The organism is Acidobacteriota bacterium (assembly GCA_021161905.1).
Classification (GTDB): Bacteria; Acidobacteriota; B3-B38; order Guanabaribacteriales; family JAGGZT01; genus JAGGZT01.
The window spans coordinates 113,939-162,648 of sequence record JAGGZT010000004.1 but is presented as its reverse complement, the minus strand read 5'-3'; the positions used below and the strand labels follow the sequence as shown (position 1 = coordinate 162,648).

At 47.5% G+C, this 48,710-nt stretch carries 50 protein-coding genes, 2 tRNA genes, 1 pseudogene and 1 CRISPR repeat array (1 of these 54 cut by a window edge); of the genes and pseudogenes, 25 read left to right on the top strand and 28 right to left on the bottom strand.

From position 1 onward, the window contains the following. Position 1 precedes the first annotated feature (1 nt). Positions 2 to 547: a CRISPR direct-repeat array (repeat unit 34 nt; unit sequence GAGGAAGCCGATCCATTAAAACAAGGATTGAAAC). The 4 genes and pseudogenes from J7L64_01130 to J7L64_01115 all read right to left on the bottom strand — a co-directional run bounded on the left by J7L64_01130 (position 548) and on the right by J7L64_01115 (position 2,763). Continuing rightward, a pseudogene (locus J7L64_01130) lies at positions 548 to 998 on the bottom strand (arsenical-resistance protein). A 102-nt stretch (positions 999 to 1,100) separates the two neighbouring features. Then, a complete protein-coding gene (locus tag J7L64_01125) occupies positions 1,101 to 1,424 on the bottom strand; it encodes a ferredoxin family protein (protein ID MCD6450955.1) in 324 nt (107 codons plus the stop codon). A gap of 177 nt (positions 1,425 to 1,601) precedes the next feature. Next, positions 1,602 to 1,799, bottom strand: a complete 198-nt coding sequence (locus tag J7L64_01120) for a winged helix-turn-helix transcriptional regulator (GenBank protein MCD6450954.1) — start codon at positions 1,797 to 1,799, stop codon at positions 1,602 to 1,604. 544 nt (positions 1,800 to 2,343) lie between these two features. Beyond that, positions 2,344 to 2,763: a nuclear transport factor 2 family protein gene (locus J7L64_01115; protein ID MCD6450953.1), complete on the bottom strand. Its 420-nt coding sequence runs from the start codon at positions 2,761 to 2,763 to the stop codon at positions 2,344 to 2,346. Between the two features lie 212 nt (positions 2,764 to 2,975). On the opposite strand from J7L64_01115, the gene J7L64_01110 reads away from it, so the two are divergent. The 3 genes from J7L64_01110 to J7L64_01100 are packed head-to-tail and all read left to right on the top strand — an operon-like array spanning position 2,976 to position 6,033. Continuing rightward, complete coding sequence (locus tag J7L64_01110; GenBank protein ID MCD6450952.1) at positions 2,976 to 4,127, top strand: site-2 protease family protein; 1,152 nt, start codon at positions 2,976 to 2,978, stop codon at positions 4,125 to 4,127. Beyond that, the gene (locus J7L64_01105; protein ID MCD6450951.1) at positions 4,121 to 4,567 is read left to right on the top strand and encodes an archease; all 447 of its coding nucleotides are present in this window, start codon (positions 4,121 to 4,123) and stop codon (positions 4,565 to 4,567) included. Before J7L64_01110 ends, J7L64_01105 begins: the two co-directional genes overlap by 7 nt. A gap of 20 nt (positions 4,568 to 4,587) precedes the next feature. Further along, on the top strand, positions 4,588 to 6,033 hold the full coding sequence (locus J7L64_01100) for an RtcB family protein (protein ID MCD6450950.1): 1,446 nt from the start codon (positions 4,588 to 4,590) through the stop codon (positions 6,031 to 6,033). A 3-nt stretch (positions 6,034 to 6,036) separates the two neighbouring features. On the opposite strand, the gene J7L64_01095 is transcribed toward J7L64_01100, so the two are convergent. The 3 genes from J7L64_01095 to J7L64_01085 form a co-directional block, all read right to left on the bottom strand. Beyond that, the gene (locus tag J7L64_01095) at positions 6,037 to 7,650 is read right to left on the bottom strand and encodes a S8 family serine peptidase (GenBank protein ID MCD6450949.1); all 1,614 of its coding nucleotides are present in this window, start codon (positions 7,648 to 7,650) and stop codon (positions 6,037 to 6,039) included. Positions 7,651 to 7,672: 22 nt separating this feature from the next. Further along, the gene (locus J7L64_01090; protein MCD6450948.1) at positions 7,673 to 8,296 is read right to left on the bottom strand and encodes an outer membrane beta-barrel protein; all 624 of its coding nucleotides are present in this window, start codon (positions 8,294 to 8,296) and stop codon (positions 7,673 to 7,675) included. Between the two features lie 101 nt (positions 8,297 to 8,397). Continuing rightward, positions 8,398 to 10,011, bottom strand: coding sequence for a S8 family serine peptidase (locus tag J7L64_01085; protein ID MCD6450947.1), 1,614 nt, complete (start codon positions 10,009 to 10,011; stop codon positions 8,398 to 8,400). A gap of 122 nt (positions 10,012 to 10,133) precedes the next feature. Between J7L64_01085 and cobO the strand changes: the two genes are divergently transcribed. Together cobO and J7L64_01075 are read left to right on the top strand one after the other, a co-directional pair. Further along, entirely contained in the window at positions 10,134 to 10,667 is a 534-nt protein-coding gene (gene cobO / locus J7L64_01080; GenBank protein ID MCD6450946.1) for a cob(I)yrinic acid a,c-diamide adenosyltransferase, read from the top strand. A 53-nt stretch (positions 10,668 to 10,720) separates the two neighbouring features. Beyond that, positions 10,721 to 10,795 (top strand) — tRNA-Val (locus J7L64_01075). Positions 10,796 to 10,890: 95 nt separating this feature from the next. On the opposite strand, the gene J7L64_01070 is transcribed toward J7L64_01075, so the two are convergent. The 5 genes from J7L64_01070 to J7L64_01050 all read right to left on the bottom strand — a co-directional run bounded on the left by J7L64_01070 (position 10,891) and on the right by J7L64_01050 (position 13,861). Beyond that, a tRNA-Ala gene (locus tag J7L64_01070) sits at positions 10,891 to 10,966 on the bottom strand. 48 nt (positions 10,967 to 11,014) lie between these two features. Continuing rightward, on the bottom strand, positions 11,015 to 12,028 hold the full coding sequence (gene amrS, locus J7L64_01065; protein ID MCD6450945.1) for an AmmeMemoRadiSam system radical SAM enzyme: 1,014 nt from the start codon (positions 12,026 to 12,028) through the stop codon (positions 11,015 to 11,017). A 139-nt stretch (positions 12,029 to 12,167) separates the two neighbouring features. Next, complete coding sequence (locus J7L64_01060; protein MCD6450944.1) at positions 12,168 to 12,629, bottom strand: GNAT family N-acetyltransferase; 462 nt, start codon at positions 12,627 to 12,629, stop codon at positions 12,168 to 12,170. Between the two features lie 25 nt (positions 12,630 to 12,654). Then, positions 12,655 to 13,035 carry a gamma-glutamylcyclotransferase gene (locus tag J7L64_01055; GenBank protein MCD6450943.1) on the bottom strand — a complete coding sequence of 127 codons (381 nt, stop codon included), beginning with the start codon at positions 13,033 to 13,035 and terminating at the stop codon, positions 12,655 to 12,657. A gap of 205 nt (positions 13,036 to 13,240) precedes the next feature. Further along, entirely contained in the window at positions 13,241 to 13,861 is a 621-nt protein-coding gene (locus J7L64_01050) for an FAD-dependent thymidylate synthase (GenBank protein ID MCD6450942.1), read from the bottom strand. 117 nt (positions 13,862 to 13,978) lie between these two features. Between J7L64_01050 and J7L64_01045 the strand changes: the two genes are divergently transcribed. Next, positions 13,979 to 15,130 (top strand): FAD-binding oxidoreductase, encoded by a 1,152-nt coding sequence (locus J7L64_01045; GenBank protein MCD6450941.1) that lies wholly within the window; start codon positions 13,979 to 13,981, stop codon positions 15,128 to 15,130. A gap of 2 nt (positions 15,131 to 15,132) precedes the next feature. On the opposite strand, the gene J7L64_01040 is transcribed toward J7L64_01045, so the two are convergent. The 8 genes from J7L64_01040 to J7L64_01005 all read right to left on the bottom strand — a co-directional run bounded on the left by J7L64_01040 (position 15,133) and on the right by J7L64_01005 (position 22,365). Then, positions 15,133 to 15,822, bottom strand: coding sequence for a rhomboid family intramembrane serine protease (locus tag J7L64_01040; GenBank protein ID MCD6450940.1), 690 nt, complete (start codon positions 15,820 to 15,822; stop codon positions 15,133 to 15,135). Next, positions 15,819 to 16,394, bottom strand: a complete 576-nt coding sequence (locus J7L64_01035) for an epoxyqueuosine reductase QueH (GenBank protein ID MCD6450939.1) — start codon at positions 16,392 to 16,394, stop codon at positions 15,819 to 15,821. The genes J7L64_01040 and J7L64_01035 overlap by 4 nt, the downstream gene beginning before the upstream one ends. Continuing rightward, positions 16,384 to 16,908 carry a DUF2062 domain-containing protein gene (locus J7L64_01030; protein ID MCD6450938.1) on the bottom strand — a complete coding sequence of 175 codons (525 nt, stop codon included), beginning with the start codon at positions 16,906 to 16,908 and terminating at the stop codon, positions 16,384 to 16,386. Before J7L64_01030 ends, J7L64_01035 begins: the two co-directional genes overlap by 11 nt. Continuing rightward, complete coding sequence (gene thiL / locus J7L64_01025) at positions 16,856 to 17,911, bottom strand: thiamine-phosphate kinase (protein MCD6450937.1); 1,056 nt, start codon at positions 17,909 to 17,911, stop codon at positions 16,856 to 16,858. Before thiL ends, J7L64_01030 begins: the two co-directional genes overlap by 53 nt. A gap of 11 nt (positions 17,912 to 17,922) precedes the next feature. After that, positions 17,923 to 20,301, bottom strand: coding sequence for an endopeptidase La (lon, locus tag J7L64_01020; protein ID MCD6450936.1), 2,379 nt, complete (start codon positions 20,299 to 20,301; stop codon positions 17,923 to 17,925). A gap of 2 nt (positions 20,302 to 20,303) precedes the next feature. Continuing rightward, positions 20,304 to 20,762, bottom strand: coding sequence for an Hsp20/alpha crystallin family protein (locus J7L64_01015; GenBank protein ID MCD6450935.1), 459 nt, complete (start codon positions 20,760 to 20,762; stop codon positions 20,304 to 20,306). 70 nt (positions 20,763 to 20,832) lie between these two features. Continuing rightward, positions 20,833 to 21,309 carry a transcriptional repressor NrdR gene (gene nrdR, locus J7L64_01010; protein ID MCD6450934.1) on the bottom strand — a complete coding sequence of 159 codons (477 nt, stop codon included), beginning with the start codon at positions 21,307 to 21,309 and terminating at the stop codon, positions 20,833 to 20,835. 12 nt (positions 21,310 to 21,321) lie between these two features. Then, positions 21,322 to 22,365 carry a flippase-like domain-containing protein gene (locus J7L64_01005; GenBank protein MCD6450933.1) on the bottom strand — a complete coding sequence of 348 codons (1,044 nt, stop codon included), beginning with the start codon at positions 22,363 to 22,365 and terminating at the stop codon, positions 21,322 to 21,324. A gap of 127 nt (positions 22,366 to 22,492) precedes the next feature. On the opposite strand from J7L64_01005, the gene J7L64_01000 reads away from it, so the two are divergent. From J7L64_01000 to J7L64_00965, 8 genes are all read left to right on the top strand, one after another. Beyond that, positions 22,493 to 23,068 (top strand): RNA polymerase sigma factor, encoded by a 576-nt coding sequence (locus tag J7L64_01000; protein MCD6450932.1) that lies wholly within the window; start codon positions 22,493 to 22,495, stop codon positions 23,066 to 23,068. Positions 23,069 to 23,093: 25 nt separating this feature from the next. Then, positions 23,094 to 23,666 (top strand): hypothetical protein, encoded by a 573-nt coding sequence (locus J7L64_00995; GenBank protein MCD6450931.1) that lies wholly within the window; start codon positions 23,094 to 23,096, stop codon positions 23,664 to 23,666. 10 nt (positions 23,667 to 23,676) lie between these two features. Then, complete coding sequence (locus J7L64_00990; protein MCD6450930.1) at positions 23,677 to 23,856, top strand: hypothetical protein; 180 nt, start codon at positions 23,677 to 23,679, stop codon at positions 23,854 to 23,856. Between the two features lie 35 nt (positions 23,857 to 23,891). Further along, positions 23,892 to 24,731, top strand: coding sequence for a DUF4097 family beta strand repeat protein (locus tag J7L64_00985; protein MCD6450929.1), 840 nt, complete (start codon positions 23,892 to 23,894; stop codon positions 24,729 to 24,731). Between the two features lie 5 nt (positions 24,732 to 24,736). Then, a complete protein-coding gene (locus J7L64_00980; protein ID MCD6450928.1) occupies positions 24,737 to 25,585 on the top strand; it encodes a hypothetical protein in 849 nt (282 codons plus the stop codon). A gap of 108 nt (positions 25,586 to 25,693) precedes the next feature. Further along, positions 25,694 to 26,227: an RNA polymerase sigma factor gene (locus J7L64_00975; protein ID MCD6450927.1), complete on the top strand. Its 534-nt coding sequence runs from the start codon at positions 25,694 to 25,696 to the stop codon at positions 26,225 to 26,227. 3 nt (positions 26,228 to 26,230) lie between these two features. Beyond that, complete coding sequence (locus tag J7L64_00970; protein MCD6450926.1) at positions 26,231 to 26,854, top strand: zf-HC2 domain-containing protein; 624 nt, start codon at positions 26,231 to 26,233, stop codon at positions 26,852 to 26,854. Positions 26,855 to 26,885: 31 nt separating this feature from the next. Continuing rightward, a complete protein-coding gene (locus tag J7L64_00965; protein MCD6450925.1) occupies positions 26,886 to 27,929 on the top strand; it encodes a DUF4097 family beta strand repeat protein in 1,044 nt (347 codons plus the stop codon). Here the strand turns inward: J7L64_00965 and J7L64_00960 are convergent, their stop codons facing one another. Further along, the gene (locus J7L64_00960) at positions 27,930 to 29,423 is read right to left on the bottom strand and encodes an HD-GYP domain-containing protein (protein ID MCD6450924.1); all 1,494 of its coding nucleotides are present in this window, start codon (positions 29,421 to 29,423) and stop codon (positions 27,930 to 27,932) included. Positions 29,424 to 29,425: 2 nt separating this feature from the next. Then, positions 29,426 to 31,150 carry a HEAT repeat domain-containing protein gene (locus J7L64_00955; GenBank protein MCD6450923.1) on the bottom strand — a complete coding sequence of 575 codons (1,725 nt, stop codon included), beginning with the start codon at positions 31,148 to 31,150 and terminating at the stop codon, positions 29,426 to 29,428. A gap of 128 nt (positions 31,151 to 31,278) precedes the next feature. On the opposite strand from J7L64_00955, the gene J7L64_00950 reads away from it, so the two are divergent. From J7L64_00950 to J7L64_00940, 3 genes are all read left to right on the top strand, one after another. After that, a complete protein-coding gene (locus J7L64_00950; protein MCD6450922.1) occupies positions 31,279 to 32,412 on the top strand; it encodes a hypothetical protein in 1,134 nt (377 codons plus the stop codon). Positions 32,413 to 32,538: 126 nt separating this feature from the next. Next, on the top strand, positions 32,539 to 33,849 hold the full coding sequence (locus J7L64_00945; protein MCD6450921.1) for a nucleotide sugar dehydrogenase: 1,311 nt from the start codon (positions 32,539 to 32,541) through the stop codon (positions 33,847 to 33,849). Positions 33,850 to 34,027: 178 nt separating this feature from the next. Beyond that, positions 34,028 to 36,202 carry a carbohydrate binding family 9 domain-containing protein gene (locus J7L64_00940; GenBank protein MCD6450920.1) on the top strand — a complete coding sequence of 725 codons (2,175 nt, stop codon included), beginning with the start codon at positions 34,028 to 34,030 and terminating at the stop codon, positions 36,200 to 36,202. Between the two features lie 25 nt (positions 36,203 to 36,227). On the opposite strand, the gene J7L64_00935 is transcribed toward J7L64_00940, so the two are convergent. Continuing rightward, a complete protein-coding gene (locus J7L64_00935) occupies positions 36,228 to 36,911 on the bottom strand; it encodes a CDP-alcohol phosphatidyltransferase family protein (GenBank protein ID MCD6450919.1) in 684 nt (227 codons plus the stop codon). A gap of 198 nt (positions 36,912 to 37,109) precedes the next feature. Here J7L64_00935 and J7L64_00930 point away from each other — a divergent pair, with 198 nt between their 5' ends. Genes J7L64_00930 through tadA form a run of 3 tightly spaced genes read left to right on the top strand, consistent with a single transcriptional unit; the run spans position 37,110 to position 40,100 of the window. Then, on the top strand, positions 37,110 to 37,721 hold the full coding sequence (locus J7L64_00930) for a B-box zinc finger protein (protein ID MCD6450918.1): 612 nt from the start codon (positions 37,110 to 37,112) through the stop codon (positions 37,719 to 37,721). A 19-nt stretch (positions 37,722 to 37,740) separates the two neighbouring features. Beyond that, entirely contained in the window at positions 37,741 to 38,175 is a 435-nt protein-coding gene (locus tag J7L64_00925; protein ID MCD6450917.1) for a type II secretion system protein GspG, read from the top strand. Positions 38,176 to 38,180: 5 nt separating this feature from the next. Continuing rightward, on the top strand, positions 38,181 to 40,100 hold the full coding sequence (gene tadA / locus J7L64_00920) for a Flp pilus assembly complex ATPase component TadA (protein MCD6450916.1): 1,920 nt from the start codon (positions 38,181 to 38,183) through the stop codon (positions 40,098 to 40,100). On the opposite strand, the gene J7L64_00915 is transcribed toward tadA, so the two are convergent. From J7L64_00915 to J7L64_00895, 5 genes are all read right to left on the bottom strand, one after another. Beyond that, a complete protein-coding gene (locus J7L64_00915) occupies positions 40,093 to 42,807 on the bottom strand; it encodes an SUMF1/EgtB/PvdO family nonheme iron enzyme (GenBank protein MCD6450915.1) in 2,715 nt (904 codons plus the stop codon). The two genes, tadA and J7L64_00915, sit on opposite strands and share 8 nt — an antisense overlap. Before the next feature lie 124 nt (positions 42,808 to 42,931). Next, entirely contained in the window at positions 42,932 to 43,123 is a 192-nt protein-coding gene (locus J7L64_00910; protein MCD6450914.1) for a hypothetical protein, read from the bottom strand. A gap of 22 nt (positions 43,124 to 43,145) precedes the next feature. Beyond that, entirely contained in the window at positions 43,146 to 43,289 is a 144-nt protein-coding gene (locus J7L64_00905) for a hypothetical protein (GenBank protein MCD6450913.1), read from the bottom strand. Then, positions 43,286 to 43,771, bottom strand: coding sequence for a thermonuclease family protein (locus J7L64_00900; GenBank protein MCD6450912.1), 486 nt, complete (start codon positions 43,769 to 43,771; stop codon positions 43,286 to 43,288). The genes J7L64_00905 and J7L64_00900 overlap by 4 nt, the downstream gene beginning before the upstream one ends. Further along, positions 43,758 to 44,279 (bottom strand): hypothetical protein, encoded by a 522-nt coding sequence (locus tag J7L64_00895; protein MCD6450911.1) that lies wholly within the window; start codon positions 44,277 to 44,279, stop codon positions 43,758 to 43,760. The genes J7L64_00900 and J7L64_00895 overlap by 14 nt, the downstream gene beginning before the upstream one ends. 142 nt (positions 44,280 to 44,421) lie before the next feature. Here J7L64_00895 and J7L64_00890 point away from each other — a divergent pair, with 142 nt between their 5' ends. The 5 genes in view from J7L64_00890 to J7L64_00870 are tightly spaced (at most 7 nt apart) and all read left to right on the top strand, a layout consistent with a single transcriptional unit that may run on beyond the window. Further along, on the top strand, positions 44,422 to 45,852 hold the full coding sequence (locus tag J7L64_00890) for a B12-binding domain-containing radical SAM protein (protein MCD6450910.1): 1,431 nt from the start codon (positions 44,422 to 44,424) through the stop codon (positions 45,850 to 45,852). Further along, positions 45,830 to 46,744 carry a DUF72 domain-containing protein gene (locus tag J7L64_00885; protein MCD6450909.1) on the top strand — a complete coding sequence of 305 codons (915 nt, stop codon included), beginning with the start codon at positions 45,830 to 45,832 and terminating at the stop codon, positions 46,742 to 46,744. The genes J7L64_00890 and J7L64_00885 overlap by 23 nt, the downstream gene beginning before the upstream one ends. A gap of 7 nt (positions 46,745 to 46,751) precedes the next feature. After that, on the top strand, positions 46,752 to 47,387 hold the full coding sequence (locus J7L64_00880) for a radical SAM protein (protein MCD6450908.1): 636 nt from the start codon (positions 46,752 to 46,754) through the stop codon (positions 47,385 to 47,387). A 3-nt stretch (positions 47,388 to 47,390) separates the two neighbouring features. Then, on the top strand, positions 47,391 to 48,080 hold the full coding sequence (gene queC, locus J7L64_00875; protein MCD6450907.1) for a 7-cyano-7-deazaguanine synthase QueC: 690 nt from the start codon (positions 47,391 to 47,393) through the stop codon (positions 48,078 to 48,080). A 1-nt stretch (position 48,081) separates the two neighbouring features. After that, positions 48,082 to 48,710, top strand: partial view of a hypothetical protein gene (locus J7L64_00870; protein MCD6450906.1) — the 5' portion only. It continues 109 nt past the right edge of the window; the window shows 629 of its 738 coding nt (coding positions 1-629); its start codon is at positions 48,082 to 48,084; the stop codon falls past the right edge of the window.

Here is a 48,710-nt window from a genome sequence, read left to right as displayed (position 1 = left end):
TGAGGAAGCCGATCCATTAAAACAAGGATTGAAACAAAAAAGAGGTAGGGGAAGTCCCCTACCTCAAGAAGTTGAGGAAGCCGATCCATTAAAACAAGGATTGAAACCCTTCTACCTTTCCCTCTACTTCTACAACGACTTCCCGTTGAGGAAGCCGATCCATTAAAACAAGGATTGAAACCCAATACCAAACCATTCCAACAGGTGGAGAACAGCTTGTTGAGGAAGCCGATCCATTAAAACAAGGATTGAAACCTTGAACGACTAATAGAAAAGCGGGGAAAACAAGTTGTTGAGGAAGCCGATCCATTAAAACAAGGATTGAAACAACCCCGCTCTTTCAGGAGTAGAATTCCGGGAGAGGTTGAGGAAGCCGATCCATTAAAACAAGGATTGAAACTCCCTTCTTTTATATCTTCAAAAAACCTTCGATAGGGTTGAGGAAGCCGATCCATTAAAACAAGGATTGAAACTCCTCTTCTTCCCTCATTTCATTTTCCTGTGCCAACCGTTGAGGAAGCCGATCCATTAAAAAAGGTGCGAGTCAATGCAAAAAATTAGTATTAAAAACCATTCTAATCCCCTGGATTTAATAATCCACTTTCGTGAAAAGCATCCTGCAATCAATGACAAAACCACAAAAATCATTACTGAAAACAATATTGTTTTCCAAGGGATTGGTATTGAATTTACACTAAGTAAAAATCCCTCAGAGGTGCATAGAGTACAAACATTGTCAGAGAATTGACAACCATAACCAAGATAAGGCTATCATTACTTTTTGGCAAGTAACTCCACATCAACACCATAGCTGTGCAAGGGGTAATTCCCCGCAGAGTAACGCCTGAGATGTAACTTCTCCATAACTTAACTTCTTGTCCCGTTCTAATAACTTCGGTCCCAAGTAGGAAGCCCTTGAACAAGTATCCCAAAAATGTGGCAATCAGATATATGGTAAACGGTTTGATTGCTTAATTGGTGAAAAATGTTAAAACCACAGGACTTAGGACCTTTCCCTAAAAAAATGCCCTCAGCGAGGGCGAGGCAAGACACGGGGTATCAGCTATTTCTCAAAAATTGATAATTTTTTTGTTCACTTATTATTCTTCACCCGTAGATGAATCTTGAATTTTTCCTTCTTCAATCAATTGCTTTTTTACTTTTGCCCAAATTCCATGTTTTTTATAAATTTCTCTGACTTCCTGTATATCGGGAAAAGTTATAGCGTTTCCAAGACAGAGATTGCCACAAGTGCTGCATCCTACAACACACTGAAAAGGACGTACAACCCTAGGACCGTCTTTGGTCCATTCGTAAACATTTTTTCCGCAATTCATACACATCCCACACTTTACGCATTTACTTAGATCTATAGTAGGATACCATTTAACCTTTTCTCTTGGATATCCTGTTATCCACGCCATTTTTTTAACCTCCTTATCTTTATGCTTTTCGTTTTTCACGCATTTATATTTTGAACCTAATTTCATTACCCTCTTTAGTTTTTCTTTATCCCTTTGAACAATTTCTTCTTCAGGCAATGATTTTATTAGTTCATAATGATATTCGTTAATCTTTCTCTCGTTTATCAAAAAATATATCTATACCCCTCCGCGTCTACCGGTTACAATTCCTGCATTTCTGAGAATGCCTAAATTTCTAGATGCCCTTGTTTGTGAAATATCTAGTGCCTGCATAATTTCACAAACACAAAGTTCATCCCCTTCCTGAAGAATTTTCAGAATGCAAAGTCTCACTTTATCAGATAATGTCCTTCGCACCTTAATTAATTCTCGCATGCCTTCTCCTTATATTCAAATATTTGCATATTTATATATAATCAACAAATATCTACTCTGTCAAGCCTTTTTCTTGGTGGCCTATCTAATTTGATTTGTCAGCCGTGCTGAACTTTAATTTCCCTCTTCGAAAGGCAAAAACTATTTTTATTGTAGGAAAAGATAACTTCTTTATCTTTCCAGAATTCATAGAAAAAGAGGGTTTTATTTTCCCTGCCTTCTCCTTTGTGCGGTCAAGTCGGAAGGACACTTTAGTTGAGGAAGCCGATTCATTAAAACAAGGATTGAAACCCCCTTCGGCAGAAAGTTCATCAATAGTATTGGGACAGGAAATAAGGATACGACTTTCAAAGAAAGTAGGAGCAATAGGCTCATTAAAATTTAGGATTGAGACTGCTTTCGGCAGAGAGCTCATTAGTAGCAGTTAGAAGGAGATAGAAGAGTAGCTCTATTTCTCAGGAGAGCGGGAAGGTCCCTCATATGGGAGAAAAAAATGAATGCATAAGCTTGTTTAAATGCTTTATCTACATCTCTGCCTCTCCCCTTATTTGTGGATCGGTGTTATCTGGTCGTAGACTACCTTCCAGCCGTTAGCTTCTTTATGAAAGATCAGGGTGAAGTAAGCCTCCTCTTCGTGCCAGACCCCCTTTTTATCCTTTTCCCGGTAGCGATACCAAGTTCGAAAGTATCCATATTCTGCACTTTGGCACCACTCCTCAAGTTTAAACTCGATCGTCCAATCTGGATATGAGAACCAGCGAATATGAAATCTGCTATATCCCTCCGGACTGGAGATTACCCTACCTGAAGAAGGGAGGAAGGTGAAATCTTTGCCTTCGGTGACGGTGGACATAAGCGGTTTTAGATCGCGTTTTTGAACCGCTTCGATATACCGATCGTAAGTCTCCTTGAGAGTGAGTTGTTTTTTAGGCAGGGAGAATATCATTCCCGGGATGAAAAACAAGGTATCATTGTTTCTCCTCCGTCTTTTGGTTTTGCTTTGATTAATATAAGATCAGCTTTGGACTCAATTTTCCTGTTTTTATTCTGCTAAGTCATTTTTATCTTGGATGTTGAGATGGTGAGTCGGAGGGACACTTGTTTTAAATAGATATTGTAGTTGATTAATCACCGGATTTAGACTATATTTAAGTGTCACTTAATGAGGAGGAAAAAGTGCCCATTAAAGAACGAGTGATAGCAAAAGGTGGGATAAAGCTATTTAAGATTTTTGGGATTCAAATTTCCTTGAACTACTCGTGGTTCATAATATTCGCCCTGATTGCTTGGACCTTAGCTACCGGTTATTTCCCTCAGGCTCGCCCTTATCTCGCTACTTCGACCTACTGGGTGGCAGGGTTGATAAGCACCCTTCTCCTTTTTGTTTCCGTTCTCCTTCATGAGCTGAGTCATTCCTTGGTTGCTTTAGCCCATGGCCTTAAAATAAGGGGGATTACCCTTTTCATCTTCGGCGGTGTTGCCCAGATCGCAAAGGAGCCTGAGGATGCAAAGACTGAACTGAGAATGGCGATAGCAGGGCCGCTGAGCAGTTTAGTTTTAGCTGTTTTGTTCTGGGGACTTTCTCAATTTGTAAAGGCAGTCTCGCCCAGTTCCATCGCCGTTACTATTTTCTTTTACCTATTTCTTATAAACTTTATCTTGGCTCTGTTTAATCTTATCCCTGGTTTTCCTCTCGATGGAGGAAGGATCCTCCGCGCTCACCTTTGGAAGAAGAGCGGGGATCAGGAGAAAGCGACCAAGACCGCGAGCAATGTGGGGCGGTGGTTCGGGAACATACTTCTCTTCCTCGGCTTTATCAATCTGTTCTGGGGTAGATTTCTCAACGGTGCTTGGTTGATCCTGATCGGGATTTTCCTCCAGCAGGCGGCAACCGAGGCGTATGAGCTTGCTAATCTTCTTGGAAGCATAGCCGGGATCAAGGTAAAAGAGGCGATGAACGAAGATGTAGTTTCTGTCTCCTCTCAGCTTGCCCTCGATTATGTAGTAAAGGAGTTTTTCCTCCGTTATCGCTATAATTGCTTCCCGGTTGTAGATGGTGAGAAGCTTTTGGGAACCATTACCGTTGATGATGTGAAGGAGGTTCCCCGGGAGCTCTGGAGCGAAACCGAGGTTTATCAGGCGATGAAGACCCTTCCTAAAGAGCTAATCATTTCTCCCGAAGACGATGTTGCCTCCTCCTTTAAGAAGATGCTTTATTCGGGAGAGAAATCTCTACCTGTGGTTGAAGATGGGAGGCTGGTCGGCATCATCACCCGGGGGGATGTCCTTAAACTCTTTCACCTGAAGAGGAAGTTTGGAGGATGGTGAGTAAACCCTCTTTCCCCCTTATCTGTGGTAGATATCGTCTAATCGATCATACTGCGGATGTCGGCATCGAGGTTTTTGGGAAGAGTTTGCCGGAGCTCTTTGAAAACGCTGCCTTTGCTATGTTTCATCTTATGGCTTCGCTTGATTCCGTATCTCAGAAGAAGGCGTTTAGTTTCTCTTTTGAGGAGGAGAGCCTAGAGGATCTTCTCCATTCCTGGCTTGGGGAGCTTCTATATCGGTTTTCGCTCGATCATCTTATCTTTTCCCACTTTCAAGTAGAGGAGCTTGGGGATAACATCCTCCGGGCTAAAGCCTTTGGCGAAAGGTATGATCCAACAAGACATCAATTATTACTTGAGATAAAAGCGGTTACTTACCATCAGCTTGAAGTTAAAAAGATTAACGCTCTTTGGGGAGCAAGGGTGATATTTGATACTTAGCTCACCCGAAGGAGGGAGTTATGGGAAAATATGAACTCAGAAAGATAGAACCATACCTCTGGGAGATACCGAAGACCGGTGGTATGCGAGTACCGGGCAGGATATATGCCAGTGAGAAGTTAATGGAGATCTTAAAAGATGACGAAAGTCCTACCCAGGTGGCAAATGTAGCTCATCTTCCCGGTATCGTCGGTTATTCTTTGGCAATGCCTGATATCCACTGGGGATATGGTTTCCCTATCGGGGGGGTTGCTGCCTTTGATTACGATGAAGGGGTGATCTCTCCCGGTGGCGTGGGCTACGACATAAATTGTGGCTGTCGTCTCGCGGTTACCAATCTTCGCTACGAGGAGGTAAAGGATAAGATCCGTGACCTCGTTCGTTCTCTCTTCGCCACCGTTCCCTGTGGTGTGGGCTCTTCTGGAGCTATCAAAAAGCTCTCCATTTCCGATGAGAAGAAGATACTTGCTATTGGTGCCCGTTGGGCGGTGGAAAACGGTTTTGGCGATCCCGAGGATGTCTCCCATACTGAAAACGAGGGATGCTTACCCCAAGCCGATCCGTCTTTAGTGAGCCACCGTGCTTTAGAGCGGGGTCGGGATCAGGTGGGGACTTTGGGCTCGGGCAACCATTTCCTCGAAATCGATCTGGTGGATAAGATATACGATCAAAAAGTAGCAGAAAGATTAGGCTTATTCGAAGGGCAGATAGCGGTACTCATTCATTCCGGCTCCCGGGGGCTCGGGTACCAGATATGCGACGATTTCTTAAAGGTGATGCAGAAAGCGGCAGGTAAATATAGGATAAGCCTTCCCGACAGGCAGCTCGCCTGTGCTCCTATAACCTCAAAGGAAGGAGAGGACTACTTCGCTGCTATGTGTTGCGGTGCCAACTATGCCTGGACTAATCGACAGGTGCTCCTCCATCTAACGCGGGAGGCTTTCTACAAGGCTCTCTCCATCAGTCCTAAATCGCTTGGGATGAAGTTGGTTTATGATGTCTGTCACAATATCGCCAAGATCGAGGAACATACCTTCAACGGAAGGAAGATAAAGGTATGCGTCCATCGCAAAGGGGCGACCCGCGCCTTCCCTCCACATCATCCTGAGGTCCCTGCGGTGTACCGGGATGTTGGTCAGCCGGTCCTTATCCCTGGTGATATGGGAAGTTATTCCTTCGTCCTCGTCGGCACCAAGCGGGCGATGGAGAAGACCTTTGGCTCCACCTGTCATGGTGCCGGCAGGGTGCTCAGTCGTTCTCAGGCGATAAAGAGGGGGAAGGGGAGGGCGATCGACCGGGAACTTGCTCAAAAAGGGATAGTCGTAATGGCAAAAGGGAGAGGGACATTAGCTGAGGAGATGCCCGAAGCCTACAAGAATGTTGAGGATGTGGTTGAGGTAATGCATAAAGCTGGCATCAGTTTGATGGTCGCTCGCCTCCGCCCCTTAGGAGTAGTTAAAGGTTGATCTCTATTTCTTCTTCAGGTTCAATCTGCCGTAGCCGTACTTGTTGTCCTTCCCACTGGGACCGTAATCTATCGCCCTTGTTGTTAATAAGGTGTATATATCACTGAGGCTAAAAAGCCCGATCTTCGACTTGATAAGGGCGAACGCTCCCGCCACATGAGGGGTAGCTGCTGAGGTGCCGTAGAACGATCCTCCATAAGCAACCGAGGTTACACCATCAGGAGCGGCGAGGTCTGGTTTCACCCTGCCATCCGAAGTTGGTCCCCAGGAGCTAAAGCTCTCGAGGGAATCATCTCCCCAGTAGGTTGCTCCCACTGCCACCGCATTAGGAGAATCGGCGGGGATGACTAAACTGCCATCCCTAACGATGTATTGGATACTGCTTGCTCCGAGGATGAAGAGCTCCAGCTTTACATTCTTCGTTGCGTTGTATTTCCTTATCTTAATGTGATACCAGCCGGAACTCGAAGGGATATAGTAGATGGCTTCTATGGGCCACTGGGTTCCCGTCTGCCAGTTCCCGGAGTAGGCTACGACGAAGCCGTCATTATCGGTTAGATAGAGGTCGTAGTCCTGATTCGATTGATACCAGTCGTTCCAGTTAAGGTAGACACGGATGGGGTATCCTGCAGTTCCATAGATGGAGAGGGTTTCATCGGCTGAGGTGAAGTTATTCCAACCATCGCTGTCAGGGTCGGAGAAGGTCCCCTCCCAGTGGTGTTCCGCATCGTTTCCCGCTGCCGATACCCAGATGATCCCATTCTGGTGAGCTTGGTCGACATCCTCGCAGATCGGTCCTGTACCGTCACCAGCTCCTATATTGAACCAGCCGATGGAGTAAGATACGATGTTTATTCCCTGTTGGACGAAGTAGTCCACGGCTTGATGGTGCTCTACATCGGTGTTAAAGTTCACTAAATAGAACTCGGCGTTTGGTGCTATATCGTAGACTATTTCGGCGCAGGCGGTTCCATGGACCTCCCCTGCCTCGATATCGGAATCGGCGCGGAACGATTTAACCGTCACCGAGCTGGGCAGTTCGGTCCCTAAGAGGTTCTGGTAGTCCTTGAACCCGAGGTCGAAGATGGCGACTTTTACCGGTTGAGCAGGGGGATGGAAGCTGGCATTTGCCCAATCCGGCGCTCCGATCACATTTACCCCCTCTCCCACCGTATCCATAAGCACAGGTCGATAGGGCTCACGGACGAGCTTTACCTCGGGAAGTGCCGCTATCCGCAACAGCTCGGAGATGGGGACCCTTGCCTGGACAAGATTTCTCCACCTTACCTCTACCTTTCCTCCAAAATCCTCTACCTTCCCTTTGATGGTAGTAGAGACGAGCTCACTCTTTCCTTCGATGACTACCTGCACCAGATCGTAGCTGGTGGACAACCCCTTTTTCTCAGCCAAAGCGAGGGCAGGGGCGATCCCCTCCCTCTGATAGGTCTTGATGAGGGAGTCTACGGTGGAGGTAAGCTTGGGATGCGGCTTTTCCAACGCAATAGGTATGAGCGCCCTTTCTCCTTTAGAAGAGGCTATCCCTTTTACAGGGTGGGAAGCCCCGACGATTAAAAGGAGAGAGGCGAAAACAATGAAAGAAAGAAGGAATTTTCTCATTGTTTCTTAACCTCCTTTGTGATCAAAAGAGGATGGTAATACCGCCGCCTAAGACAAAGCCGTTTACCTTCAAGGTTGTGCTATCGGAGGCGGTGATCCCACTGAAGGTATCCCTGATGGTAGCGGTCGCATTGGCGTTTATCATCCGATACTTGACATCGATATTCAGACCTATTTTTGGTGACAACGAGATATCCACTCCCCCTCCAGCGAAGTAGCCGAAGGAGTTCTCAACCTCTTCTGACGCTTCGAAGCCGAGATTGGAAAGGGCTTCCTGGGCGTTCATCTGGTAGTTGAAGATGATGTAACTCGCCCCACCTCCGAAATAGGGCGAGACCTTACCATTAGGGTTGGGAACCACATGGAAGAGGATATCTATCGGCATTTGATAGAAGTTGCCCGGGCTTAACCAGTTGCCGTTGGATTTGGTCAGGTAGTATCCCACTCCCACCCCGATCTCGAATTTTGCTGCGGGACGAAAAACAATCTCAAACTCGCCACATCCGCTATTGGTATATTGAGTTTCTTGGTACTTGGCATAGGCGAAGCGTCCTCTTATTGCTCCTTTCTTTGCTTCGGGATCGGCGATTACGATGGTAGAAATAGCCATCAATACCAATAAATAGAACCCAATCCTTTTCAGCATTTTAAACTCCTTTTCCTAAATTAAAACTCCCCCTCTTTGTTACTAAATTTTACAATAAATTTAGATAAAAATCAATCCATTCCTTCCTAAAAAGATTTTATTTATTCTGTAGGAGGGCCTATATTTATTCTTCCATAGCCGTATTTGTTGTCCTTGCCTGGGTCCCCGTAATCTATAGCTCGAGCGATTAAGAATTTATAGATATCGTCGAAGCTGAATAAGCCTATCCTCGATTTGATCAAAGCGATTGCCCCTGCCACATGAGGAGTGGCTGCTGAAGTTCCGTAAAAACCTTGATAGCCATAAGAGGCGGTAGTCACTCCGGTTGGCGCACAAAAATCTGGCTTGATCCTCCCATCCGAGGTAGGTCCCCAGGAGCTGTAGTACTCTAAAGAATCATCAATCCAGTGGGTGGCACCGACCGCAATCGCATTAGGCGAATCTGCTGGAATGGTTAGACTGCCAGAAGCAACTGTATATTCCATCCAGGCATTCCACACGAATATCTCCAGTTTTACATTTCTGGTAGCTTTATATTTTTTTATCCCGATGTGATAATAACCAGTTTTTGGTGGAACATAATGGATCTCTTCCGTAGGCCAACCGTTCCCATCTTGAGGATTTTCTGAGGAGGCAACGATGTTCATATTCTCATCCATAAGGTAGAGGTCGTAGTCTTGGTTTGAGTTATACCAATCATCCCAGTTGAGGAATATATACACCTCTGTTCCTGCTCCAGCATAGATAGTGAGGGTTTCATCACCTGGGACAAACGAAGTCCAACCATCGTTATCGGGGTCAGTAAATGTACCTTCCCAGTGCTCCTCCGCTTCATTCCCTGCTGCACAGACCCAGACTACTCCATGCTCATGGGCGTAATCTACATCCTCACAGATGGGACCAGTTCCATCGCCGGCACCTGCATTGAACCAGCCGATTGAATAAGAGATTATATCCACCCCTTGCGATACCAGGTATTGCGCCGCCTGGTGGTTTTCCACATCGGTGCTGAAATTGACCAGGTAAAAGGTACACTCCGGGGCAAGATCGTAGACTATCTCGGCACAAGCAGCTCCGTGCTCCTCCTCCGCCTCTATATCGTAGTCGGAGCGAAAGGACTTGAGGATCGGCGATTCCGGAAGTTCACTTCCAAGAAGTTGTTTATAACCCTTGAATCCGAGATCGAGAATAGCCACCTTGACCGGTGACTGTGGAGGACGAAAACGGACATTGTTCCAGTAGGATGCTCCGATTATGCCATACCCTTCGCTCACCTTTTGGGGGAAAGGTCTTAGGGGTTTTCTGATAAGTTTCACTTCGGCAGAATCTGCGAGACGAGAGAGTTCCGAAATAGGAATACGAGCCTGAATGAGGTTTTTATAGGTGGTTTCTATTCTTCCTCCGAGCTCCTCTATCTTTGACGAGATGGAGGAGATGTTTCTTTTACTCTCCCCTTCAACGACAACCTGAACCGTATTATAGCTCGTTTTTATCCCTTCAGCCTCTGCAGTGCGAAGGGCAGGTAGAAGCCCTCTTTCTCGATAGGTACGATAGAGATGGGAAATGGCACTGGTAAGCTTGGGAAGCGGTTTTGGGGGTAAGGTGATTTTACCGCTGAGATTGGTTTTCTCGATTATTCCTTCTTCACCTATGGCGAGATTGAGAAGCAAGCCGATCGCTAAGAACGAAGCGAGGATTAATATCACTTTTCTCATGGTCATACTCCTGAGTTAATGAATAAACACATCTTCAGTTTAGAAAATTATAAGAATAGAATAGCTCTCCTTTCAAGTTTATTCTTTTCTATTTTTATTTTTTTATTTAGAATCGAGAAGATATGAAAGCAAAGGGTTTAGTTATCGCCTTTACCGGTGAAGGAAAGGGAAAGACAAGCGCTGCCCTGGGGGTGGGACTCCGTGCAGTAGGCCAAGGGATGAAGGTGGTTATGATCCAGTTCATAAAGGGTGAGTTTCCCTACGGAGAGGCGAATTCGATAACCCGGCTCTCTCCAGATTTCGAGTTGATAAGGACAGGGAGGGGATATTATCAGATCCGTGGAGATACCCTCCCTCCTTCGGAGCATAAGGAGGCGGCGGAGAAAGGGCTCAGGATAGCGAGGGAGAAGATGCTCTCCCAGAGGTATCAACTCGTTATTCTCGATGAGATAAACCTGGCGCTGAGCCTGGGGTTGTTGTCTGCGGACGATGTGTTGGGGTTAATTAAGGAGAAACCAGAGGATGTCCATCTCATCCTGACCGGAAGAGGGTTTCCTGAGGAGTTGGCTGAATATGCCGATCTCATCACCGAGATGAAGGAGGTGAAACACCCTTATAGTAAAGGAATCCCCGCCATCCGGGGGATAGACTTCTGATAGATTTGGGTTGACAAACCGAGTTTAACGGGGTAAAGAATAAAATGTAAGGTGGGCGATTAGCTCAGTGGTAGAGCGCTTCTTTCACACGGAAGAGGTCGCTGGTTCGAGTCCAGCATCGCCCACCATTATTTTTTGTCTTCTTTTGGGAGAGGAATCTGGCTGTTTAGATGATGCGTAAGGACCTCTTCAGTTTTCTACTTTAAGAGGGTAAAAATAAAAATGGTGGACGGTACCGGATTCGAACCGGTGACCTCTGCCGTGCGAAAGCAGCGCTCTCCCTCCTGAGCTAACCGCCCACTCGATTCTAATTAATAACAGACATTCCCCACATTTTCAAGGGGATTTTAGTGCCAGACCCCGTCGATCTCAGCGCCACACTCAGGGCATCTCCCCTCTTTTAGTCTATTCTCGATGATTTGAAAGCCAAAACGCCTGATGAGGACGGCACCACATTGATAGCAATAGGTGTTCTCCCCCTTATCGCCCGGTATGTTTCCCGAATAGACATAGCGAAGTCCTGCTTCTTTCCCGATTTCCCTCGCTCGATCTATGGTTGCCCGGGGGGTAGGCGGAAGATTGGTCAGTTTATAATCGGGGTGGAATCGGCTTATGTGCCAGGGGATACCGGTTCCCACTTCAGCGATGAAGTTTGCGATATCCCTTAGTTCCCCATCGCTGTCGTTAATCGTTGGTATCACTAAGGTAGTCACCTCAACCCAGATGCCAAGTTCCTTCATAAGCTTGATGTTGTCAAGGACAGGGCTCAATCTTCCTCCATAGATTTTCTTATAGGTTTCCTCTCGAAACCCCTTAAGATCGACATTTGCTCCGGCAAGATAGGGAGCGATATAGCGGAGCGCTTCTTCCCCGATGTAGCCATTGGTGACGAAGATACTCCTTATCCCTTTTTCCTTCCCCAATTTTGCCACATCGTAAGCGTATTCGAAGAAGATAGTCGGTTCGGTATAGGTATGGGCTATAGTGGCGCAGTTGTACTCCATTGCCATCGAGACCACCTTTTCTGGAGGGACCTCCCTTTCTGTTCCCACCTCGCCGGTCTCACGGGGGAGTTGGGAGATGGTGTAGTTCTGACAGTGAAGACAGCGGAAGTTACAGCCGGCAGTGGCGATGGAAAAGGAGAAACTTCCGGGAAGAAGATGGAAGAGCGGTTTCTTTTCTATGGGATCCGGATTCGCCGAGAGGATCTTTCCATAAACAAGGGAGTAGAGAACGCCGCCCTTGTTTTCTCGCACCCCGCAGACACCCCTTTTCCCCTCTTCGATGAGGCAGTTATGACGACAGAGAAAGCAGCGAACCTTTTTTCCTTTAAGCTTTTCATAGAAAAGAGCTTCTTTCAAATTTTCCCTCCTAAAAAGGTAAAAATTTCTGAACTTTTTCCTACTTTAAAGCGTTTAACTTATGGAGAGTGTGAATTATATATCCCTCCTCACCCAAACCCGCTCACACCTCCAATTGAGGGGGAGTTCCTACCCCCTCTTATTTTTTTAAGGACTTCTCCATAAGATAAGCGTCATAGCGGCTTAGATAATATCTATTTAACCGCTTGACCACCTTGTATCCCGCCTTTCTGTAAAGGCTTATCGCCGGCATATTCCTTACATCTACCTCAAGTACTACCTTCTTAGCTCCCAGGGAATTTAATCGTTCCTCCGCCTTGGTTAAAAGTGTCTTTCCTATCCCCCGACGGCGGAAGTTAGGATGGATATCCAAAGTTATTATATGACCACATCCCCTTGGCTTTAAACCGGCGAGTACAAAGCCAGCAATTTTACCCTCCTCTTCGGCTACCATTCCGAAGTTTGCCGGATCGAAAAGGAAAGAGAACATCGCTTCCATATCATAGGAGATACCCGGCGGATAACATATCTGATCTATGAAGTAGAGGTGAAGGAGATCCTTTTCCTCGAAATCCCTTATTGTTATCTCCATCGCGGGCACTTTGGGTCTCCCCTCGGATGGTGAGTTAACATCCTTTCTTCATAAACTGGGTGAAGGAGGGTATCTCCTGTTCATCACCGGTCAAAGGTCCATTCCATATCCAAGCCCAGGCGTTCTCCTCTTTCCCCTTGTGAATGATAGAGATTTTTCTCCTTTGATAATAGAACCCCTCATACTGATCGAGAAGGATGAAAGCCTTCTTCGGTATCTCCCAGAGTTCACCTGGTATCCTTTTGTTGCCGGGGATGATTGCCGGTACCGCTCCAATGATGATGAGCTTCCAGTGGGGTGATGTCTCTGCTTTTCCCTTGGGCTTTCCCCCCAGCTCGGCGAGCCAGCCTGAGCCCGCCTCTTGCATCAAGGTGCCGTATACGAATAGGAGTTCCCTTTCATCGTTATGTTCCATTTATCCACCCTTATTTATCAGGCGAAGAATAAGACAGAGGAGAATGAGGAGACCGAATACGGCAAGCACTATCAAACATCCACCCCTCATCTCCTTTTTTTGATAATCTTCGTTTTTGTACCGAGGTTCATCCTCGTCTTCTCCGTAGTGGTCGGGCTGAGAGAATGGAGGAGGCTGAAGAGGTCCTCTCTTCCCAAACAGGAATTTAAGGTAGGGATTTTTCATTTTTTGTCGATTGTGGGTTTATGTCCCCAAAGACAGCCGGGGCTTTTTCTTTAAGGATTTCCAATATCTTCTCCATTAATGTTCGTATCTCCCATTGGGCGCGCTTCTCGAGCCTTAGGGAAAGGATATGAAGCCATTCCCGGAAATTGGCGGTCATAACGAGATGGGTGGTGCAGGCGTTCGGCAGGATGAACCGAGCATCCTCCTTGGGGATACCGAGCGAGACCAATCGGTTGTATCCCTCGCGCAATCGTTCCATCTCCTGAGTGAACAGCTTTTTTGCTTCCGGTCTCCCCTCGATTGAAGGGGGGATCACATAATCAAAACCCTCCTCGCTGACATACCGCTGGGAGCGCTGGGAGTAGGAGGCGAGTCGATGGCGCACCAGTTGATGGGAGCAAGCACGGGAGATCCCCGATATGTCGAAGGTGGCGGAGGCATGTTCGAAGACCGAGAGATGTCCCATTTCTTTTAGTCGTTTAAGAAAGATGGCGCGATTGGAGGAGTAGATCCTATCCCGAGAGCTGTAGCAGGTACGAGCAGCGAGCTCGATCACCTCCTCTGCGTTTTCAGTTATGGAAATTAATTTGACTTCTATCATTTTTTCAGTTATAACAAGCTCCTCTTTTTGTTATGATAAACCTGATCCTCGCCCTATGTCAATTGGTGTTGGATGTATGGCGGGGGTAATTTTAATAGTTAGGAGGGAGGATAAGGTATGGTAGAAAGGGCTAACATTGTAATTGTCGGTGCTGGGATAAACGGATGCTGTACCGCTTACAATCTGGCAAAGCTTGGAGCTAATGATGTGGTGGTGGTGGAGAAGGAAAAGTTCATCGCCGCTGGTTCTACCGGCCTTAGTGCCAGCGGTATCAGACAGCAGTTTGGAACGGAGATAAATATCAAGATATCGATGGAATCGGTTCGCATCCTCGAGCGTTTTGAAGAGGAGATGGGACACCCTTCGGGTTTCATCCAGGCTGGCTACCTCTTCCTCATAACCTCTCCGGAGCAGAAGAAGGTTTTCGATCAAACGGTTGCCCTTCAGAAGAGCCTCGGCGTCGATGTCGATTTCATAACCAAGGAGGAAATAGCGAGGAAGTATCCTTTCTTGAAGATGGACGATGTCCTCTGTGGTACCTTCTGCCCCACGGATGGATATGCTGATCCCCACTCTATCACCCAGGGGTACTACAAGAAGGCGAAGGAGCTTGGGGTGAAGTTTCTATTTGAGACTGAGGTAACGAAAATACTGACCAAGGATAATAAGATAGAAGGGGTGGTTACCGACAAGGGGGAGATAAAGACCGAGATGGTGGTAAACGCTGCTGGTCCTTATGCCCAAGAGGTAGGGAGGATGGTAGGGGTGGAGATCCCCGCTCTTCCCATTAGGAGGCAGATCTATGTGAGCAACGATTTTGAGGAGATCCCTGAGGGGATACCGATGATCATCGATTCCGGATGTGGCTTATACTTCCGGAAAGAGGGGAAGGGCGTTTTATTCGGTTTGGCGAAGAAGGATGAACCGCCGGGATTTAATCTCACTGTGGATCAAGAGTGGTTCGAGTATGTGGCGGAGAGGATGATGGAACGGGTTCCCTCCTTTGAAAAGGCTTCTATTCTCAAATCCTGGGCTGGTCTTTACTCCGTTACCCCGGATCATCACGCAATAATAGGAGAGATACCTCCTATCTCTGGTTTCTATATGATCGGAGGTTTCTCAGGACATGGGGTGATGCACTCGATGGCTTCGGGCAAGTTATTGGCGGAGAAGATTATGGGTAAGGAGAGTGAGATCGATATATCTCCTTTGAGCATAAAAAGGTTCGAGGGAGGCGGGAAGGGAATCGAGGAGCCCCAGGTCCTTTGATATCAGTGGAAGGGGGGGCGGTCGGTCAGATCGAACTCCCGCCTCAGCCTTCGGAAGTAAAAGTAATTTCTTATCCTTCGGGATATACCACTGATAAAGAAGCGGTTTAGATAGAGATAACCAAATAACATCCCTCCTAAGTGGGCGAAATGGGCGATTCCATCAGCAGCATAGCCCCAGGTAGCGAGAAGTTCAAGACCAGCGAAGAGAAGGACGAAGTGTTTTGCTTTGATGGGAAAGATGAAATAGAGGTAGATATACCGGTTGGGAAAAAGGAGACCATAGGCGAGGAGGATACCGTATATCGCCCCTGAAGCTCCAATAGTAGGAATAACTGAATGAGGGGTGGCTATGGCAACGGTTAGTCCTGCCCCAACGCCGGTGATGAGGTAGTAGCGGAGGAAGCGGTTGGAGCCAAAATAGCGTTCTATCTCACTTCCGAACATCCAGAGGGCGAACATATTAAAGAAGAGGTGGAAAAGGCCTCCGTGGAGGAAGAGGTAGGTGCCGAGCTGCCAGAGGGCAAGTTTGCTCCACACCAGAGCGGGCACCAACCCGAATATATGATAGATATCCATACGGCAGATGAGCTGGAAGAGGAAGGAAACAGAATTGGCGATTATCAGGGAGCGGACCATAGGGGTCATCCTCCCCCCAAGACCAATCCGTTGCTCGTAATAGTAATATCTCATCTTTTTTTCTTCTCCTTTCTCCTTTTTTCCCTCTCAAATAGGCTTGGCAGACAACCACAATAATCCTGCCGATAGAGATTATACCTCTTTGACAGTTCTATACTCCTCTTAAATCCATCTTTTTTCTTGAAGTCGGCGGCAAAAAATGAAATGTCATATCTTCCTCCTATCTCTTCACCTATAGGATTTATGATCTCTGCCTTCTTATGGGGACTGATGGTGAGAGTGGTAGCGAAGAAGGGTATTCCCTCTCTTGTTGCTCGTCGAGCGGTCTCCTCAAGCCTCAGCCGGTAACAGAGGGGACATCTCTTCCCTCCTTCTGGCTCTTTCTCCAAGCCGGAGATCTCCTTCCACCATCTACCCTCCTCATATTCCCCTTCGATTAAGGTGAGCTCCGCCAACTGAGAAAAACGCCTTACCTCGGATGCTCGACGATAATATTCCCCCGCGGGGTGGATATTTGGATTGTAGAAGAATCCGATGACTTGATATTCTTCCCTTAACACTTCAACCACATAGGTGGCGCAGGGAGCACAGCAGATATGAAGAAGAAGTTTCGGTTTATCCTTCATCAGGGGTTTCCTCCTTTCTTCTCCGCCGAGCTAAGATAGCTCTCAGGGCGAGAAAGGAACATCCGAAGGCGATACCTCCCAAAAGGAAATATCCTGTAAGAAGAGCGGTAAGGTAAGGGGTGATATGATGGTAGAACTCCGCCAAGGAGAGAAGGTTTATGGATTTGGGCAGGGAGAAGGAGGCTTCGGTTAGGGGATGTATCCTGCTCCCCACCCATAGCTCACCCCCATAGATTAGAAACATTGTAAAGGGGTTATTGATAAAGCTCCCCGCGAGCATCGCGGTTAGGTTTCCTCGAAAGAGGAAACTGAGGGCAATGCAGAGGAGCGTATGTAACCCGAGGAAAGGCGAAAAGGCGATAAAGACGCCGATGGCGAAGGATAAGGAGATGTGCTCTGGTGTATCGTCAAGGGTCATAAGGGCACGCCAATAATCGAGCCACCTCCTCCAGGATGCCCTTTCAACGCTTTTCGAAATGGTCGTATCCACCGCGGATGTCTCTTTCTTTACCATCTTTTCCCATCAAGATTATACCCGCAGTTCCCTCCATTATCTCCCCTATTTCGGTGATCCTCACCCCCAAATGAGCGGAGAGCTCGTCTATCTCCTTCCGCTTGGAAGGATGGGCGGTGAAGAGGAGGCGATAATCTTCTCCTCCATTGAGGGCGTAATCCAAAGGTTTTTGGTAGAATTTTTTTGCGAAGTGGATGAGAGGGGAAGAAAGGGGTATTTTATCCTCATATATCCTGGCACCTATTTTACTTGCTCTTACAAGGTTCCTTAGGTCCTTTGCCAGTCCATCGGAGATATCGAGCATCGCCTTTGGGATCCCTTGCTCGGCGAGTATTCGCCCCAAGGGGAATTCCGGCTTCGGAGCAAGATGGGCTGATAGGAGGGTAGAGGCGGCTCGTTTATCTTCGTCGCTTAGATCACCTAAGGAGGAGACTCTCCTCTCTTTATCCATCCGGAAGCCAGCTTTGAGGAGGGTAAAACCCATTCCGGAATCGCCTAAGCTTCCGGTTACGAAGATTAGGTCTCCAGGCTCTGCCCCAGCTCTTTTTACGATCCTTTCCTCCTCCGTTTCTCCGATTATGAGGATATCTATCGTTATTTTTTCCCCTGCTGAGGTGTCGCCGCCTAAAAGCGAGATGTTATGTTCCTTAGCTTCAGCGGAGAGACCGGCGGAGAACTCGGTGAGGAAGGAAAAGGGGAGGTCCTGCGGAGCGGCGAGGCTTAGAAGAAGATAGCGGGGGACACCGCCCATCGCTGCGATGTCGCTCACATTTACCGCTACCGCTTTCCTCCCGAGAAGGAAAGGAGGGGTATACTCCGTCTTAAAGTGGATGTCTTCTATCAGGAGATCGCTTGAGAAAAGAAGGACCTTTCCCTCTACTCTGACCGCTGCCGCATCATCGCCGATACCAAGGAGCACCTCTGATGGATGATGGGGAAAATCCCCCTTTATCCTCTCGATTATACCCCATTCTCCGATATCGCTGAGTTCTTTTTCTTCCATAAGTAGAGCTTCTATTCCTCTTTGACCGCTACCGGTTCCCGAGCGAGGGCTTCGGTAAACACCTTTCCCACCTCGGTGACGAAGATGAAATTGAGCCTTCTTTTTAATTTAGCCGGGATCTCGACAAGATCTTTTTCGTTTGGCTTTGGTAGAATTACATTCCTTATCCCCGCTCTTGCCGCTGCCAAGACCTTTTCCTTCACCCCACCAATGGGAAGGACATTTCCCGTAAGGGTGATCTCGCCGGTCATCGCCACATCGCGACGCACCGGCTTTTTGGTGAAGGCGCTGACCAATGCGGTTGCTATCGCTACTCCGGCAGAGGGACCGTCCTTGGGGGTTGCCCCTTCGGGGATGTGGAGGTGATAGTCGTGGGTTTCGAAGAAGTTATCTTCTATCCCCAATTCAGAGGCGTGAGAGCGGATGTAGCTCAGGGCTGCCTGAGCGGATTCCTTCATTATCTCCCCCAGGTGTCCGGTGAGGATAAGCCGTCCTTTCCCCTTCATCACTGTGGCTTCGATGAAGAGTATCTCGCCACCGTGGGCGGTCCAGGCAAGCCCCGTAGCTACTCCCACTCGATCGGAGGAGAGCTCCAGTTCGGGGAAGATCTTGGGGGGACCAAGATAGGAGGCGAGATTTGCCTTGGTTATCGGGAAGGGAGGTTTCTCCCCCTCGGCTATCCTCCGGGCTACCTTACGACAGATGGAAGCGATCTCCCGCTCCAAGTTGCGAAGACCTGCCTCTCTGGTGTAGCAACGGATTATTGTCTTGATAGCGCTCTCACTAAGCTTGATATCGCTTTCCTTTAGGCCATTTTCCTTGATCTGCCTTGGGATGAGGTATTTCCTCGCTATCTTTACCTTCTCCTCTTCAGTGTAGCCGGGTAGAAATAGAACTTCCATTCGATCCCTAAATGCGGGATGGATGGGGTCGAGAAGGTTGGCAGTAAGGATGAACATCACATCGGAGAGATCGTAAGGCACGCCAAGGTAGTTGTCTCGGAAGGAGTGATTCTGTTCCGGATCGAGCACCTCAAGTAGAGCAGCAGCAGGATCACCCCGATAGTCGGCACCGAGCTTGTCCACCTCGTCCATCATAAATACTGGGTTGCTCGTCCCCGCTTGAGCGATGCCCTGAATTATCTTCCCCGGCATCGCTCCAACATAGGTTCGGCGATGCCCTCGGATCTCCGCCTCATCCCGGACACCACCGAGGGATATGCGGACAAACTTCCGTCCCATTGCCCGGGCTATCGACCTTCCGAGAGAGGTCTTGCCCACTCCAGGAGGACCAACAAAGCAGAGGATGGGTCCCCGCAGTTTCCCATTCTTCTTGAGCTTCATTACACTTAAATGCTCTAAGATGCGTTCCTTCACCTTTTCCAGATCGTAGTGATCCTCATCAAGGATCTTCCTCGCCCGCTTTATGTCGAGGTTGTCCTTGGTCTTTATGCTCCAGGGGAGGGAGGTGACGGTGTCCAGGTAGTTCCTCAAGGTCGCGGTCTCCGCGGCATCGGGGTGCATCCTCTTCAGTCGCTCTATCTGTTTCTCAAGCTCCTCCACCACTTCCTTCGGGATCTTTCTCTTCCTCATCCGTTCCCGAAAGAGCTTTATGTCCTCCGCTATCTCATCGCCCTCACCCAACTCCTTCTGGATCGCTTTTAGTTGCTGGCGAAGGAGGTATTCCCGCTGGGCTTTGTCCATCTTGACCTTAGCCTGAGCGGTGATCTCTTGCTGGACAGTTAGAATCTCTATCTCCTTTAAGAGGAACTCATTGAGCTTCCTTAGCCGGGTTATTGGATCCAGCTCCTCGAGTATCTCCTCTGCTTCAGGGACCTTAAGCTCGAGATTGAAGGCGACGAGGTCGGCAAGCTTGCCCGGATCATCGAGGTTGTTTGCCACCACCATTACCTCAGGGGGTATCGGCTTGCCCAGGGAAGCAGCTTTCTCCATATTGGCTTTCACTGCCCGCATAAGCGCTTCCACCTCTGGTGTGGAGGGATCGAAGGGCATCTCCGTGGCCTTTTCTACCTGAACGAGGAAGTAATTCGCTTCCTCCTCAAATCGGACTATCTTAGCCCGGGCGATCCCTTGAACCAGGGCGCGAACCTTACCATCGGGGAGTTTCAGCATCCTTACGATTATCGCTACTGTTCCCATCCGATAGAGGTCTTCTTCTGTTGGTTCCTCTATCTCTGCTTTTTTCTGGGCGACGAGGAGCAACATTCGCTCCTTGGTAAGTGCCTGGTCCACCGCCCGTATCGAGCGCTCCCGGCTGATGATAAGGGGAGCGAGCATCATTGGGAAGATCACCACATCCCGGAGAGGGAGCAAGGGAAGCCTTTCCGGTATCTTGAGCTCCTTTTCCTGTTTATCTTTTTCTTCAGCCATAGCTATCTCTTTATAACCTCTATCTTTATCTCCTTTGGCTCTGGTTTGGGGAGCTTGGGGATGGTTATGGTTAACACCCCATTCTCGAGGAAGGCATGTGCTTTCTCCTTATCTACCTCCCCTTCAAGCTTTATCAATCGGCGAAATCTACCGTATCTCCTTTCTATGCAATGGAATCGAATCTCCTCCTGAGGAAGGTTCCTCTCTCGTTTTACCCCGCTGATTAGGAGAGTGTTTCCTATCAGAAGGAGTTTGATATCCTCTGGCTCTACGCCGGGTAGCTCTATGCGGTAGGTGAGCTGATGTTCATTCTCGAAGGCGTCAAGTTCCGGGCTGAACTCCTCACCTGCTCCCTCTCCCTCCAGCTGCTGGTATTCGATAAGGCGCTTGAAGATCCGATTTATCTCCCCTTGAAGTCGAGACATCTCAGCTAAGCACTCGAAGAAGCTCACCTCTCGCATTTAACTTCCCTCTAATAATTTAACTTATCCTAATAATTTAACATCGGGAGGAAGTTTTGTCAAAGAGGTGCTAACTCTCCTTTTCCTCTTTCCTTTTGGCAGCGAGTAGCGCCTTCAGTTCATCCATAAACTCGGATACATCCTGAAACTCACGGTAAACCGAAGCGAAACGGACATAGGCTACTTTGTCGAGCTCCTTCAGTCTCTCCATCAGGAAGGAGCCGATCTCGGTGGTAGTTATTTCCTTGTCCGGCTTCGTATGGAGAAGCGACTCTACCTCATCCACTATCTTCTCAAGGATAGTTACCCCGATAGGCCTTTTTTCGCAAGCCTTAAGAAGTCCGGTGAGCACCTTCTTCCTGTCGAACTGTTCCCTTCGCCCATCCTTCTTAACCACCATATAGGGGATCTCCTCGATCCGTTCATAAGTGGTAAAGCGACGGGAACAGTTTAGGCACTCCCTTCTTCTCCTTATAAAATCACCGTTCCTGCTCTCCCGGGAATCGATCACCCTGTCCTTGGGATGATTACAGAAAGGACATCTCATTTCCTTTCTCCTTCAAGGTTTCTCTATAAGAGAGGCCTCCTCCTTTTTAGGAAGCCGTTCAAACTCCCCGATCTTTATCCCTTCTCGGGAAATGAAGACTATCCCCAAGATGGTAACCGGGAAGAAACAGATGGCATGCATCAAGATGGCCATTCCGATAACTAAATTGAGCGGTAGGCGGAGGAAGGTATGGAGGACGATCTCAAGCGCCTTGTGATAGCTTCCTACCGCCCCTGGTGTAGGGATAGCTGCCCCTATAGCAGAGATTATCAGGATGAATAGGGTGGTGATAAAGGGAAGCCTAAGGTGGAATGCGCGTAACATAATGAAGTAGCCAAAAGCTATGGAAAGCCAGAGCAAGAAGGAATAGACGATTATTATGGGTAGGTTTCTTCGGTAGTCAATAACTGCCAGCCCTTCGATGAACGATGCGATATGCTTTAAGAGCGATTTTATTCTCCGGCCTTTTCTTTTAGCTGCTATCTTCTCTACCAAGTTTTTAAAAAAGGATGTCTTTAGCTGAAGAACGATGAAAAAGACGAGCAGGGCGATGGAGCCCATAAGAAGGATAAAGGAGGTTTTCTTCAATATCCTCATAATGGTAGCTGCTTCCGGTGAGAGGTTCTTAAGGGGCGGTGCCCATTTCAGGTAGATGGAAAAAAGGATCAATACGGTGATGATATCGAATACCCGTTCCACAACTACAGTGGCAACCGCCTTCACCTTGCTTATTCCCTCCTTGGCGCCGAGTATGCAGGGTCTCACTATCTCCCCCATCCTTCCTGGTATTAGGGTGGTAATGGTAAAGCCGATAACGGTGGCGATGAAGGAATTGCTAACCCGTATCTCCTTTATCGGGGTGAAGAAAAACTTCCATCTATAAGCGCGGATGAAATAGGTAAAGAGCATCCACCCTATGGAGAGAGCCACCAAGGGGTAGCTTGCTTCCCTTAGGCTCTGGTAGACGGCGGAAAAATCAGCCTTCCTTAAAAAGAGGTAAAGCAACCCTCCGCCTATCCCCGCCCCTATTATAAAGTTGAGCTTCCTTCCCTTCATTTCGCCCCTACTCTACAATATATTGTAGCCCCGCGTCAATTTTTTCTTGCATCTGGTAGTCAATTTTGGAATGATGGAAGGGGGAACTTTTACCTTATATTAATCCGTTATTGTAAGTAGGTAAAGGATGGGAGGAAGAAGGAGGGAACAGCCCTCCGATACCGAGTTGGTTGAGTGGTGCCTTAAGGGTGATGAGGGAGGCTGGGAACTTCTCCTCGCCAGATATCGGCGGATGGTGTTTAATATCGCTTATCAGTTCGTGGGTAGGGTAGAGGAGGCGGAGGATCTGGTTCAAGAGATATTCCTCAAGTTGATGAGCTCGCTTAAAAAGTTTGATCTCGGTTCCAATCTCCCTCAGTGGCTCTCCCGGGTGGCGCGGAATTATTGTATCGACTATTATCGGAGGAAACGGAAGGAGAAGGAGTGGATGGTGAAAAAAGGCGAGTTGATGTTGAGATTTGCCTCCTCATCCCCCTCACAGTTCTCGAGCTTCGAAAGAAGAGAGCAAATATTGATGCTTAAGAAGGCGATCGCTGAGCTTCCGGAACCGATCCGCATCTGCCTCACCCTTCGGGAGTTTGAAGGGTATAGTTATCAGGAGATAGCGGAAGAACTCAATATTCCTTTGGGGACAGTTAAGTCGAGGATAAATAGAGGTCGTTTAGAACTCCTTAAGCTTTTTGAGCGGGAAGAAGGTGGTTGAGGAAATATCTCTTCGGAGGGGATAAATGGAGTGCTATTACCACAAGGATAGGGAAGCAGTAAAAAGCTGTTATATCTGTGGCAAGCCTTTATGTGAGGAGTGTGCCAAGGGGATTAACGGACGGTATTACTGTGTTTCTTGTATCGAGAAGGGAACAAAGAGGGAGGAGAACAATAAGGGGAAGAAAACGCCAGCAGTAGCAGCCTTTTTATCCCTCATCCCAGGGTTAGGTCAGATATATAACAATGAGTATCTAAAGGCAATAGCATTGATGCTCCTTTTTGGGTTGTTCGTTGGTTTTATCATAGATCTCTCTATGATTGGATCATATCAATTTCTCCCGTTTGCGGGTATTGTTGTGGCGCTTGTTTACTTTGGTGGTATAGTGGATGCCTATTTCTCCGCCAAGCGGATAAATGAGGAGAAGGAAATATTGGACAAGGGCTCAGTGATAATAGGGATCGTTCTGGTAATTATTGGCCTGTTGTTTCTTTTTGAGAATTTAGGGTATGATCTCAGTTGGTTGTTACATTACTGGCCGCTTCTCCTTATTATTCTTGGTGTTTACCAGATAATAAGATATTTACGAAAGCGGTAGGGAGGGGAAGGTGACTCACCATAGAAGAACCGGATCTTTGGCTTTTGGGATAATTTTAATCCTTCTCGGGGGGCTTTTCCTTCTTGACGAATTCTACTACATCGATGTTTGGGACTATCTCTGGAAGTATTGGCCCCTCATTTTGATAATCATTGGGCTTGCAGAGATCATCGATTACTTCAGGAAGTGACGCTCTTGTAAGCCTTTCTTAAGGAGGGACGAAAGGTGAGAGGAAAACTCGTTCTTTTTGGTATGCTTCTACTTTTTCCCTCTCTTCTCTTTGCTCATGAGCTTACTGAGGTAATAAAGAAGAAATTTCCCCTAAAGCCGGGTGGCGTTTTTGTTCTTACGAATAGAAATGGTGATATCGTGATAACCCCTTGGGATAACAATATGGTTTCCTTTACCGCCAAGAAATGGGTTAAGGCGTCCAATTCCCGGGTGGCGAAGAGGGTGTTTAAAGAGATAAAGGTAGTTGCTGAGAAGCGGGGGAATAAGGTAGTGGTGAACACCGAATATCCGGAGAATAAGGGTTTTCTCCTATCCTTCCTTCCAGGAAGGCATTGGGAGTTCAGGGTCGATTACCAGGTATTTGTGCCCCGCAAGGTATTCCTTGAGGTAGAGTCAAAGAACGGTGACATAGAGGTGGGAGAGATAATTGGAGGGGTTTATCTTTCCACCAGGAATGGATATATCAGTGGTAAAGGGATTTCGGGCAAGATAGATGTCTCTTCGCGAAATGGCGATATCACCCTCCGCTCTATAGTTGGTAGCGTTTCCGCTAATACCAGAAATGGTAATATTGAAGTTGATTTTTCTCGACTTACTTCCACGGAGAACCTTAGTTTCTTCTCCCAAAATGGTGAGATCATACTCACTCTTCCTCCGGATGTAAAAGCTAAACTCTATCTTTCTTCAGAGAATGGGGAAATATCTTCCGATTTTCCTCTTAAGGTAGAGAAAGTGGGAAGGAAGATCCTTAAAGGAGAGGTGAACGGCGGTGGGGTAACCATTAAAGTGAAGACGAGAAACGGGGATATAAGAATAGAGAAGAAAAGGGAGTAAGAAATATGGTGAAGAAATACACCCTCTCCTTTTTGGTAATGGTTTCTTTAATATTCGTTTGTTCATCTCTCCTTAGGGCTGAAACTGCGATAAAAAGCCAGAAGCTATCTGGGGAGAAAGTTATCCGGGTTGAGCTTTCTGTCGCTGAGGGGCAGATTATTCTCTCCTCTGGCAAGGAGGACGAGGCATTCTATGCCAGGGTGGATTATACATCCCGATATAAGGTGCGCATCTCTTATGTGAAGAGGGGCGATGAGGGTTTTTTGAAAATCAAGGTAAAACAGAGAAAAGGGTCCTTTTTTGGGGGGCGGAAAAGAGTGAGGACAGTGGTAAGACTCCCCCCTTCTGTGCCTATTTCTTTAGAGAGTTCCTTTGGAGCTGGTAAGGCTCGGATGAACCTTTCTAAACTTCGCCTTTCTGATTTCTCCCTTTCGATTGGGGCAGGCGACACAGATGTTTACTTTGGCACTCCCAACCCAGATGTTATGGATATATTTCAGCTTGAGGCGGGAGTAGGAAGCATTAATGTGAAAAAGCTCGGAAACGCCAACTGTCGCCGGTTGGAGGTAAATGGAGGGGTTGGGAGTATTACCCTCGATTTTTCCGGTAAGTGGCAGAGGGACATTTTCGCCTCTATTGCCGGAGGGATAGGGGGAATTCACCTCATTTTTCCTCGAGAATTGGGTGTTGAACTCGATGCCTCTGGGTTTGGAGCGAAGAAGTTATCCTCCGCTGGTTTCTCCCGGGTAAGCTCAGGAAGGTATGTAAGCGATAATTTAGCTACCGCTAAGTACCGGCTTAAAGGTGAAGTAGAGATTGGCTTAGGGGGTATTCGGGTTAAGTGGATAAAGTAGGATAGAGGCGTGCTATTTTCTCGGCTTTCTCTCCCGGAGAAAGCTGTTTTTTTATTGACAACTATATTCCTCTTTTATTCGTCCAACGAAAGGAAGAGTTGAGAGTTGATGGCTGAACGAGGCAAAGGTTCGCTTTCGGAGAGAGTGGAAGAGTTATACCGCCAGCATAAGGATAAGGTTTTCCGAATCGCCCTTCGGATGATAGGGGAGGAAGCGGCAGCTGAGGATATAGTTCAAGAGGTATTTCTCACCCTCCTTAAGAAGGTTGATGGTTTTCGGAATGAAAGTGAGATATTCTCCTGGATCTATCGGATAACAGTCAATAAGACGATCTCCCATCTGAGGTGGAGGAGGGTAAGGCAATTGAAGAAGTTGTTTATGATAAAGGAAGGAAGAGGTAAGGGGTTGGATTTCGCCAGCAAGGTTGAATTCAGGAGAAAGCTTGAGGAATCTTTGTTATCGCTTCCTGCTGGGCAAAGGGCGATGTTCGTCCTACACGATATTGAGGGTTTCACCCATGAGGAGATTGCCGAGATAAGGGGATGTTCCTCCGGTACGGTGAAATCTCAGCTCTTTCGGGCGAGGTTGAGATTAAGGAAGAAGCTTTCTCCATTTTTAGACCTCCTGAGAGGGAGGAGTTAAGCGATGGATTGTAAGAGGGCGGAAAGATACATCCTGCAGTTGATAGATGGAGAACTGCAGGAGAGTAGAAGGGAAGAACTTGGAGAACATCTTAAGCTTTGTCCTAAGTGCCGCGATCTATTAACCGATTTAAGGCTTCTTAAGGCAGAAGCAAAGAGATTGAAAGAGGGCGTTCGCCCATTTTCTCCATCCTTAGTTGAACTTCTGGGAAGGGGTAGACCTTTTTCGATCTCCTTTGCCTCGCCGAGGCTCTTAACAGCGACTGTCTTCTTCTTGCTTCTTCTTATTGGTGGTTTCCTTTCTCTATTCTTCATTCTTCGGGGGGGGAGTAGTCCTCCTTTAACTCCTTCTGATATTGCTATTGCTCATTTTATAGAGGCAGAATATCACTACGAAAAGGCGCTCGAATTACTTACAGGAGAATTCAAAAAGGAGAAAAGCAGCCTTGATCCGGAACTACGGAGGGTGATAGAGAAAAACTTGGCGATCATCGACCAGGCGATCGACACTTGCCAAAAGGCAATAGCCAAACACCCGGATAATCCTGAATTGAGGAGGTGCCTCCTCGATATCTATCGGAAGAAGGTAACCCTTTTGGAGGGAATAATATTTGAGAAAATGCGTTAACCATAAAACCAGCTTAATCAAGGAGGCGGATATGAAGGTAAATCGATTGGCTAAATTGGCGGGAGGGGTATCTCTCCTTCTCTTTCTCGTATTTCCTCTTCTCGGATACTCCCTTACAGCAAAGGATAAGGTGGGGGGAGGGATAGTAAAGGCTGATTATCAGGAAAAGCTGGATAAAACCTATCCCCTAAGCCCAAAGGGAAAGGCGATCCTCAGGAATGTGTCTGGTGATATCGAGGTCACCTCTTGGGACAAAAACGAAGTAAGGATCATCGCCATCAAGTATTCCAAAGCGGCTACCAAAGCGAGAGCCAAGGAGAATGCCGACAGGGTCAAGATAAAGATCAATGCGCGTAAAGACCTCATTCGGATAAGTACCTCCTACCCAAAATTTAGGGGGTTCTTCCACCGTTCCCTTCGGGTGTGGGTGGATTACAAGCTCTTTGTCCCCAGAAATGGCTCACTTGACATCCATACGGTTAGCGGGGATATGGATATCACCGCTGTTATGGGAGAGCTTATACTGGAATCGGTCAGTGGAGACATCGTCGTAGAGAAGGGGGGAAGTGTCGATGCTGAATCGGTGAGCGGTGATATCGAGCTTCGCGGAGTGAAAGAGGTCGATGCCTCTACGGTGAGCGGTGATATCGAGGCGTTCGATACCATGGGTGATCTTCGATTGAAATCGGTGAGCGGTGATATTACCGGGAGAAAGGTGTCCGGTAATATCTCAGCGGGGACGGTGAGTGGAGAGGTAAAGCTTTTCGGTGTGAGCGATTGCCGTAAGGTTAAGGTGGGAACTACCAGCGGCGAGGTTGCCTTCGAAGGGCGGTTGACCGATGGTGGTACCTATATCTTTAGCACCACCTCAGGTGATATAAGTCTTATCCTTTCTAAGGATTCCTCCTTTGATCTTGATGCTCATACTATGAGCGGTTCTATACGCTGTTCAGTCCCTATGCTCAAGGTAAGCTTTAAGAAGGGGAAGAGAAAACTCGTTGGAACGGTAGGAAAAGGAGGTGCTACCCTGCGTATCTCTTCGACCAGCGGTGACATAGATATAGAGACGAAGTAGTTATTCGGAAAGGAGTTTCCCCACATTCACCCCATAGTGATAGGGGTTGAGGGAAGAGGCGATACTCCGTTTATAACCCTTCCTTGGGTCTTCTTCGGTGAGGTCCACCGGTTGCCCAGGGAGGGGGTTTTTCTTGGCATCGAACACCAGTTTGACCCGGGGTCTATCCAGCTTGGTTGGATTTGGTCTATAGACCACCCCACTTTCTCCTGTATCCAAAAGCACGAAGCTACCCGGAGGATATATGCCGAGCATATTGATGAATACTTTGACCAATGCCCGGTCGTAAAGTTTGGGGCTGGTATCATATATCTTCTTCAGAGCTTCTTCCGGCAGAAGGGCTTTTTGATAACAGCGAGAGGTAGTCATTGCGTCGTAAGCGTCGGCAATGCTCACTATTCGGGTTAAGAAGCTGGGTTTCCTCGGAGTAGGAAGCTCAGGATAACCCGAATAGTCCAATCTCAGATGGTGTTCAAAGGCGACGATGATGGAGGTAAATCCAAATTCTCCATAGATACCGTTTTTAAGTAGTGCTTTTACCCCCAAGATGGGGTGTTTCTTGATCAGTCGCCATTCCTCCTCGGTCAACTTCCCCGGTTTGAATAAGATCTCTTTGGGAAGAAGGAGCTTGCCCATATCGTGGAACAGAGCGGCTACTCCAAGGTTACAGAGTTCAGTTCGGGATAAGCCGAGGTGGCTTGCTAAAGCGAGGGAAAGGATGCAAACATTTACCGAGTGGTTGAAGGTGTAGTCGTCATAATTCTTGATGGAGGTAAGTCCGATGAGGAAATATTCATCTTCAAGCACCAGATCGATAAGTGATTGAACAAGCCTTTTTCCCTTTTTCAAGCTGAGTTTTTTCTCCTCCTTTCCTCCTAAGGCAGCGTTTTTCACTAACTGAATGGCTCGGAAAAAGGCGTTTTTGGATGCTTCCTTTACCTCTTTGAGATCGGTTGATCCCCTTCTCCTCTCAGTAGGAGGGATGAGTTTCCCGACATCAAGGTGTTTTACCCCTTTTTCATTAAGAGATGTTTTGAGGATGTCAAAAGCCTTTTCTCCTCGCTCAAGCTCATTAAAGGCAAGGGCAAATTGGATAAACTCCTCCCTTTCCACTCCTTCGGTGATGGTGAGCCTTCCTATCCCCCTAGTGGTGAATTCTTCGATGATGTAACGGAAACTGAGATAACCCTCGATCTCAAGCTTAAGCCGGAGGTTGTTTACGAAGATAAAATCATCGTAGATCTGAAGGTTTATCTCTGGGTCGAGCTCAAAGAGTGCTTTTGCGGCTTCCATCAACCGGTCAAGAGCGGTTATCACCGCTTGGTTGTTTATCCGGTGTATCTGCAACATCTTTATGACCACATAAAGACTGGTTACAAAGCGGCTACTTAGGCGGTGCAGTTTGAGGGTAATAGCCGAGGATAGGGGGATATCGGAGTCCTCAGATATCACCCTCCTTATCTGAAGCCGAACGGTTTTTCTCTTCTCCTCCATCTTTATCTCTTACCTTTTCCCGCGGTTAAGACCGCCCTCTTTACCTCTTCCCTTCTACTTTCTCTCCCCCGTTTCAGGATCTTCTTCGCTTCCTCCGTCCCTATCTCAAAAAGGGCGTAAGCGGCTCCTAAACGCATCTCATTTGTTAGTTTCTTCCTGAAGAAGGAGCGTTTGAAGAGTAGTTTCTCCAAGTAAGAGATGGCTCTCCGGGGAGCCACTTTTCCCAATGCTTTGAAGAAAGTTATCTTCTCGTCCAATTCTCTTTTCCTAAACTCCTTATCCCTTACGATGTCGAAAAGGATCTCCCCTCCTTTGGGATATTTCCCTTCCGCCAAGGTGAGGGCAGCGAGAGAGCGGATTTTTGGATCGCGATCATAGAGGAACAGGCTGATTGCTTCGTAGGCTCCTCCCCCTCCTAACTGTGCCAGGGTGCGAACAACTTCGAGCCTTACTCTTGAGTCCGGATGATGAGCTACCCCTCTTAGATGCTTTAATGCCCTTTGGTCTCCCATCTTGCCCAGGATGAACACCAAGTTCCGCACTAAATACCATCTTTTGTCCATCAGTTTCGAGGCGATTACCTCGATTTGGTCCTTAGCTTGATCAGCAATTACCTGACAGAGGAGAGAACGGTCCTTTCTCTCTTCGAGTTCTCCAAGTAGCTCTATTAGCTGGGGAAGAGCCGGTTTCACCAGTAGGGAGAAGAAGTAATACATAAGGTTTTCATCCTTTTCCCCTTGTTGGTTTAAGTAGGTGGCTAACTTGGTTAGAGTATCTTTTTTAAACATCCTCTTTAATGCCGCCGAAAACCGTTCTTCTCCGATATCTTCTTTGACCTCATTCAATCTCTCAAGAAGACTTGTTGCTTGGGCTATCTCCCCTTTATTGAAGAATCCAGTCAAGGTCTCCCCAAGGAGCGCCCAGACTTCTGGCTGATCTTCTCCTTCCGTCTTGATTATGTAAAGCAGGGAGTCAACCACCCGGGTTAGTATCTCCTCTGTTTTACTCTTAGCGAGTTCTTCTTGTATATAGACTATTTCCTCTTCAGTAAGGGGGAGTCGGGTCAGCGTATCTTCTTTTTCTTCGCTGTCCTTCGTTTTCTTCAGTTCCTCAACGAGGAAGTCAAGACTCTTCTGCTTCTGGGCTTCAGCTCTTCCTTCATCCTCTGGCACCTCTCCTCCACTGTATTCTTTTGAGGTATTCCATGCTTCTTCAAGAAGGAGTTCGATCCCTTCCTCGGTAGGGATTTGTTCTTCTGCCACCTCATAGGCGATTTGGGAAAAATTTCTCTCCCAGAGGCGGGTTACTAAGTCATCGAGTGGATTTTCGTGGAGCTGCGTTTCCTTTATCACTTCAAGAAAACCAATGAGCTCTCTTTCATCCAAAGGAGGGATAAAGGATAATTTTCTCAAGCCATCTCGATAGAAAAAGAAGGAGAGACTTTCCTCTCTTTTCTTTTTGAAATATACCCTTTCCCCGTCCACCAGAAGTTCGTTCGGTTTTATAGTGAGAGTAAGGGCGTTGTATTTGTCAAAGTAGGCGGATAAGTTATTCTTTAACCCCGAGATAAATTGGATAAATATGGGATTGTTTCGAGGGTAAAGACGAAATGCCTTAATTGTTTTGATCAGCTGGGATATTACTTCCTTCGCGCTTGCTATCTTCTTATTATCTATTTCCTCCCTCTTGCTACTAAAAGCAGTATCTTCTTTATCGTGCCTTTCCATTTGCCCCAGTTTTATTTTATCATAAGAGAGGAGAGGGAGAGAAGCTTCTTTTAGAAGAGGGGGAAGGTAGATAGAAGGGAGGAACTTTTTCCCCCTTAACCCCGTTTTATAAATCAGGAGTAAAAAAGATGGGTAAAAGGATATTCCGCTTATTAGTGGGTATTTTTCTGATCGCCCTTGGTGGATTGTTTCTTCTTGACACCTTTGGCTTTCTCCCTGTTGAAGTCGAGCTCGTCTTTTCGGTTGGTCTTCTCGCTATAGGGTTTACCTTTATTCTTCATTCCTTTAAGGAGGAAGAATCCTGGAGATGGTTTATTCCGGGGGGCATAGTTCTCACTTTAGGGGCGATTGGCTTACTTGGTTACTTTGAGATAATGAAGGACGAGTTTCTCGGGGCACTCGTCCTTGCTGGTTTTGCTTTCTCCTTTCTGCCGGCGTTCTTTCTAAAAGAGAGAAAAGACTGGGCGATATATCCCAGCTGGTTTTTGTTGGTGTTGAGCGGAACGGTGTTGACGGATACCTTCTTTCATCGGGATGGCGTAACCGGTGGAGTATTCCTTATCGGTTCAGGTGCCCTCTTTCTTTTCCTCCTTCTGTTCAGGAAGGAAAGGTGGGCTCTTTATCCCGCTTGGTTCCTGATCCTACTCGGCATCGTGAGTTTCAGCTCAATTTTGAGGATATATAGTGCCGGAGGACTTGCCGGAGGGGGGTTCCTTTTTGGGATAGGATTGCTCTTTCTCGCCCTTTTTAAGAGGAGGAGATCCCTTTCCCTTTATTTCCTCGGTTTTATGCTTCTTGTCCTTGGGGTGGTGACGATAGTGGCTACCTCCCCAGTTCCTACCCCCATTGCTGGAACCATTTTCCTTTCAGGGCTGGCTTTTGCCTTCCTCTCCCTGTATCTCTTGGATAGGAGGAATTGGTGGGGGGTATTTCTCTTTGGACTATTTGCCACTCTATCCCTCTATCCATTAGATGCCTTTTACTCTTGGTGGCCATCGGTAGTTGAGGCTTTTGTCTTCTTTGTTGGGCTCTCGGTTTCCTTCTTTCTTATTTCCCTTGTTCCGGCTGAGAGGAGGACATTCCGCTGGGCACGGATAACCGGCTTTTTCTTCCTCGTCTTTTCCTTTCTAATACTTCTTGCCGGGAAATTCCCTGAGTTTGCCGACTTCATCGTCCCTATTGCGCTTATCCTCTTTGGTGGCTACCTTGTGTTAAGAGGGATCCAAGGGTTGAGGATCAAAAAGGAGGAGCCTGATTCTTAACCACCTCTTTCCCCTTTTCCATACAGACTTATTGAGTAAATTACCGTTTCCCTAAAGAACCTCTTCACTTTACAGATGAGGAGGGAGGTGCTATGTTATTTAAAAATAAGATAGAGGGGGAGGAAGATGGAGCTTGAAGAGAAGATCGAAGGAAGAACGGTAGTTATCGGTGTCATCGGTCTTGGTTATGTTGGTCTTCCCTTGGCGGTTAGCTTCCTCAGGGTAGGGGTGCGGGTGCTTGGCTTTGATATAGACAAGGAGAAGATAGCAAGCATCTCACAGGGTGAAAGTTATCTTACTACTCTCTCTTCCCGCGACCTCTCCCGCTATGTTGAGGAAGGTATTTTTTCTGCCACTGCTGACTTCTCCCGCCTTTCCCGTCCGGATGCCATCCTGATATGCGTGCCTACCCCCCTCGGGGAGGGGAGGGAGCCGGATCTTTCCTTCGTGATCAACACCACCAAAGAGATATCGAGATATCTTCGAAAGGGGCAATTGGTGGTGTTGGAGTCAACCTCCTATCCTGGAACTACCGAGGAGGTCCTTCTTCCTATTCTGGAGAGGACTGGGATGAAGGTAGGAGAGGATTTCTATCTCGGATATTCCCCAGAACGCGAGGATCCAGGAAACAAGCGCTATCCGATGTGGCGTATCCCTAAGGTGGTAAGTGGCATTACCCCCTCTTGCAGAAGGATGGTAGAACGGCTTTATTCTCTTGCTTTTGAACGAGTGCTACCTGTTTCCTCCCCCCGTGTTGCTGAGATGACAAAATTGCTTGAAAATATCTATCGTAGTGTAAACATCGCTTTGGTAAACGAGCTCAAGATGCTCGCCATCAGAATGGGTATAGATATCTGGGAGGTAATCGAGGCGGCAGCGACTAAGCCTTTTGGATTCCATCCCTTTTATCCTGGTCCAGGACTGGGAGGGCATTGTATCCCCATCGATCCCTTCTACCTTGCCTGGAAATCTCGAGAGTACGATTTCCCCACTAGGTTTATCGAGCTTTCTGGTGAGATAAATACTGAGATGCCCTATTTCGTAGTTTCCCGGGTGATAGATGCCTTAAACGATCGGGGGAAGGCTTTAAAAGGGGCTCACATTCTCGTACTTGGGGTTGCCTATAAGCGGGATGTGGGCGATGTTAGGGAATCGCCAGCGGTCAAGATAATAAGCCTTCTCCTTGAAAGAGGTGCTAAGGTGAGTTATCACGATCCCTTTGTCCCCAAGATCCCTAAGATGAGGAAGGTGAAGCTCGATCTGGCGAGTGTTCCCCTCACTGCCGAGCTGCTTTCTACGGCAGATTGCGTTCTCATTGTTACCGATCATAGCAAGGTAGATTATCAGTTCGTAGTGGATAATTCCTCCCTGATCGTAGATACAAGAAATGCCACCAGAAATACCCAAGGGAGGGAAGGTAAGGTAGTTATTGCTTAAGATGAGGAAACCTCCGCTTTTCATTCGGAGCTCCTTCGAGAAAAAGTAGTTTATTTTCATATCCTTTCACCCTATCTCAAATCCCCCTTTGTACTATTAAAGTAAACCTTATTGGATGGGGATTCGTTTATCTATGTGGTGTAAGATGGATTTAATGGAGAAAGGAGAGATATGGCAAATGTTTAACGAAAGATCCGTGAGCAATATTTTCTTTTTGGCTATTCTATTTTCCTTTTTAATTTCTTCTTCTCTTTTAGGTGGAGGATCTAATAATGAGTTATCGAAAATTGTAGTTGTTCCCAGGATCAAAGAGCCCCCAAAGATCGATGGGGTGCTTGATGATCCGGCCTGGGCAAAGGCAGCTAAAGTAACCGGATTCTATAAGTTCAAGCCGGTTGATGGTGTTCCCGCTTCGGAGAGGACAGTCGCCTATGTCGCCTATGATTCCGATAATCTGTATTTCGCCTTCCGCTGTTTTGATACCAGTCCTGATAAGATAACCGCCCATTACTGCCCCCGGGATAAGATCTTCACCGACGACTTTGTGGTGATTGTTCTTGACACCTTTAATGCCAAGAGAAGAGGTTATATCTTTTTGATAAACCCTTACGGTATTCAGGGCGATGGTTTGATTAAAGCCGAGGGCAACGATGATATGAGCTTTGATACCGTGTTTTACTCGGATGGGAAGGTGGATGAAAAAGGTTATACAGTAGAGGTGGCTATACCGTTTAGAAGCCTTCGTTTCCCTCCCAAGTTCAAGAACATCGGTTTTGCCGTCGCCCGAACCATCCAGCGGAAAAGCGAGCAAGCGAGTTGGCCTCCTATCTCCATCAATAGGGCGAGCATTCTCGATCAATTAGGAGAACTCGTCGGCTTTTCTGGGGTGGGTTACAAACGGACCCTGGAATTTCTTCCCTTCATCACCACCTCTCAGGCAGGAAACTTCAATGAGGATGAGGGGAGGTTTATAAATGGCAAGGTTAAGCCTGATTTTGGTATTGGGGTGAAGTATGGAATCAGCTCCAACCTGACCCTCGATCTTACCCTTAACCCGGATTTTAGCCAGGTGGAGGCGGATGCGGGCCAAGTGGATGTTAATCTCCGCTATGCTCTTTATTTTGAGGAGAAAAGACCCTTCTTTCTCGAAGGGAAGGATATCTTTACCACCCCGATCGAGGTGGTTTATACGAGGAGGATACTCGATCCATTATATGGAGCGAAACTCACCGGGAAGATAGGTAAGACTACCATCGGTTTTATCAGCGCTCTTGATGAGGGACCTGGGGAGAAAGTGAGTGGGGAGGAGAACGAATACCTGGGGGAGAAGGCTCTATTTAACATAATCAGGATAAAACGGGATATATTAAGGAATTCCGAGATAGGAGCGATCCTGACCGATCGCGAGTTCGCCGGTTCCCATAACCGGGTGTTCGGAGTCGATGGCAAACTTTTCTTAGGTAAGAAGTATCTCCTTTTCTTTCAGGAACTTGGTAGTCATAGCCGAAACCTTGATGGAGAGGATTCCTCCGATCCAGCGTTCACCTTCGCCTTTGCTCGGAGCGGACGGCATCTCTATACCGAGTTCGATTACCTCGATATCTACCCCAACTTTAACGCTGAAGCGGGTTTCATCAGGCGCACGGATATCAGGCAGTTAGCTGGTTATTTGCATTATAAATTTTATCCCAATCGTCCTTGGCTGCTCACGGTGAGGCCTGAGATCTATGTGGATCGCTATTATGATCATAGCGGGATCGATGTTGAGGAGAACAAACGGTTGGGGTTAAGTTTTGAGCTAAGCAGGCAGACAGCTCTCTCCCTCCGTTATATCTACCGAATGGAGCGGTATGCTGGCATCGATTTTGAGGGTTCCCTTTATTCGATAATCGTTTCCTCCCAGCCTACCACATATCTCACTGGATTTTTTTCCTATTCAGCGGGGATGGGGATAAACTACGATGAGGAGAACCCCTATCTCGGGCATTCGAGACGAATAAGTGGGTCGCTCAATTTTCGCCCCTCACCACTAATCCAAGAGGAGCTTAGATTCACCAGATATACCTTCTATCGTTCCATAGGTGGGGAGACGGTTTACGATGTAAATATCTGGCGATCGAAAACGGTTTACCAGTTCACCAAGAAACTTTTCCTCCGGGGCATCATTGAATATAACACTTACTATAACCGAGTGACCACCGATCTTCTCTTGAGCTACACTTATGTGCCGGGTACGGTGTTTTTTATAGGATATGGAGGGAGATACGAAAACAGCCCGGATTACCCTGGAACCGGTTTCGCCGAGCTTGCACGTCGGTTCTTCTTTAAATTCTCTTATCTCTGGCGCAAATGAGAAAAAGGTTTCTCAGAGAGATGATTTATTCCCTTAGAGGAGAGGATCCCGTCTTCTCCTTAAATATTCCCCATCGTCTTAGAAAATCGTTCATCCGTTTGAGGGCTTCTCGCTCCTCTTCGGTGCTGGCGGATTGATAGTTTTTTATTCGATCTAAGGCGAGATAGAGGTAATTCCCCCCGGTAATGATGGAGAAGGTGGGAACGAGGAAATAGAAGGGGACCCTGATGAAAGAGGGGAGATTGAATACTATACTTCCCAAGAGGATGACCTCGCCCCAGGTGGTTGCTTTCCCCAATAGAGTAGGGGTAGTAAGTACATTTTCCATCCGAAGGAACTCGAAGAAGCTTCTCTCCGATACGAAGAAAGCGGTGAACCATAGGAAGCCAAGTATTATATACCTTCCAGCGATGATGAGGACGATTATGCCCGGAGGACGCCCCCAATGGGTAGTGAGCACAATATAGCTCACCCCGAGAAAGACCTTGTCTGCCAGAGGGTCGATGAACTGTCCTACATAATTCCTCTCCCCGCCCTTTCTCACCAGATAGCCATCCACCAGATCGCTTAGGAAGAAGTAGATGAACAGGAGGTAAGAGATCAAGCGATAGTGAGAATTGAGAGAGGAATTCATAAGGAAAATGAGAAACAGAGGGAGGATTAAGATCCTACTCAAGGTCAAGGCATTGGCTATCTTATAGAGCTTCATTTTCCTCTCGATCTCTTTAAAATAAAACCCCTCCCTCAAGGATAAGTTATTATAGCATAGAAATGAGAAAAATGCCCTTTATTGAAGGGAAAGGCCTTTTTAGATTTCCGGTTGACATTTCAGTTATCTTATGATATTAGAAAAGAAAAAGCTTAAGTATTTGGAAAGAGGGGGATTTTCTGTAGTGGATGAGTGAAGATGGCTAAGTGTTCGATTCATGGGAAGGAGATAATTGCTCATTGCTTTAAATGTGGAGAGCCTCTATGTGAAGATTGTGTTATGAAGAAGGTAAAGGGGCGGTATTATTGTTTTAGATGCGCCATTGAGGAGTCGCTGGTCAATTTTGAGAAGGAAGAGAAGAAGATAGAGAAGCTTAGAAGAGAACGAGAACTTTATCTGAAGGGAAAGAAGAAGACAGTTTCCCGGTTAAGGATAGCGATGTTCATTATGCTTGGTTTGGCGGTGGCGGAGGGTGTTTTCTATAGTCGTCTTTACCTTGAGAGAAAGAGAAGTTTAAATGAGAATTATCGCCAATATATCAATACAAATATTGATTTTATAAATATGGCTCTCAAGAATTACAGCCGGCTTAATAATGGAGAATACCCCAATAAGCTCTCTGAGCTTATTCCCCAGTATCTGCCTGAATTCAAGCTTTCTTTCTTATTAAGTAAGGAGTTAAGCTATAAAAAAGACAGGGAATTGGGTTATCTTCTAAGCTGGACGGGAAGTTTTGGAGGGAGAAGAGCTAAGATCGTAGTTGCTAAGACAGGGAGGATAATAGATACACTTTCCACAGTGGGGAAATGATTCTGAGTGGATGATAGAGATGAGGAAAAACGAGCATCGATTAAGGGAGCGGGGAGCAACCCTAATTGAGGTATTGGTCAGTGTGGCGATTATTTCCATCTTAGCTATAATAACCATCCCGCTTTATCGAGAGGCGTTGGATAAAGCACGGGAAGGAACGACGGAGGCGAGCATATCCTATTTGGCTAAAGCTCTTCTTCTCTACCAATCGGATCAGAGTCTCTTCCCTATTACCGATAGAATGGAGGAGTTGAAGAAAGCGCTGGAGAAAGGGAATTATTTAAGGGTGGTGCCGATAAGGGATGCTTTTGGAAAGCCTCTTCGTTATTTTTCCTTTGATGGAGTTAACTACTATATTTTCTCCGATGGAATAGATGGGAAACCGAACACGATCGATGACATTGTTTTTTCCAATGGGATCTTCCTTCAGGATGGTTTATACAAGAATCAATAGGGAAAATGGCTAACGAAGAAATAGATCGAGAAGAGAGAGATAAGAAGGTAATCACCTCGAAGAAGAAGTTGGGTGATCTCCTTCTCGAAGCTGGTCTTATCACTGTGGATCAGCTCAATACTGGCTTGGAGCTCCAACAAAAGACCAAGAAGAGATTGGGCCAGGCGTTAATCGATCTTAAGTTTGTGACGGAGGAGGATATTGCGGTCATCTTAGCCCTTCAGTTGAAGATCCCGGTAGTTGATATTCACAATACCCCGGTGGAGCCAGAGGCGGTGGAGCTCTTGCCGGAGAAGTTTGCCAAGAAGTATACCTGTCTTCCGATAAAGGTGGAGAACAAGACCCTTACCTTGGCGATGGCTGATCCTCTCGATCTAAATGCCATCGATGACATAAGGTTCATCACTGGTTATGAGGTAAAACCAGTGGTCTCCACCCCAAGTGAGATTATCGAAGGAATAAAGAAATTTTACCATATAGAAGATTCAATAAAGGATTTCGCCGGTGATATTATGCTTGATAGCGCTGGGATTGAGGTGATCGAAGAGGAGAAGGAGGAAGAGGAAGAGGAGACTATCCGTGAGGAGCAAGCCCCGTTTGTCAAGATGGTTGATCTCATAATAAAGGATGCCATCCACAAGCGGGCGAGCGATATTCATATTGAACCCCAACGAGAGGCGGTTCAGATAAGACACAGGATAGATGGTTTTCTTCAGGATGTGATCAAGCTCCCCAAGTGGTCCCAGGCGATCCTGGTGCAGCGAGTGAAGATATTAGCCAATATGAATATAACGGAAAAAAGGCTCCCCCAAGATGGAAAGGTGAGGGCTAAGGTGGGGAGGAAGGAGGTTGATCTCCGAGTATCTACTCTTCCCACCCATTACGGCGAAAAGGTGGTCATTCGGATCCTTGACCAGAGCGAGGCTATGCTCAACCTGGAGAACCTTGGTTTCTCCGATTATAATGAGGAGAAATTGAGGAGCTTCATCGAGCGGGCGGAAGGGATGATTTTGGTTACTGGTCCTACCGGTTCCGGAAAGTCATCCACCCTCTATGCCTGCCTAAATGAGCTCAAATCGGAAACGGTTAATATCATCACCGTTGAGGACCCCATTGAGTATGACCTCACTGGGGTTAACCAGGTTCAGATAAACGAGAAGGTAGGGCTTACCTTTGCTTATGTGCTTCGATCCATCCTGCGACAGGACCCGAATATCATTATGGTGGGGGAGATTCGTGACCCTGAAACAGCGGAGATCGCTGTTCAGGCTTCATTGACCGGGCACTTGGTATTCAGCACCCTTCATACCAATGATGCGGTTTCCGCCATCTCGCGGATGATAAATTTAGGGGTCCCCCCCTTTCTCCTCGCCTCCTCCTTGATCGGGGTGGTTGCCCAGCGATTGGTGCGGAAGGTTTGTCCCCATTGCAAAACGGAATATCGTCCGCCGAGGAAGATACTGCAGAACTTCAATCTGGATAAGAAGAATATCGATTTCAAGTTCTATCGAGGGAAAGGGTGTGAGTTTTGCAATAATACCGGATATTTTGGGAGAACCGCTATTGCCGAGATGCTCACCATTTCTCCCAGGATAAGGGATCTAATCCATGCGGGGGCATCGGATCACGCTATTAGGGAGGTGGCTCTATCTGAAGGGTTCGTTACCTTAACTGAGGATGGTATCGAAAAGGTGAAGAAGGGAGTAACCACTATCGAGGAAATATTCCGAGTTGTCGGAAAGAAAGAGGACCTGGTTACCATCTGTCCTAATTGTAAGCGGTCGGTGAGTGCCTCCTTTGAAGCCTGCCCCTTCTGTGGGGAACCGTTAGGAAATGTGTGTGAAAATTGTGGGAAAGCCCTCCATATAGAGTGGGTGGTCTGCCCTTATTGTGGAACCCCGGTGACCAAGAATACCCCTACCTGACATCCCTCACACAACGAAATCCAACATCTATCCGCATGGCGCTCGGTCGTTCTCCTTCCCGGGCATAGGTTAATAGTTTTGCCTTACCTTCGAGGAAGGACCCTCCCTTTATCACCCGGAATGAGTGGCCATTGGAGAACCAATCGCTGGTCCACTCCCAGACATTTCCCGCCATATCGAATACACCGTAAAAGCTCACCCCTTGAGGAAAACTACCTACTCTTACTGGAACGTTGATCCCCATCTCTGCTGAATTGGCATAGCCGGGTTTGAAGATATTTCCCCAAGGATAATTCCGTCCATCAAGATAGCGAGCCGCCTTTTCCCATTCTGCCTCAGTAGGAAGTCTTTTCCCCGCCCAGTTGGCGTATGCCAAGGCATCGGCATAGCTCACCAGTACTACCGGATAATTCTCTTTCCCTTCAGGGAAGTGTCCTCCTCGCCAGTTGTAAGGTTGTGCCCAATTGGCGTAAACGAAGGGGATTCGGTGCCCGGTTGCTGAGATGAACCGGAAGTACTTTTGGTTGGTAACCTCATATTTGTCTATGAGGAAAGATTTTAGATAGACCTTCCTCATCGGTTTTTCTCCAGCGCTAGGGCTGGGAGAACCCATAAGGAAGGAGGAGGCGGGTATCAGTACCATATCCTTGGGGATCCTTGCCCTCCTTCTTCTTGCTTCCGAAAGTATCTGCCTTGCTTCGTTATCTTCGGGGTTCTCCTTTAGGATCTCGGTAGCCTTTTTCTCCGCCTGATAGTAGATACCACTTTCGAGAAGGTTCTTGGCTTCCGCTCGTAGCCTCACCAACCGCTCCTCCGCTTGGTTTATCTTCTTTAAATAGTCAAGAGCGATGGGATTTTCTGGGTCCTTGGCGAGTATCTCCTCTACCAATCTTCGGGAGGTGAAGTAGTCCCTTTTATTGAAAATGGTTTCGAGCTCGGTGAAGAGTTCCTCGATGCTTTTCGGTGAGGAAGGGGAAAGAGATGGTTGGGAAGAGGTTGCTTTTTCAGGCTTTTCCTCGGTTGGAGATGGATTAAGTAAAGCCAGCCTACTTTTAACCTCTTTATTTTTGGGGAATATCTCCAGATAGGAGAGATAACTCTTTTTTGCTTTTTCCTTCTCCCCCTGTGCCAGCGCCTCATCCCCCTGAACCAGAAGGTGGGCAGCAAGCTTTTCCTTTGTGGCCTGGGCGTATTGGTCGGTTGGTTCGTAGAAGAGGATATCGTTTAGATAGCGAAGGGCACAATCATTATCTGGCTCAACAATCTTCCCCTCTTTTATTGCCAACTCAGCCTTCTTTCTGAGCTTTCTCACCTTCTCCGAGACCGGAATGTTCTCATCGTAGTAGAGGGGCATCACCCCATGTTGCTTAAAATAAGCGACCGCCTCCATCTTAGCCGGCTGAGGGAGAGACTTCTTCCCCCTTATCGCCATAAAGTAATAAAGTACCAACCCAGAAAGGGCAACGAAGAGGGCGATGGTGAACACCATAATACGGAGGGAGGCTGCCTTTCTTTCCTCCCTCCGGATGAGCTCCTTGAACTTCGCTTCCTCCCGGAGCTCCCGTTCCATCATTCTTTCCAGTCTTTTTACATTCTCTTTTTCTTCTTTTGTCTCCGGTTTTTCTTCAGCAACTATGGTGCTTCTCAAGTCTTCGATTATCTCTGCCTCGCTTCTATACCTTTTCTCTCTACTCTCCTCGAGAAACCTTTGGATAAGGAAGTCCTTCACTATCTCCATTGCGCTCTGATACCGTTTCTCCTTTTCTTTCTCCATTGCTTTTAAGATGATCCGTTCTATCCAGATGGGGAGATCTGGCTTTACCGAGCGGGGAGGAGGTGGCGGTTCTTTCAAGTGTTGCATAATCACCTTTAGCGGGGTCTCCCCCTTAAATGGGAGTTCTCCGGTAAACATCTCGTATATCACCACTCCCAAAGAGTAGAGATCAGCTCTGTAATCCACCTCCTGTTTTGGGTCCGCCTGTTCTGGTGCCATATAATCGGGGGTACCATAGGTATATCCAGTGGCGGTGAGGTGCTTTGTTCCCCCAACCCGAGCGATGCCGAAGTCCACCAGCTTCACCTGATTCCGCTCGTCGAGGAAGATGTTCTGAGGCTTTACATCCCGATGCACCACCCCTGATTTATGAGCTTCTTCCAAAGCGGAACAGAGCTGTTTGATGATGTTTATCGCCTGGTTCATTTCGAGCGCTCCCTCATCCTCTATCTTCCGCTTAAGGGTCGTCCCTCTGAGAAGTTCCATCGATATGTAAAGTACCGGAGCATCGCCAAGCGTTCCCTCGCCGATGTCGAATACCCGGACGATGTTTTTATGAGAGAGGTTTCGGGTAACCAAGAGCTCTCTCTTGAATCGCTCACGGACCTCTTCATCAGAGGTAAGTTGGGGGAGGAGCACCTTTAGTGCCACCCTGACATTGAGGATGTTGTCCTCCGCCTCATAGACCGCACCCATCCCTCCTTCGCCGATCTTCCGGATTATCTTATATCTCTTCCCTAATTCAAGCCCTTCTGTTGTGATTGCTTCCTCTTTTTTCTTCCTCGCCCTTTTTCTTTCGGTCTTACCTATGGGGAGGGTTTCTGCTTCTTCATCTATTTCGCCCTTTAAGGGAAGACCACATTCCTTGCAGAATTTGGCGTCGGCTACATTCTCTGTTTTACAATGAGGACAAACTATCCTTTCTTCCTTCATCGTCCCCCTCTACAGTATTTGACACTCACTATAACCTCTAATCTTTTATCGGATATATAAAGTGATTTTATTATACTAGCCCTTCAATATGGAATCAAGTATAAATCCTTGAAGGAGATCTCCGCTACTTTTCTCTACAGGTGAGTATTTCATTCATCTTTTTGATGAGCAGTTCCACTTCTTCCCTTTCCAAAACTCCATCTTTGCTTAGTTCTCTGGTAAGTTCGTTCAGTTCTTTGATTTTCTCTTCCGGTATGTTTCTTCTACTTCCTTCCTTAACGAACCTTAAAAGGCTTCTTTTAAACTTCGCTCTCATCTCCTCATCTGGGATAAGGGATCTAAGATCCGCTTTGGAGAGGCTTTTTCGCACTAAATAGACCGTTATCATCCTTCTCGTGCTTGGTGTATGGAACGAGGATAAAAACAGATATTAGTATCCCTCCGATGAGGAGAAGAAGGCTTATTAAGATAAAGCGTTTCACCAGCGATACCTCCTCTTCTTCCAGATACCTAAATGTTTTTTCCTTGCCTCCTCCTCCAGTTTTTTGAAGAGCTCAAGATAGCGGGTATTCTCCTTGTCGTAATAGACCCGGGCGAGTCCAAGTCTCAGCATCTCGGCGTTTATCATAATCTTCCCCGCATATACATAGGCAAGTATCCTTCCGTATCTATCCCGTTTTTTCACATCGAACTCAAGCCTTATCTCCCCCTTTCGGAGAAGTTCCCAATTTTTCTTCCTCGCTACCGAATGGTAGGGTTGAAATCGCTCCGGAGCATCTATCCCTATATAGCGAACCTTCTCCACACTCCCGTCTGGGAAACGGAGGAGAATGCTATCTCCATCATAGACCTTCAGTACCCGATAACGCCCTTCTTTGGGAGTGGGGGTGAAAAGAAAAAATAGGAGGATAAATATTAAATAACCCTTTCCCAGCTTCTTCTCCTCAAGATTATTTGACCGCATTGGCGATCTTCTTGAGCGGTAGTGAGGAGGCTATTTTCACTGTCTCTTCGATGTTTTCCGCTTTCTCCTCTTCCACCATCACCAGGAGATGTTTTTTCAGTAATATCATCACCTTACCCCTCTTGTTCCCGTAGGTATAATGTTCCACTGCCTTGAAGCCATTTATCTTTATTGACTTGATGAATTCATCAGAGCTGTCCACTTGAATGTTCGCCATCTGCTGAAACATAAGGTATGGTGGGGCGAAGGAGCCTCCATGGAAAATTATCACAGTGAGCCTTTTCCCATCCGACGCGTATTCCCTTTGAACCATCGTGTAGCTTATATTTCCCATGGTGACCGTTTGTCCCTCTGCTTTGCCCTCAGGTTTAAACCCAGGGATATCTCCTAAGAAGGGGATGAGTTTCCGGAAGTTAACCGGTTTTACCTTTTCTTGTGAAAAGGCGCTCGCTGTTAAAATTGCCCCCGCAATGACGAGCAAAACAATAATCCTATTGGTCTTTCTCATTTTTGCCCTCCTTAGTTAAAAATTATCATAACCCTTCTCTCTCGTCAATCGGCTCTTGATTATACCGGAGGGTATTGGGTTGGCTTAATTTTTCTTTGAGAGCTATAATCCACTAAGGAGAGAATTGATAAAGGAGGATGGTTTGTCGGGAAAAAAGATCCTTCTCATTAACCCGTGGATCTACGACTTCGCCGCCTACGATCTCTGGGTGAAGCCGGTGGGGCTTCTTTATCTTTCCTCTTTTCTTAGAAAGTTCGGCTATGAAACGAAGATAATCGACTGCCTCGACCGCCTCCACCCTGAGCTACTCGCTCGGGAGGAAAAAAGCAAGCCGCAGGGTAAAGACGATGGAAGGGGTAAGTTCCACCGAGAAGAGGTGGAAAAGCCAAGGTTGCTCTCCAATGTGCCGAGAAGGTATGCTCGTTATGGGCTTCCACTCGATATATTCGAGGCAGAGCTCGATAAGGTAGGAAGACCTTCCGCCGTTCTTATTACCTCGATGATGACCTACTGGTATCCGGGAGTGGTTCAGGCGATAAAGATGGTGAAGAAGAGGTTCCCCGATGTTCCAGTGGTGCTCGGGGGCGTTTATGCCACCCTTTTACCTCATCATGCCAAGGAGGTGACCGGTGCCGATTTCATCATAAGGGGTCCTGGGGAGGTTCCTGCGCTTAGGTTGGTTGATGAGCTCTTGGGGCGAGAAAGGGATTTTTCGATCTCAGCTGAGCTTGATTCCCTCCCCTATCCCGATTACGATGGGGTGTGCGTTGGTCCTTTTCTTCCCATATTGACCTCTCGGGGCTGCCCCCTTTCCTGCAGTTTTTGCGCCTCGAGGCTTCTTTTCTCCCCTTTCCGCCAGCGAGATCCTTCTCGGGTTATCGAGGAGATCGAGTATTATAAAGAGCGATATAGGATACAGCATCTCGTGTTTTACGACGATGCCCTTCTCGTTAATTCAAAGAGGCATATAGAGGTGATCCTCAAGGGGATTATCGATCGAAGGTTGAACCTGAAGCTTCACACCCCAAACGGGCTTTCCCCAAGGATGATGACCTCTGAGCTTGCTTTCCTGATGAAGGAGGCGGGCTTCATCACTGTACGATTAAGCTTGGAGACGGCGGACCCGAAGAGGCAGAAGGCGATCGGGGGGAAGGTGGCGAATGAGGATTTTGAGCGAGCGTTGAGGTTCCTCTCCGATGCCGGTTTTGCTCGGGAGGGGATAGAGGTTTATCTGATGATGGGGCTTCCAGGGCAGAGACTTCGCGAGGTGGTGGAGAGCATCGTTTATGTGAACTCGCTTGGGGCTAAGGTGAGGCTTGCCTCGTACTCTCCGATACCGGGAACAGCCGATTGGGAAAAGGCGGTCGCACTCGGGCTTATTGCGGATGATGCCGATCCCCTTCTTCACAACAATACGATAGTACCAACCGGTGGGGATGAGTTTTCCCTTGAGGTTTGCTCTAAGCTGAGAAAATATGCTAATCTTTTAAACAGGGGGCTTGATTCCGAGGAGAATATTTCGATCCCCACTTTTTTAAAGGAGTTTCTGAATGGGAAAAGAAGGGATAATTGAGCCATCCCTCAAGGGGAGGGTGAAGATCGGCACCGCTGGCTGGTCCTATCCCGATTGGGAAGGGGTAGTCTTTCCGAAGAAGAAGGGGCGAGGGTTTGATCCACTTGCCTACCTTGCGGACTATCTCGATGTGGTTGAGGTGAATGTAACCTTTTATCGGATGATACCCGCGGAGATGGCTCGAGATTGGGTTAGCCGAGTAAGGGGGAAGGAGGACTTTAGCTTTACGGTGAAGCTTTTTCGCGGTTTTACCCATGAGCGAGAACTTGCCACTAAGGAGCAAGAGGAGGAATTCAAACGGGGAATCTCTCCCCTCGCTGAAGGAGAGAGGCTTGATGCCATCTTGATCCAGTTCCCTTGGTCATTCAAGAATACCGAGGAAAATAGGGAGTACCTTCTCTCCCTTATACATCGGTTCCGGGAGTACCCCTTGACAGTGGAGGTAAGGCATTCTTCTTGGGATCATCCAGGTTCGTACACCCTATTAAGGGAGAAGGGTGTTTCTTTCTGCAATATTGACCAACCGGTATTCGCCCATTCCCTTTCTCCCACTTCTGAGGTGACCGCGCAGGTGGCTTATGTTCGGCTCCATGGCCAGAATTACGATGACTGGTTTCGGGATGATGCGGAGAGGGATGAGCGGTACAACTATTTTTATAGCCGAGAGGAGCTTTATCCCTGGCTTAAGCGGATCGTGAAGATGGCAAAGAGGGCGGAAAAAACGATAGTTATCACCAACAATCACTACCGGGGGCAGGCAGTGGCGAACGCTCTTGAGATAAAAAGCCTCCTCTTTGGGGAGAAGGTGAGGGTTCCTGAGCCCCTTCTTTCCTCCTTTCCCCGGCTTCTCGACATCTCTAAGGAAGGACCGGCTCAACCGAGCCTGTTTTGAGGGAGTGATGAAGGTAAACGAGATATTCGCCAGTATTCAGGGGGAATCCTCTTTCGCTGGGTATCCCTCGGTTTTTATCCGGCTTACCGGATGTAATCTCCGTTGCAGTTATTGCGATACCCGTTATGCATATTATGAAGGGGAGGAGCTTTCCCTCGCTTCGGTGGTGAAGAGGGTTAAGGATTATGGGATAAGACTTATTACCATAACCGGTGGGGAACCGCTTCTTTCTCCCGAGGTTTATCCTTTGATCGACCAATTTCTCTCCTCCGGTTTTATCGTCCTCCTCGAGACCAATGGAAGCCTTGATATAGGGAAGGTGGACGAGAGGGTAGTTATTGTTATGGATATCAAATGTCCTGGATCCGGTATGGCTGATAGGATGTTGTGGGATAATATAGAGAAGTTGAAGGAAAAGGATGAGGTGAAATTCGTCCTCACCTCGGAGGAGGACTATAATTGGGCAAAGGAGGTTTGCTCCCGCTACCGACTTTTTGAGAGGGGAAATGTCCTTTTTTCTCCCGCCCACAGGCTATTTCCGCCGGAGAGGCTTGCGGAGCTGATGGTGCGAGATGGCTTGAACGCCCGGCTTCAACTTCAACTTCATAAGTTGATTTGGCCCCAAACGGAAAGGGGGGTTTAAGGTATGAAACGGGAGTTAGCGGTTGTTCTTGTAAGTGGTGGGATGGACAGCCTGGTCACCGCTGCCATTGCAGCGAGGGAGTATGAGCTTGCCTTTCTCCATGCCTCCTACGGACAGAGGACTGAGGCGAGGGAGCGGAAAGCCTTTGAGGATATAGCGGATTTCTACAAGGTTTCCCGGAGGTTGGTGGTCAGGCTCGATCACTTCAAGGATATCGGCGGCTCGAGCCTAACCGATCCCAGAATAGAGGTGGGGAAGGCGGACCTGAAGAGGAAGGACATTCCTCCTTCCTATGTTCCTTTCAGAAATGCCAACCTCCTTTCGGTCGGTGTCTCCTTTGCCGAGGCGATCGGAGCAAGTAAAGTCTTCATCGGCGCGGTAGAGGTCGATAGCTCAGGCTATCCCGATTGTCGGAGGGAGTTCTTCCACGCCTTTAACAGGGTGATAGAGCTTGGGACAAAGCCGGAAACGAAGATCGAGATCCTAACACCATTAATTGGGATGAGCAAGAAGGAGATAGTGCTTAAGGGCGTGGAGCTTTCCGCCCCCTTTGAGCTCAGTTGGTCCTGCTATAAGGAGAACGAGATCGCCTGTGGTATTTGCGATAGCTGTGTTCTAAGGCGTCGCGCCTTCAGGGAGGCAGGGGTTCCCGATCCCATCCCTTACCAGCACCCCTATCCATTGGATGAATGAGATGGGAGAGAAGGTAGTCGGTATCGCCGGTGTTCCGAGATGGGAGACGATCGAGGCTTATCTCAAAGATGGGTATACCATCATCGATCTCGATAACCCTCTTCCCGGTGCTTCCCGTGATGAGCGGATCCTCCCTCGGATCTATTGTCCCATCCTCAGGCGGGTGGCGGAGAACGCCTTTCACCTATCGAGAAGTGGCAAACTTTCTTTGGTGCTTGCCGATGTAGGGGAGGGAAAATGCGATGGTATGCGCTACTTGGCAAGTGAGTTTGAGCTTGCTGGTATTCCGGTTTTGGCGGAGAGGAACACCAATATGAGGGGAGCGGGCTTTCCCATCTCGGTAAGCGATCTCCCCTTGCGGAGGAAGATGGAGCTGATCGTAGATACGGTGATAAAACCGCTTCCACCAGGGCTCAAGCTTCGAAGGACTAAGCCCCGTTGCGGTTTCTGGGGGGTTCCCCCTTATGATTTTGATATCCTTGATCTCTTCCCTGAGGGGACCCATATCTACGGTTGGACCCGATGTATGGAGAACAAGACCCCGGCGGACCTTTCACTTGAGCTTTCGGTAGATCCTGATGTCCCTACTGTCTTCTTCGCCCACAGTTTCTGTCAGAAAACGGCGCTTGC

What these genes read in the sequence shown, in the direction of transcription:
- J7L64_01105 (MCD6450951.1), top strand. Translation starts at nt 4,121, where the DNA reads ATGGTGAGTAAACCCTCTTTCCCCCTTATCTGTGGTAGATATCGTCTA.
- J7L64_01035 (MCD6450939.1), bottom strand. Translation starts at nt 16,394, where the DNA reads ATGAAGGATAAACCGAAACTTCTTCTTCATATCTGCTGTGCTCCCTGC.
- cobO (MCD6450946.1), top strand. Translation starts at nt 10,134, where the DNA reads ATGAAAGCAAAGGGTTTAGTTATCGCCTTTACCGGTGAAGGAAAGGGA.
- J7L64_00880 (MCD6450908.1), top strand. Translation starts at nt 46,752, where the DNA reads ATGAAGGTAAACGAGATATTCGCCAGTATTCAGGGGGAATCCTCTTTC.
- J7L64_01015 (MCD6450935.1), bottom strand. Translation starts at nt 20,762, where the DNA reads ATGCGAGAGGTGAGCTTCTTCGAGTGCTTAGCTGAGATGTCTCGACTT.
- J7L64_00940 (MCD6450920.1), top strand. Translation starts at nt 34,028, where the DNA reads ATGTTTAACGAAAGATCCGTGAGCAATATTTTCTTTTTGGCTATTCTA.
- J7L64_01120 (MCD6450954.1), bottom strand. Translation starts at nt 1,799, where the DNA reads ATGCGAGAATTAATTAAGGTGCGAAGGACATTATCTGATAAAGTGAGA.
- J7L64_01085 (MCD6450947.1), bottom strand. Translation starts at nt 10,011, where the DNA reads ATGAGAAAAGTGATATTAATCCTCGCTTCGTTCTTAGCGATCGGCTTG.
- J7L64_00955 (MCD6450923.1), bottom strand. Translation starts at nt 31,150, where the DNA reads ATGGAAAGGCACGATAAAGAAGATACTGCTTTTAGTAGCAAGAGGGAG.
- J7L64_00925 (MCD6450917.1), top strand. Translation starts at nt 37,741, where the DNA reads ATGAGGAAAAACGAGCATCGATTAAGGGAGCGGGGAGCAACCCTAATT.
- J7L64_00915 (MCD6450915.1), bottom strand. Translation starts at nt 42,807, where the DNA reads ATGAAGGAAGAAAGGATAGTTTGTCCTCATTGTAAAACAGAGAATGTA.
- J7L64_01100 (MCD6450950.1), top strand. Translation starts at nt 4,588, where the DNA reads ATGGGAAAATATGAACTCAGAAAGATAGAACCATACCTCTGGGAGATA.
- J7L64_00945 (MCD6450921.1), top strand. Translation starts at nt 32,539, where the DNA reads ATGGAGCTTGAAGAGAAGATCGAAGGAAGAACGGTAGTTATCGGTGTC.
- J7L64_01040 (MCD6450940.1), bottom strand. Translation starts at nt 15,822, where the DNA reads ATGAGATATTACTATTACGAGCAACGGATTGGTCTTGGGGGGAGGATG.
- J7L64_00960 (MCD6450924.1), bottom strand. Translation starts at nt 29,423, where the DNA reads ATGGAGGAGAAGAGAAAAACCGTTCGGCTTCAGATAAGGAGGGTGATA.
- J7L64_00965 (MCD6450925.1), top strand. Translation starts at nt 26,886, where the DNA reads ATGAAGGTAAATCGATTGGCTAAATTGGCGGGAGGGGTATCTCTCCTT.
- J7L64_01045 (MCD6450941.1), top strand. Translation starts at nt 13,979, where the DNA reads ATGGTAGAAAGGGCTAACATTGTAATTGTCGGTGCTGGGATAAACGGA.
- J7L64_01050 (MCD6450942.1), bottom strand. Translation starts at nt 13,861, where the DNA reads ATGATAGAAGTCAAATTAATTTCCATAACTGAAAACGCAGAGGAGGTG.
- queC (MCD6450907.1), top strand. Translation starts at nt 47,391, where the DNA reads ATGAAACGGGAGTTAGCGGTTGTTCTTGTAAGTGGTGGGATGGACAGC.
- J7L64_00970 (MCD6450926.1), top strand. Translation starts at nt 26,231, where the DNA reads ATGGATTGTAAGAGGGCGGAAAGATACATCCTGCAGTTGATAGATGGA.
- J7L64_00950 (MCD6450922.1), top strand. Translation starts at nt 31,279, where the DNA reads ATGGGTAAAAGGATATTCCGCTTATTAGTGGGTATTTTTCTGATCGCC.
- J7L64_00910 (MCD6450914.1), bottom strand. Translation starts at nt 43,123, where the DNA reads ATGAGAGCGAAGTTTAAAAGAAGCCTTTTAAGGTTCGTTAAGGAAGGA.
- J7L64_00895 (MCD6450911.1), bottom strand. Translation starts at nt 44,279, where the DNA reads ATGAGAAAGACCAATAGGATTATTGTTTTGCTCGTCATTGCGGGGGCA.
- J7L64_01095 (MCD6450949.1), bottom strand. Translation starts at nt 7,650, where the DNA reads ATGAGAAAATTCCTTCTTTCTTTCATTGTTTTCGCCTCTCTCCTTTTA.
- thiL (MCD6450937.1), bottom strand. Translation starts at nt 17,911, where the DNA reads ATGGAAGAAAAAGAACTCAGCGATATCGGAGAATGGGGTATAATCGAG.
- J7L64_01005 (MCD6450933.1), bottom strand. Translation starts at nt 22,365, where the DNA reads ATGAAGGGAAGGAAGCTCAACTTTATAATAGGGGCGGGGATAGGCGGA.
- J7L64_00995 (MCD6450931.1), top strand. Translation starts at nt 23,094, where the DNA reads ATGGAGTGCTATTACCACAAGGATAGGGAAGCAGTAAAAAGCTGTTAT.
- J7L64_00975 (MCD6450927.1), top strand. Translation starts at nt 25,694, where the DNA reads ATGGCTGAACGAGGCAAAGGTTCGCTTTCGGAGAGAGTGGAAGAGTTA.
- J7L64_00885 (MCD6450909.1), top strand. Translation starts at nt 45,830, where the DNA reads ATGGGAAAAGAAGGGATAATTGAGCCATCCCTCAAGGGGAGGGTGAAG.
- J7L64_00900 (MCD6450912.1), bottom strand. Translation starts at nt 43,771, where the DNA reads ATGCGGTCAAATAATCTTGAGGAGAAGAAGCTGGGAAAGGGTTATTTA.
- lon (MCD6450936.1), bottom strand. Translation starts at nt 20,301, where the DNA reads ATGGCTGAAGAAAAAGATAAACAGGAAAAGGAGCTCAAGATACCGGAA.
- J7L64_01125 (MCD6450955.1), bottom strand. Translation starts at nt 1,424, where the DNA reads ATGGCGTGGATAACAGGATATCCAAGAGAAAAGGTTAAATGGTATCCT.
- J7L64_01030 (MCD6450938.1), bottom strand. Translation starts at nt 16,908, where the DNA reads ATGGTAAAGAAAGAGACATCCGCGGTGGATACGACCATTTCGAAAAGC.
- J7L64_01090 (MCD6450948.1), bottom strand. Translation starts at nt 8,296, where the DNA reads ATGCTGAAAAGGATTGGGTTCTATTTATTGGTATTGATGGCTATTTCT.
- nrdR (MCD6450934.1), bottom strand. Translation starts at nt 21,309, where the DNA reads ATGAGATGTCCTTTCTGTAATCATCCCAAGGACAGGGTGATCGATTCC.
- J7L64_00935 (MCD6450919.1), bottom strand. Translation starts at nt 36,911, where the DNA reads ATGAAGCTCTATAAGATAGCCAATGCCTTGACCTTGAGTAGGATCTTA.
- J7L64_00980 (MCD6450928.1), top strand. Translation starts at nt 24,737, where the DNA reads ATGGTGAAGAAATACACCCTCTCCTTTTTGGTAATGGTTTCTTTAATA.
- tadA (MCD6450916.1), top strand. Translation starts at nt 38,181, where the DNA reads ATGGCTAACGAAGAAATAGATCGAGAAGAGAGAGATAAGAAGGTAATC.
- J7L64_00930 (MCD6450918.1), top strand. Translation starts at nt 37,110, where the DNA reads ATGGCTAAGTGTTCGATTCATGGGAAGGAGATAATTGCTCATTGCTTT.
- J7L64_01000 (MCD6450932.1), top strand. Translation starts at nt 22,493, where the DNA reads ATGGGAGGAAGAAGGAGGGAACAGCCCTCCGATACCGAGTTGGTTGAG.
- J7L64_01055 (MCD6450943.1), bottom strand. Translation starts at nt 13,035, where the DNA reads ATGGAACATAACGATGAAAGGGAACTCCTATTCGTATACGGCACCTTG.